The 55,544-nt window shown below is 70.5% G+C and carries 52 protein-coding genes and 1 pseudogene (2 of these 53 only partly in view); 12 read left to right on the top strand and 41 right to left on the bottom strand.

Translation table 11 applies throughout. From position 1 onward, the window contains the following. Window positions 1-874, bottom strand: the 5' portion of a protein-coding gene (locus ACI2JZ_RS09965; RefSeq protein ID WP_404597392.1) for an alkene reductase. It extends 215 nt beyond the left edge of the window; 874 of the gene's 1,089 nt are visible here — the first part of the coding sequence; it begins with the start codon at window positions 872-874; the stop codon falls past the left edge of the window. A gap of 185 nt (window positions 875-1,059) precedes the next feature. Here ACI2JZ_RS09965 and ACI2JZ_RS09960 point away from each other — a divergent pair, with 185 nt between their 5' ends. The 3 genes from ACI2JZ_RS09960 to ACI2JZ_RS09950 are packed head-to-tail and all read left to right on the top strand — an operon-like array spanning window position 1,060 to window position 3,286. Continuing rightward, a complete protein-coding gene (locus tag ACI2JZ_RS09960) occupies window positions 1,060-1,839 on the top strand; it encodes a glycosyltransferase (RefSeq protein ID WP_404597391.1) in 780 nt (259 codons plus the stop codon). Next, window positions 1,836-2,696, top strand: a complete 861-nt coding sequence (locus ACI2JZ_RS09955) for an endonuclease/exonuclease/phosphatase family protein (RefSeq protein WP_404597390.1) — start codon at window positions 1,836-1,838, stop codon at window positions 2,694-2,696. Before ACI2JZ_RS09960 ends, ACI2JZ_RS09955 begins: the two co-directional genes overlap by 4 nt. Beyond that, window positions 2,693-3,286 carry a hypothetical protein gene (locus ACI2JZ_RS09950; protein ID WP_404597389.1) on the top strand — a complete coding sequence of 198 codons (594 nt, stop codon included), beginning with the start codon at window positions 2,693-2,695 and terminating at the stop codon, window positions 3,284-3,286. Before ACI2JZ_RS09955 ends, ACI2JZ_RS09950 begins: the two co-directional genes overlap by 4 nt. An 18-nt stretch (window positions 3,287-3,304) precedes the next feature. Here the strand turns inward: ACI2JZ_RS09950 and ACI2JZ_RS09945 are convergent, their stop codons facing one another. From ACI2JZ_RS09945 to ACI2JZ_RS09895, 11 genes are all read right to left on the bottom strand, one after another. Then, window positions 3,305-5,518: a hypothetical protein gene (locus ACI2JZ_RS09945; RefSeq protein ID WP_404597388.1), complete on the bottom strand. Its 2,214-nt coding sequence runs from the start codon at window positions 5,516-5,518 to the stop codon at window positions 3,305-3,307. A 155-nt stretch (window positions 5,519-5,673) separates the two neighbouring features. After that, entirely contained in the window at window positions 5,674-9,738 is a 4,065-nt protein-coding gene (locus ACI2JZ_RS09940; protein WP_404597387.1) for a PQQ-dependent sugar dehydrogenase, read from the bottom strand. A gap of 392 nt (window positions 9,739-10,130) precedes the next feature. Then, on the bottom strand, window positions 10,131-11,258 hold the full coding sequence (locus ACI2JZ_RS09935; RefSeq protein WP_404597386.1) for a glycerate kinase: 1,128 nt from the start codon (window positions 11,256-11,258) through the stop codon (window positions 10,131-10,133). Window positions 11,259-11,268: 10 nt separating this feature from the next. Further along, a complete protein-coding gene (locus ACI2JZ_RS09930; RefSeq protein WP_404597385.1) occupies window positions 11,269-12,186 on the bottom strand; it encodes a sugar phosphate isomerase/epimerase family protein in 918 nt (305 codons plus the stop codon). Window positions 12,187-12,199: 13 nt separating this feature from the next. Further along, the gene (locus tag ACI2JZ_RS09925) at window positions 12,200-13,402 is read right to left on the bottom strand and encodes a dihydrodipicolinate synthase family protein (protein ID WP_404597384.1); all 1,203 of its coding nucleotides are present in this window, start codon (window positions 13,400-13,402) and stop codon (window positions 12,200-12,202) included. Between the two features lie 5 nt (window positions 13,403-13,407). Next, window positions 13,408-14,610, bottom strand: coding sequence for a Gfo/Idh/MocA family protein (locus ACI2JZ_RS09920; protein ID WP_247633913.1), 1,203 nt, complete (start codon window positions 14,608-14,610; stop codon window positions 13,408-13,410). Window positions 14,611-14,648: 38 nt separating this feature from the next. Continuing rightward, entirely contained in the window at window positions 14,649-15,398 is a 750-nt protein-coding gene (locus ACI2JZ_RS09915) for an ABC transporter ATP-binding protein (RefSeq protein ID WP_247624612.1), read from the bottom strand. Next, window positions 15,388-16,140: an ABC transporter ATP-binding protein gene (locus ACI2JZ_RS09910; RefSeq protein WP_247633911.1), complete on the bottom strand. Its 753-nt coding sequence runs from the start codon at window positions 16,138-16,140 to the stop codon at window positions 15,388-15,390. The genes ACI2JZ_RS09915 and ACI2JZ_RS09910 overlap by 11 nt, the downstream gene beginning before the upstream one ends. After that, on the bottom strand, window positions 16,137-17,255 hold the full coding sequence (locus ACI2JZ_RS09905) for a branched-chain amino acid ABC transporter permease (RefSeq protein WP_247633910.1): 1,119 nt from the start codon (window positions 17,253-17,255) through the stop codon (window positions 16,137-16,139). Before ACI2JZ_RS09905 ends, ACI2JZ_RS09910 begins: the two co-directional genes overlap by 4 nt. After that, window positions 17,239-18,123, bottom strand: coding sequence for a branched-chain amino acid ABC transporter permease (locus ACI2JZ_RS09900; protein ID WP_247624609.1), 885 nt, complete (start codon window positions 18,121-18,123; stop codon window positions 17,239-17,241). The genes ACI2JZ_RS09905 and ACI2JZ_RS09900 overlap by 17 nt, the downstream gene beginning before the upstream one ends. Window positions 18,124-18,133: 10 nt before the next feature. Then, on the bottom strand, window positions 18,134-19,369 hold the full coding sequence (locus tag ACI2JZ_RS09895) for an amino acid ABC transporter substrate-binding protein (protein ID WP_247624608.1): 1,236 nt from the start codon (window positions 19,367-19,369) through the stop codon (window positions 18,134-18,136). A gap of 128 nt (window positions 19,370-19,497) precedes the next feature. Between ACI2JZ_RS09895 and ACI2JZ_RS09890 the strand changes: the two genes are divergently transcribed. Beyond that, window positions 19,498-20,526 carry a LacI family DNA-binding transcriptional regulator gene (locus ACI2JZ_RS09890; RefSeq protein WP_247624607.1) on the top strand — a complete coding sequence of 343 codons (1,029 nt, stop codon included), beginning with the start codon at window positions 19,498-19,500 and terminating at the stop codon, window positions 20,524-20,526. 79 nt (window positions 20,527-20,605) lie between these two features. On the opposite strand, the pseudogene ACI2JZ_RS09885 reads toward ACI2JZ_RS09890, so the two are convergent. The 5 genes and pseudogenes from ACI2JZ_RS09885 to ACI2JZ_RS09865 form a co-directional block, all read right to left on the bottom strand. Further along, a pseudogene (locus tag ACI2JZ_RS09885) lies at window positions 20,606-21,380 on the bottom strand (ABC transporter ATP-binding protein). A gap of 8 nt (window positions 21,381-21,388) precedes the next feature. Beyond that, window positions 21,389-22,441, bottom strand: coding sequence for a FecCD family ABC transporter permease (locus ACI2JZ_RS09880; RefSeq protein WP_404597383.1), 1,053 nt, complete (start codon window positions 22,439-22,441; stop codon window positions 21,389-21,391). 4 nt (window positions 22,442-22,445) lie between these two features. Beyond that, window positions 22,446-23,549, bottom strand: a complete 1,104-nt coding sequence (locus ACI2JZ_RS09875; protein WP_404597382.1) for an iron chelate uptake ABC transporter family permease subunit — start codon at window positions 23,547-23,549, stop codon at window positions 22,446-22,448. A 7-nt stretch (window positions 23,550-23,556) separates the two neighbouring features. Continuing rightward, window positions 23,557-24,513 carry an ABC transporter substrate-binding protein gene (locus tag ACI2JZ_RS09870; RefSeq protein WP_336641806.1) on the bottom strand — a complete coding sequence of 319 codons (957 nt, stop codon included), beginning with the start codon at window positions 24,511-24,513 and terminating at the stop codon, window positions 23,557-23,559. 80 nt (window positions 24,514-24,593) lie between these two features. Then, complete coding sequence (locus tag ACI2JZ_RS09865) at window positions 24,594-24,977, bottom strand: thiol-disulfide oxidoreductase DCC family protein (protein ID WP_404597381.1); 384 nt, start codon at window positions 24,975-24,977, stop codon at window positions 24,594-24,596. Window positions 24,978-25,053: 76 nt separating this feature from the next. Between ACI2JZ_RS09865 and ACI2JZ_RS09860 the strand changes: the two genes are divergently transcribed. Continuing rightward, on the top strand, window positions 25,054-25,260 hold the full coding sequence (locus ACI2JZ_RS09860) for a hypothetical protein (RefSeq protein WP_247624601.1): 207 nt from the start codon (window positions 25,054-25,056) through the stop codon (window positions 25,258-25,260). A 116-nt stretch (window positions 25,261-25,376) separates the two neighbouring features. Here ACI2JZ_RS09860 and ACI2JZ_RS09855 read toward each other — a convergent pair whose 3' ends face one another. The 16 genes from ACI2JZ_RS09855 to ACI2JZ_RS09780 all read right to left on the bottom strand — a co-directional run bounded on the left by ACI2JZ_RS09855 (window position 25,377) and on the right by ACI2JZ_RS09780 (window position 39,282). After that, window positions 25,377-26,303, bottom strand: coding sequence for a PDR/VanB family oxidoreductase (locus ACI2JZ_RS09855; RefSeq protein WP_404597380.1), 927 nt, complete (start codon window positions 26,301-26,303; stop codon window positions 25,377-25,379). An 18-nt stretch (window positions 26,304-26,321) separates the two neighbouring features. After that, on the bottom strand, window positions 26,322-26,948 hold the full coding sequence (locus ACI2JZ_RS09850; protein ID WP_404597379.1) for an MSMEG_1061 family FMN-dependent PPOX-type flavoprotein: 627 nt from the start codon (window positions 26,946-26,948) through the stop codon (window positions 26,322-26,324). A gap of 106 nt (window positions 26,949-27,054) precedes the next feature. Further along, complete coding sequence (locus tag ACI2JZ_RS09845; protein ID WP_404597378.1) at window positions 27,055-27,564, bottom strand: MarR family winged helix-turn-helix transcriptional regulator; 510 nt, start codon at window positions 27,562-27,564, stop codon at window positions 27,055-27,057. Between the two features lie 66 nt (window positions 27,565-27,630). Continuing rightward, window positions 27,631-28,086: a MarR family winged helix-turn-helix transcriptional regulator gene (locus tag ACI2JZ_RS09840; RefSeq protein ID WP_247624597.1), complete on the bottom strand. Its 456-nt coding sequence runs from the start codon at window positions 28,084-28,086 to the stop codon at window positions 27,631-27,633. 1 nt (window position 28,087) lies between these two features. Next, window positions 28,088-29,866, bottom strand: coding sequence for a DHA2 family efflux MFS transporter permease subunit (locus ACI2JZ_RS09835; protein ID WP_404597377.1), 1,779 nt, complete (start codon window positions 29,864-29,866; stop codon window positions 28,088-28,090). A gap of 57 nt (window positions 29,867-29,923) precedes the next feature. Next, on the bottom strand, window positions 29,924-30,652 hold the full coding sequence (locus ACI2JZ_RS09830; RefSeq protein WP_247956857.1) for a helix-turn-helix transcriptional regulator: 729 nt from the start codon (window positions 30,650-30,652) through the stop codon (window positions 29,924-29,926). Then, window positions 30,649-31,182: a gluconokinase gene (locus ACI2JZ_RS09825; RefSeq protein ID WP_247624594.1), complete on the bottom strand. Its 534-nt coding sequence runs from the start codon at window positions 31,180-31,182 to the stop codon at window positions 30,649-30,651. The genes ACI2JZ_RS09830 and ACI2JZ_RS09825 overlap by 4 nt, the downstream gene beginning before the upstream one ends. Next, window positions 31,182-32,219 carry a zinc-binding dehydrogenase gene (locus ACI2JZ_RS09820; RefSeq protein ID WP_404597376.1) on the bottom strand — a complete coding sequence of 346 codons (1,038 nt, stop codon included), beginning with the start codon at window positions 32,217-32,219 and terminating at the stop codon, window positions 31,182-31,184. The genes ACI2JZ_RS09825 and ACI2JZ_RS09820 overlap by 1 nt, the downstream gene beginning before the upstream one ends. Next, window positions 32,219-32,986: a glucose 1-dehydrogenase gene (locus ACI2JZ_RS09815; protein WP_404597375.1), complete on the bottom strand. Its 768-nt coding sequence runs from the start codon at window positions 32,984-32,986 to the stop codon at window positions 32,219-32,221. The genes ACI2JZ_RS09820 and ACI2JZ_RS09815 overlap by 1 nt, the downstream gene beginning before the upstream one ends. A gap of 16 nt (window positions 32,987-33,002) precedes the next feature. Beyond that, the gene (locus ACI2JZ_RS09810) at window positions 33,003-34,067 is read right to left on the bottom strand and encodes a D-2-hydroxyacid dehydrogenase (RefSeq protein WP_247624591.1); all 1,065 of its coding nucleotides are present in this window, start codon (window positions 34,065-34,067) and stop codon (window positions 33,003-33,005) included. Next, window positions 34,064-35,296 carry an aspartate transaminase gene (locus tag ACI2JZ_RS09805; protein ID WP_404597374.1) on the bottom strand — a complete coding sequence of 411 codons (1,233 nt, stop codon included), beginning with the start codon at window positions 35,294-35,296 and terminating at the stop codon, window positions 34,064-34,066. The genes ACI2JZ_RS09810 and ACI2JZ_RS09805 overlap by 4 nt, the downstream gene beginning before the upstream one ends. After that, window positions 35,293-35,979: a 4-carboxy-4-hydroxy-2-oxoadipate aldolase/oxaloacetate decarboxylase gene (locus ACI2JZ_RS09800; RefSeq protein WP_247633893.1), complete on the bottom strand. Its 687-nt coding sequence runs from the start codon at window positions 35,977-35,979 to the stop codon at window positions 35,293-35,295. The genes ACI2JZ_RS09805 and ACI2JZ_RS09800 overlap by 4 nt, the downstream gene beginning before the upstream one ends. Window positions 35,980-36,009: 30 nt before the next feature. Beyond that, window positions 36,010-36,801, bottom strand: coding sequence for an SDR family oxidoreductase (locus tag ACI2JZ_RS09795; RefSeq protein ID WP_404597373.1), 792 nt, complete (start codon window positions 36,799-36,801; stop codon window positions 36,010-36,012). Beyond that, entirely contained in the window at window positions 36,798-37,796 is a 999-nt protein-coding gene (locus tag ACI2JZ_RS09790) for a biotin-dependent carboxyltransferase family protein (protein ID WP_404597372.1), read from the bottom strand. The genes ACI2JZ_RS09795 and ACI2JZ_RS09790 overlap by 4 nt, the downstream gene beginning before the upstream one ends. Continuing rightward, window positions 37,793-38,515: an allophanate hydrolase subunit 1 gene (locus ACI2JZ_RS09785; RefSeq protein ID WP_404597371.1), complete on the bottom strand. Its 723-nt coding sequence runs from the start codon at window positions 38,513-38,515 to the stop codon at window positions 37,793-37,795. The genes ACI2JZ_RS09790 and ACI2JZ_RS09785 overlap by 4 nt, the downstream gene beginning before the upstream one ends. Beyond that, complete coding sequence (locus ACI2JZ_RS09780; RefSeq protein ID WP_404597370.1) at window positions 38,512-39,282, bottom strand: LamB/YcsF family protein; 771 nt, start codon at window positions 39,280-39,282, stop codon at window positions 38,512-38,514. Before ACI2JZ_RS09780 ends, ACI2JZ_RS09785 begins: the two co-directional genes overlap by 4 nt. A gap of 198 nt (window positions 39,283-39,480) precedes the next feature. Between ACI2JZ_RS09780 and ACI2JZ_RS09775 the strand changes: the two genes are divergently transcribed. Next, the gene (locus ACI2JZ_RS09775) at window positions 39,481-40,491 is read left to right on the top strand and encodes a LacI family DNA-binding transcriptional regulator (RefSeq protein WP_247633888.1); all 1,011 of its coding nucleotides are present in this window, start codon (window positions 39,481-39,483) and stop codon (window positions 40,489-40,491) included. A 154-nt stretch (window positions 40,492-40,645) separates the two neighbouring features. On the opposite strand, the gene ACI2JZ_RS09770 is transcribed toward ACI2JZ_RS09775, so the two are convergent. Beyond that, complete coding sequence (locus ACI2JZ_RS09770; protein WP_336641792.1) at window positions 40,646-41,998, bottom strand: MFS transporter; 1,353 nt, start codon at window positions 41,996-41,998, stop codon at window positions 40,646-40,648. Window positions 41,999-42,333: 335 nt separating this feature from the next. On the opposite strand from ACI2JZ_RS09770, the gene ACI2JZ_RS09765 reads away from it, so the two are divergent. Beyond that, on the top strand, window positions 42,334-43,200 hold the full coding sequence (locus ACI2JZ_RS09765; RefSeq protein WP_404597369.1) for a DUF2510 domain-containing protein: 867 nt from the start codon (window positions 42,334-42,336) through the stop codon (window positions 43,198-43,200). Between the two features lie 25 nt (window positions 43,201-43,225). On the opposite strand, the gene ACI2JZ_RS09760 is transcribed toward ACI2JZ_RS09765, so the two are convergent. Next, window positions 43,226-44,263 carry a methionine synthase gene (locus tag ACI2JZ_RS09760; protein ID WP_404597368.1) on the bottom strand — a complete coding sequence of 346 codons (1,038 nt, stop codon included), beginning with the start codon at window positions 44,261-44,263 and terminating at the stop codon, window positions 43,226-43,228. A 20-nt stretch (window positions 44,264-44,283) separates the two neighbouring features. Then, a complete protein-coding gene (locus tag ACI2JZ_RS09755) occupies window positions 44,284-45,276 on the bottom strand; it encodes a DUF1852 domain-containing protein (protein WP_404597367.1) in 993 nt (330 codons plus the stop codon). A gap of 120 nt (window positions 45,277-45,396) precedes the next feature. On the opposite strand from ACI2JZ_RS09755, the gene ACI2JZ_RS09750 reads away from it, so the two are divergent. Then, a complete protein-coding gene (locus tag ACI2JZ_RS09750; RefSeq protein ID WP_404597366.1) occupies window positions 45,397-46,338 on the top strand; it encodes a LysR family transcriptional regulator in 942 nt (313 codons plus the stop codon). Between the two features lie 82 nt (window positions 46,339-46,420). On the opposite strand, the gene ACI2JZ_RS09745 is transcribed toward ACI2JZ_RS09750, so the two are convergent. Beyond that, window positions 46,421-47,794, bottom strand: a complete 1,374-nt coding sequence (locus ACI2JZ_RS09745; protein ID WP_281731597.1) for an APC family permease — start codon at window positions 47,792-47,794, stop codon at window positions 46,421-46,423. A 133-nt stretch (window positions 47,795-47,927) separates the two neighbouring features. Next, window positions 47,928-49,025 (bottom strand): alcohol dehydrogenase catalytic domain-containing protein, encoded by a 1,098-nt coding sequence (locus ACI2JZ_RS09740; RefSeq protein WP_247956871.1) that lies wholly within the window; start codon window positions 49,023-49,025, stop codon window positions 47,928-47,930. A 116-nt stretch (window positions 49,026-49,141) separates the two neighbouring features. Between ACI2JZ_RS09740 and ACI2JZ_RS09735 the strand changes: the two genes are divergently transcribed. Continuing rightward, window positions 49,142-50,530: a helix-turn-helix domain-containing protein gene (locus tag ACI2JZ_RS09735; protein ID WP_404597365.1), complete on the top strand. Its 1,389-nt coding sequence runs from the start codon at window positions 49,142-49,144 to the stop codon at window positions 50,528-50,530. Between the two features lie 85 nt (window positions 50,531-50,615). Further along, entirely contained in the window at window positions 50,616-51,161 is a 546-nt protein-coding gene (locus ACI2JZ_RS09730) for a pyridoxamine 5'-phosphate oxidase family protein (protein WP_404597364.1), read from the top strand. 34 nt (window positions 51,162-51,195) lie between these two features. On the opposite strand, the gene ACI2JZ_RS09725 is transcribed toward ACI2JZ_RS09730, so the two are convergent. Further along, window positions 51,196-52,017: an SDR family NAD(P)-dependent oxidoreductase gene (locus ACI2JZ_RS09725; RefSeq protein WP_404597363.1), complete on the bottom strand. Its 822-nt coding sequence runs from the start codon at window positions 52,015-52,017 to the stop codon at window positions 51,196-51,198. Between the two features lie 58 nt (window positions 52,018-52,075). On the opposite strand from ACI2JZ_RS09725, the gene ACI2JZ_RS09720 reads away from it, so the two are divergent. Beyond that, window positions 52,076-52,627: a TetR-like C-terminal domain-containing protein gene (locus ACI2JZ_RS09720; RefSeq protein ID WP_404597362.1), complete on the top strand. Its 552-nt coding sequence runs from the start codon at window positions 52,076-52,078 to the stop codon at window positions 52,625-52,627. Between the two features lie 46 nt (window positions 52,628-52,673). Here the strand turns inward: ACI2JZ_RS09720 and ACI2JZ_RS09715 are convergent, their stop codons facing one another. Then, window positions 52,674-53,720: an NAD(P)-dependent alcohol dehydrogenase gene (locus tag ACI2JZ_RS09715; protein WP_404597361.1), complete on the bottom strand. Its 1,047-nt coding sequence runs from the start codon at window positions 53,718-53,720 to the stop codon at window positions 52,674-52,676. An 86-nt stretch (window positions 53,721-53,806) separates the two neighbouring features. After that, window positions 53,807-54,370 carry a TetR/AcrR family transcriptional regulator gene (locus ACI2JZ_RS09710; RefSeq protein WP_247624562.1) on the bottom strand — a complete coding sequence of 188 codons (564 nt, stop codon included), beginning with the start codon at window positions 54,368-54,370 and terminating at the stop codon, window positions 53,807-53,809. Between the two features lie 78 nt (window positions 54,371-54,448). On the opposite strand from ACI2JZ_RS09710, the gene ACI2JZ_RS09705 reads away from it, so the two are divergent. Then, window positions 54,449-55,544 carry the 5' portion of a zinc-binding alcohol dehydrogenase family protein gene (locus ACI2JZ_RS09705; RefSeq protein ID WP_404597360.1) on the top strand. Its footprint extends 44 nt past the window's final position, so the window shows 1,096 of its 1,140 coding nt (coding positions 1-1,096); the start codon lies at window positions 54,449-54,451; its stop codon lies off the right edge, out of view.

Genomic DNA, 55,544 nt, shown 5'->3' with positions numbered 1-55,544 from the left:
TCGCGAAACCGGAGTTGACGATGAGCGGGGCCTTCGACGCCGCCCGGATCGCCTGCACAAGATCGGCGCGCGGGTCGGCGTTGAGCACGTCGACGAACGCGAGTCCGAGGGCGGCGAGACCGTTCGCGACGGCGGTGTAGGTCGCCCGCACGTCGGCGTCGTCCTCTTCGAGCACGCCCTGGATGTTGTGCTGGGGAGAGAGACGGATGCCGGTGCGCTCCGCGCCCACCGCCGCGGCGACGGCGCGGGTCACCTCGACGGCGAAGCGCGCACGGTTCTCGGGGGATCCGCCGTAGGAGTCGGCGCGCACGTTCGACACCGGCGAGAGGAACTCGTGCACGAGGTAGCCGTTGGCGCCGTGCACCTCGACCCCGTCGAAGCCGGCCGCGATCGCGTTGCGCGCCGCCTGGGCGAACTGCTCGATGACCACGGGGATCTCGTCGAGGGTCAGCGCGTGCGCGACGGGCAGGTCGACCTTGCCCTCGGGCGTGCGGGTCTGGCCCGGAGCGGCGAGCGCACTGGGGCCGACGACACGGTCCTCACCCGAGATGAGCGGGTGCGAGACGCGTCCGCCGTGCATGAGCTGCATGACGATCGTGCCGCCGGCCGCGTGCACGGCGTCGGCGACCCGACGCCAGCCCTCGATCTGGGCGGGCGTCACGACGCCCGGCTGGCCGGGGTACGACTTGCCCTCGGCCGCGGGCCACACACCCTCACTGATGATCAGGCCCTGGCCCGCGCGCTGGCGGTAGTACTCCACCATCGTGTCGGTGGGCACGCCGGCGTCATCTGCGCGCGTGCGGGTCAGCGGCGCCATGACGACGCGGTTGGACAGGTTCAGGGCACCGAAGACGGCGGGATCGAAAAGACTCACACCGGGAGTCAAGAGGCGTCGGCCCCTCCGTATTCCCGATGGCGGTTCCCGATGGCGGTGCCCGATAGCGGCGGGATCGACGGGCGTCAACCCGATGCGCCACTCCGCGCCGCCCGCCTACCGTGGGAAGAGACGATCACGCCGAGGATCTCGACGACGATCGGCACCACGGGAGACGGGAACCGATGCAACCGCCGCGCACGCTGACCACCTCGATCGTGATCCCGGTGAAGGACGACGCGGATCTCCTCGCCCTCTGCCTCGCCGCGCTCGCCGGTCAGACGACGCCGGCGGACGAGATCGTCGTGGTCGACAACGCATCCAGCGACGCATCCGCCGTCGTCGCCCGCGCGGCCGGTGCCCGCGTGATCACCTGCGCCGACCCCGGCATCGGCGCCGCCGCGGCCGCCGGGTACGATGCGGCGCACGGCGATCTGATCCTTCGCCTGGATGCCGACTGCGTCCCGGGCGCGGGATGGGTGGACGAGGTCTCGCGCGCTTTCGCCGCCGCGCACGACGTCGCCGCGTTCACCGGTCGGGCGCACTTCACCGACGGCCCGACCGCTCTCCGCGCTCCCCTGGCCGCGCTGTACCTCGGCGCCTACGCGGCCGTGACCGGGCTGGCGCTCGGACACCGCCCCCTGTTCGGTTCGAACCTCGCATTCCGCCGCGACGCCTGGCTCGCGGTGCGCGACGAGGTGCACCGCCAGGACCCCGAGGTGCACGATGACCTCGACCTCGCCTTCCACCTCGGCGAGAGACACCGCATCCGCGCGCTCCCCGGACTGTCGATGGGCATGTCGATGCGCCCGTTCACCGGCGGCCACTTCGGCCGGCGCGTGCACCGCGGCATGCGCAGCGTGCTCGTGCACTGGCCGCACGACTTCCCGCCGCTGCGGTGGGGACGGATGCTCGCCCATCGCACCCGCCGACGCACGTCGTCGCCCCGCGGGAGCCGCCGATGAACGCCGACGCGACGCTCATCGGCCCGACCGCCCCGCCGGAGCTGCACGTGATGACGCTCAACGTGCGCCGCGCGATGGAGGGGCCGCTGATCGCGCGCGCCGATCGCTGGAGCACGCGTGCTCCCGCCGTGCATGCGCTCCTCGCCTCGGAGCGCCCGACGCTGCTGGGGCTGCAGGAGGCGCTGCCCCGTGTGATGCCGTCGATCCGGAGAGCGCTCGGCGACGGCTACCGGTCGCTGGGACGCGGACGCGGGCGCGGGGGAACGGGAGAGGGCACGCCGCTGCTCTACGACGGCACGCGCCTGCAGCTCGTCGACGGCGGCCAGCGGGCGCTGTCCGACCGCCCCGACGTGCCGGGGTCGACCGGGTGGGGCAACGCCATCCCGCGCATCGCCGTATGGGCCGAGTTCGTCGACCGCTCGACCGGAGCGCGCCTGCTCGCCGTGAACACGCACCTCGACCCGTTCTCGCGGCGATCGCGGCGCCGATCGGCCGCGGACATCGCCGCCTTCGTCCAGGAGCGGGGCATCCCCGCCGTCGTGACGGGCGATCTCAACGCCGATGTCCGCTCGGCCTCGGTGCGCGCGCTGTTCGACGGAGAACGGCTGACCGATGCCCGGGCCGTCGCCGACGTGCACCTCTCCCCGCAGTGGGGGACCTACACGCATTACCGACGCCCCCGGGTCGGGGGCCGCCGCATCGACGCGATCGCGGTCACACCCGGCGTGCAGGTGCGCGCGGTGGGGGCGAACGCGTGCACCTTCGACGGGGTGCATCCGTCCGACCACCTCGCGGTGCAGGCGGTGATCCGCGTCGGCGCCGTCGACGCGAGCAGTGCGAGGAGAACGACACGATGAAGGAAGACTTCCTACGCCCGCCGCGCACCGCGGCGGAATGGGCGGCCGACGGCCTGCGCGTCGTGGGGGTGCTGGCGGTGATCGCCGCGGCGGTGTGGCTGAAGCCCACCGATGCGGGCATCGCCGCCCTCGCGCTGCCCGCCCTCATGCTGCCGCGGATGCTCGGACTGCGGCCCTGGTTGGACGTCGTGACGTGCGTCGTGGTGCTGGTCGCCGCGTGGAGCAACGTCCTCGACCTCTACCGCACGATCACGGGGTGGGATCTGCTCCTGCATGGCGTGTGCACCGGCGTGCTCGCGATCGTGCTGGCCGTCGTGATCGAGCGCACCGGGGTCGCCGCACTCACCCGCGACGCCGGGGTGCGACCGCGCACGCCGCTCGTGATGCTGCCCCTGCTCGCCCTCGCCATCAGCGCGGTGTGGGAGATGATCGAGTGGGTGGGATGGGCCTTCCTCAGCGACGACATCTTCGTCACCTACCAGGACACGATCGGCGACATGGTCCTCGGCGGAGTCGGCGGCGTCCTCGCCGGTGCGCTTCTCGCCTGGACTCGGGTGGAGCGGAGGGGCGCGCCGACCGTCGCAGCGTGAGGAACCACCGCAGCGTCCTCAGGACCCCCCGCACCGCGCCGCTGCGCACGTGAGGATCGTCCCCTCGAACGAGCCCGGCGCGGTCGACGCCGACCGACGCGCGCCGACCGCGAGGAGCGGACGATCCCGGTCGTCGACGGAGAGAGCGAATCCGCCCGTGGATCCGGCACCCGAGGGAGCGAGGCCCGTGAGCGGGACCGCCGTGCGATCACGGCACGCCTCGTCGTCGCATGAGACGAGCGCGACGTTCGCGTCGCGGTCGATCGTGCCGATGAGCGGACGCCCGCTCGCGTCGATCACGAAGGCGGGAATGTGCAGGAAGGCGAGGTGCTGCGCGACTTCCGTGACCACGGCATCGGCGCACACTTCGTCTGCGCACGAGAAGAGCCGCAACACGTCACTCCCCCGGGCACGCGACAGGATCACGGGGGATCCATCGGCTCCCCGCTCCACCTGGGCGCCGTAGGCGAAGTCGAAGTCGTGCTGGGCCTGGTCCGCCGTCGCATCCCCACCCGTCGCATCCCCACCCGACGCATCCAGCGTCTCGACGGTCCACGCGCCGTCGACCGTCGCCGTCAGGAGCCGGAGCGGACTCCCGTATCCGTCGGCCTCGCGCTGCACGAGCGTCACGGCGGCGGACTCGCCGTCCTCCGCGCCCACGACGTCGAGCGTGGTCGCATTCGTCGTGCTCAGGGCCCACTCGATCGAAAGCTCGGTACGGTCACTGCTCGAGCATTCGGCATCCGCGCAGAAGTCCAGCGCCAGCGTCGCGTCGTCGCCACTCCCCGGCGGGCGGATGACCGAGGCGATCACGGGCAGCGCACCGCGAGAGTCGACGGCCACCGCCATGCGGGACTCGTTGCTGCGCGCGAAGACGGAGTCCCCACCCTCGAACACGGCCTCGACGCTCGAGAGCGTCCGCACCTCACCCGGCAGACCGCGCTCCGGTGCGTCGTCCGATCCGCTCGCCCCGGACATCGTCGACCATTCCGCGAGTTGCTCCGTGGAGCTGTGGGTCACGCGCAGTTCGAAGCTGCCGGAGGAATCGTCGGCCCCCTCGACCGGTATCCACGACGCCGAAAGGACCCCGCCGTCGGCGGCGCTCGCGATCGCGGATGGGAGGATCGACGCCATCTCCCGAACGGGACCGCAGGCGTCGTCGTCGCATGCACGCACCGTCGCGTCCTCGCCGCCGAGACGCGAGAGCAGGACGCTGCCGCCCTGCCACCCGACGATCTGCGGCGACGTCCACACACGGTGCACGTCGGCGGCGGCGAACGCCGGGACCTGCCACGGATTCAGCGCGACCAGCGCACCCGCGAAGACCGCGGGAGCCAGGAGGACGGCCACGCCGGGCAGCATCCCGCCGCGGCCGGTGCGCGCGGGTGACCGCTCCGCACCCACCGCCCCCTCGTCCGGGGTGAGTGGCGCGTCGGAGCGCAGCGCGGCCCCGCGCACCGCGACCGCAGACAGGAGCACCTGGACCACGGCGGTGGAGACCAGCGCCAGCCCCGCGGTCACGACCGGAGTCCACCAGCCGGGCGGGAGCGTCGACGCCAGCCACCCGATGACCAGCACGATGATCCCGGTCGACACGGCGGTGAAGACGAGGGCGAAGCGCGGACTGCCGAGCGGCTCGGCCGCGCGCCCCTGGAACGCCCGCGGTGACCGCCATCCTGCCGCGAGGGCGGCGCCGATCGGATGCGTGCCCGCGACGAGCAGCGGCCACGCGAGCGCCAGCGGGGCGAGCACGATGACGGCGATGAGCAGCACGATCGCGGCGACGATGCCCAGCACGGGCTGGACGCTCAGGAGGATCGAGACCAGCAGGAGCACGCTCGCCGCGACGAGGGAGACCGCCGCTGCGATCGCCACGGCGCCCGGACGCCGAGCGGCGCGAGCCCACGCCGCTCGCGCCGAGAGACGGCGACCGTCGACGCGGGCGAGAAGCGCGGAGGTCGCGGCGGTGAGGCCGAAGGCCTGGGCGAGAGCCAGGACGACGGTGAACGCGGCAGCGCCCACGAACTCACTCGGGCTCGCGGCCACGAGGGCGGGAGCGTGGTTCACGATCGACAGGTCATCGGCCGCCACCGTCGTCGCGACGCCTCCGGCGACCGCGGCGGCCAGCGCCGACGGCACGGCGTATGCGAGCAGCGGAGAGGGATCTCCGAACGCGAGAGACACCGCCCGCGCGGGCCCGAACACCCGCCGCGTCGTCGATGAGTTCTGCATGTCGCCCCCGCTTCGTCACCGCTCACCGCGTCGGGCGAGCCTCCGAGAACCGTATCGGCGGGCCGATTCCCGCGCGATGGAGAGGAATGCCCATACGCCGGAGGATTCGGGAGGCCTCCGGAAGATCCAGGAGGCCTCCCGAACGGATGCCGCGGCTACGGCACGAGGGTGAACCTCACCTCCGTCGCGTTACCCGCCACGTCGTGCACGGTGAGCACGTTCTCGCCGAGCACCGCTCCGAACGACCCGGGCTTCACGTTGTTCAGATCCGACCAGACGTTGTCGCTCAGGTCGGTGCCGGTGTCGTTCACCGTCACGCGGTCGATCTTGAAGGCGTCGTTCAGTTTGAACGACACCTTCGAGAAGACGCCGTCGGCGCCGATCGTGAACGCGGAGCCGGTCTTGGCCGTGACGGTGGGCGGCGTGACGTCGAGCGTGAACCGCACGGTCGTCTCGTTGCCCGCCGCGTCGCGCACGACCAGGGTGTTCGCGCCCTCCACCGCGCCGAACACCCCGGGCTTCACACCGTTGAGGTCGGACCAGACGGCATCCGTCACGTCCTTCTCGACGCCGTTGAGCGCGAGGCCTGCGACCAGCCCCTCGTCATGCAGCTTGAATGAGACCTTCGAGTAGACGCCGTCACGGCCCACCGTCGCCCCGGCATCCGTCTTGACCGTCACGGCCGGAGCCGTGGTGTCGGTCGCAGCCGCCGTGACCGTCAGGTCGCGCAGGCGCCCGAAGTTGTCGAACGAGCCGAAGCCCACCCGCCCCTCGGGGAACGTGGTGTCGGTCGCGGTGAGCAGCGGGGTGTCGAGTCCGTCGAGGTAGACGGCCACCTCACCCGTGTCGCAGCGCACCACGCGCACGTCGTGCCACTCCTCGTCGGTGATCGCCGGCGGGGCGCCGACCGTGCCGTCCCACTGATCGTCGACCCGCACGCGGTCGGCGTTGTTCACGGTGAAGATGCCGTTGTGCGGGTAGATCGTGTTGTCCTTCGACAGGTGCACGTACGAGTACTCCGTGTCGGACTTCCACCCGAACACAATGATGACGTCGCGGTTGTTGACCGACGCCTTCTCGTCGATGCGCACCTGGGCCGAGAGGTCGAACGACCCGAGCTCGGGCCCCTCGTTCAGCACGGCGTACTCGAAGGGACGACGGATGCCGTCGTTCGGGTTCGTGCCCGCCTCGGTGAGCACGATCTGATCGCCGGGGAAGTCCCACTTCGCCGGCGTGCGCGGTGCCCAGTTCTCCTCACCCATCACGTCGGTGATCACCTGCCCGTCCGGCGTGCAGGCGGCGGGTGCCGGAGGTTCGACGGGCGGAACCGCGTAGAGCGCGTACTGCGCCGCGATCTGCTCGGCGGTCGGCACCGTGTCGAGCAGCATCACGTCGTCCATGCGACCGTGGAACGGGTTGGCCTCGCGCGTGTTCTGCGGGAAGCTGCCGCCGATCTTGATGCCCGCGGGCGTGGTGTCGCTCGTCGCGCCCCCACCCCACGGGTTCGCCGCGGTGTACCGCCCGGCGAGTTCCTCGCCGTTCATGTACAGCTTCATCTCGCCGCCGGCGAAGTCGAAGGTGGCGGCGAGATGCACCCACTGCCCCTTCTTCAGGATCTCGTCCCACGGCAGGTCGGCCGCGAACGTCCACGACCCCGCCCCGTCGACCCGGCGACCGAGGGCGACGAGCTTGAGCTCGCCGTCGACCGTGATGACCTCGAGCAGCGCGCGCACCGCATGGCCGTCGGAAGTGCCGGTGAGCACGCCCGCGAGACCGATCGCGTTGTAGACGTCGTCGGGGTTGGCGGTGCCGGAGTTCAGCGCCGGATGATCGCCGGTGGGCTTGAACCAGCCCATCACCGAGATCTCCTCGGCACCGGCGAAGTCACCGAGCGTGTCGACCCCCGCGGCGTCGTAGACCCCGGCCTTCCAGTCGTCGTTCGAGGCCGTGGTCGGGCTCATCTGCTGCGTCTGCAGCGCCTTGCCCGCCCCCGGGTACGCCCGGTCGGCGACCCGCTGCTCGACGCCGCCGTTGATCAGCGCGATGTCGGTGCCCGAGCGCCCCTGGTCGACCTCGACCGTCGGGTCGGCGCCCGGGTGGTCGAAATCGTGGTGGGTGACGACGTTCGGCGCCAGCTCCGGCAGCACGAACGGCGACGACGGGCCCGCCTCGCGGGCACCGGTGACCTTCCAGATCTTGCCGTTCGCCTTCGAGACGAGGTACAGCTCGCCGTCGGCATCCGATCCGAAGCGCAGGTCGACGCGCGTGTCGCCCACCAGCTCCTGGAAGGTGGTCTCCTCGCCGTCCTCGAACACCCGCAGCTCCTCGATCGTGGCGAGGTCGTCGGGGTTGCCCGCGTTGCGGACCATCTCGTCGGCCTGCGTCGAGAGCACCCATCCGCGCACCAGATCGGTGAAGAGGTACCGGCCCTGCAGCGCCTCGATGTCACCGCGGTAGACGAAGCCGCCGTTCACGGCCACGCCCGCGTCGCCGGTCTGGCCGGGGTCGCGGTTGTGGTCGTAGGCGGCGACCGGGTAGGTGAAGCCGAACTCGGCGTCGTTCTCGGGCAGCGGGAAGATCTGCCGGTTCTCGGCGAGGAACGAGCCCTCGCGCACCGACCAGCCGAAGTTGTCGCCCGGCTCGACGGCGTAGATCGACTCGACCTGCCACTCGCCGATGTGGGCGAGGTACATGGTGTGGTCGCCCTCGGGATCCCAGCTGATGCGGTGCGGGTCGCGCAGACCCACCGCGTAGATCTCGGGCAGCGCGTCCGCGTCGTCGAGGAACGGGTTGTCGGCGGGGATGCCGTACGCGCCGTTCTCGCTGTCGTCACCGGTCGGGTCGATGCGCAGCACCTTGCCCTGCGGGGTGGCGAGATCCTGCGGGTTGCCGTTGCCGACGCCGTTACCGCCGTCGCCGACGAGGATGTACAGGATGCCGTGCTCGGCGGTGCCTTCGGCAGCCGTCGGGTTGAACGCGATCTGCTGCACCGTGTGCACGCGTCCGCCGAAGGGGATGCGCATGACCTCGCGGTGCGTGCCGGAGAACGTCTCCGCCGAGGGGTCGGATGCCGTCCACTCGGTGATCACGCTGTGGAACTGCGTGTTGCCGTAGGCCGGGAAGTCCGGGGTGTCCTCGGTGAGCGCCGTGCCGCCCTCGGTGTGCACGGTGTAGAAGAGCCCGTTCTCGGCGAAGTCCGGGTGGAACTCGGCCGCGCCGAGTCCGGTGCCCAGCCCTGCGCTGTTGTGGAAGTTGTCGACGAACTCGTCGCGCACGTTGAGATACGGTACGTACTCGCCCGACGCCTTGTCGACGAGGTACAGGATCGCGTTGTTGTCGGGCACCATCAGGCGACCCGAGTCGTCGGGGACCTCGTCGAGGTGCGTGATGCGGTTGTGCCGCACCAGACGCGGGTCCTGCGTGGCCGGGGTCGTCGTCGACTCGGGCAGCTGGGCGAGCTCGGTGACCTCGATGCCCAGGCTCGAGAGCTCGGGGTCGGGCAGCGGGTTCAGCAGCGGCTCGGCGGGGGTCTCCCCGGGAGCACAGTCACCCTCGTTGCCGGTGGCGATCGCGAGGTTCTCGCCCGTCGTGTCGACCGCGACGTCGTCGAGCAGCAGTCGCCCGGTGCTGGTGGCGCCGTTCTTCCAGAAGAAGCGGTCGAGGTCGCCGTTCACGGCCTGACGGAAGCCGAACTGCTGCTCGGTGCCCTCGGGCAGGCGGGTGATCTCGTCGTAGGCGCCGCCCTGGCTGTAGACGGCGACCTTGTCGGTGGCGTTGTCGGCGACGATCCAGACGCACTGCCAGGCGTCACGCGACCAGACGCCGGCGGACTTGAACGCGTTGCCGTCGCGGACGCGCAGCACGTCGTCGTTCTGGTTGTTCACGTATGCGCGGCTGTGCGTGTAGTCGTTCGGGGCGTCGACGTCGGTCAGGCCGAACGAGGTGTCGACGCTGCCCGTGCGCAGGAAGCGGAAGAACAGCGTGCCGGTCGTTCCCTCAGCGATCGCCGGGATCTCGCGGAACGCCTGCTGCCCGCCGCCGACCGACTCGACGACCTGGTTGTTGCCGTTGAGCGGATCGGCGACGACGCGGGGAGCAGCGGATGCCGTCCACCCGTCCTGCCCGTTCAGCGCCGTGCGCTCGTAGCCCTCGAAGTCGATCACCTCGGGGAACGTGGCATCGGCCGTCGCGGGGGTGGCGGCGAGCAGGGTGCCGATCATGGCCGCGGCGATGGCGGCCGCCCCGGCTCTCCGGTGGCGCCTCCCGCCCGGTGGCACGGCGTCCGTTCGCCGGTGCGCGCTCGTCGACCGTGTGTTTCGCTTCTGCATCAGAGACCTCTCAACGTCATCGTCGTGTGGTGTCGTGCCGGTGTGGTGTCGCGCTCCTCCCCGGGGCGGCACTGCAGAGGGGAGGGCGATCAGCGGTACGGAAGCGCATGCGTAAGCGCTTTCGCAACCGCTTTCGTCGAGGCTAGCGTGGAGGGTGGAGTGAGGCAAGGGTCATCTGTCGGAGACGGCGGCCCTTCGTCTCGTCGCTGCGCTCCTCGCTCAGGAACCGGTGGAAGACACCCGGTTCCTGAGCGAGCGAAGCGAGACGAAGGACCCCTGCGGGGTCAGCCCAGTGAGCGGGCGAGCAACGCCCCGGCGGCGTGCAGCCAGCGCGCCGGGTCCTGCATCGCGGCCTCCCCCGACCCCGCGAGCTCGGTCAACGAGGCATGCGCGGCGAACGCCGAGGTGTCGGCATCCGCATCGATTCGCCCGGCCACGAGGAGAGCATCGACCCCGGCGTCGACCGCAGTGGCCGCGACGTACGAGGGCACCTTGCCGGCGCCCGACTGCCCGTCGAACGCGCCCTCGCCGGTGATCACGAGGGCAGGACCGACAGCGGATGCCGCGGCCAGCGCACCCGGGAGCCCCACGAGTTCGCCGACCTCGGCCGAACCGGCCACGAGTCGTGCACCCCAGGCCAGCAGGCCGAAGCCGGTGCCTCCGGCCGCTCCGGCACCCGGGGTTTCGGGATCAACGGGCAGCAGGGAGGCGAGTCGCGCGAGTCCCGCATCGGCGCGCGCGATCGCGTCGCCCGTGAGCCCCTTCTGCGGGCCGAACACCGCCGCCGCCCCGAGCGATCCCACCAGTGGATTCGTCACGTCGCTGAGCACGAGAACGCCACCCGGGGGCAGAACGCGCAGCCCGGTCGGATCGACGGACGCGAGCTCGGCGAGCCCGCGGGCACCGACCGCGATCGGCACCCCGGACGCGTCCAGGAACCGCGCGCCCAGCGCCGCCAGCATCCCGGTCCCGCCGTCGGTCGACGCACTCGACCCGATCCCGAGCACGAGGCGCGAGACCCCGGCGTCGAGGGCTGCGGCGATCGCCTGTCCGAATCCGAGCGTGTGCGCCTCCTCCCCGATGCGCCGCTCGCCGAGCAGTTCGATGCCGCTCGTCGAGGCGAGTTCGACGACGCCCGTGCCTCCCGGGGCGTCGGGCGTCGCCGGCAGCCTCAGCCACGCGGCATCCGTGGGCGCACCGTCCGGACCCGTCACCCGCACCGGCACGCGCACCGCACCGTCGACCGCGGCGGCGAAGGCATCGACCGTGCCCTCGCCCCCGTCGGCCATCGGCCGCAGCACCACACGATCGTCGGGGCGCACGGAGCCCCACCCCGCGGCGAGCGCGGCGGCGACGTCGGCGGCACCGATCGTGCCCTTGAAGCTGTCGGGGGCGAAGACGACGGTGTGCACGCTCTCGACCCTATGCCGGTCGAGAAGGGGCCGGTCGAGAAGGGGCGGCGCGAGAGTCCGCCGGCGCGAGGAACGGCGAGACGCTGCGCCCGAAGGTCTCGGCCGTGCGCCGCACGACGGCGGCCGGGTCGTCGGCCCAGATGTCGGCGTGGAAGATCTCGACCTCGATGTCGCGGTCGTACCCGGTGGCGACCACGGCCTCGGTGAGGGTGCGCAGGTCGATCACGCCCTCGCCCGGATAGTGCCGGCTGAGCAGCACGTCGGCGGGCAGAGGGGTCTTCCAGTCGCACACCTGATAGGTCGCGATGCGCCCCTCGCGGCCCGCGCGGGCGATCTGGGCGAGCACGTCGGGGTCCCAGAAGATGTGGAACGTGTCGACGGCGGCGCCCACCACCTGCGCGTCGAAGTCGGCGGCGATGTCGAGCGCCAGTCCGAGCGTCGAGACCACGCAGCGGTCGGTCGCGTACATCGGATGCAGCGGCTCGATCGCGAGCGTCACCCCGGCCTCCGCCGCGTAGGGCGCGAGGTCGCCGATCGCGTCGCGCACCCGTTCGCGCGCCCCCGCGATGTCGCGCGACCCCTCGGGCAGACCGCCGGCGACGAGCACCAGCACGGCGGTCGATCCGGCAGCACCGGCGGCGGCGAGCGCCGCGGTCTCGTCGATCGCGACGCGGTTGTCGTCGAGCGAAGCACGCCGGGCGTCGCCATCGGGCACCGTGAAGAACCCGCCGCGGCAGTGCGTCGTGAAGCGCAGTCCCGAGTCGGCGAGCATCGCCGCCGCGGTCTCGAGCCCCACGGCCTGCACGGGCTCGCGCCACAGACCGATCGCCTCGATGCCGGCGTCGCGCGTGACGTCGAGGGCGGTGCGGAGGTCGGCGTGCTTGATGGTGGCCTGGTTGATCGACAGACGGGGATCGGGCGCGGTCATGCGAGCACTCCATTCATGCGAGAACACCGTTCAGCTTCAGCAGTGCATGCCAGCGGCCGGCCGCGAGGTCGGGGTTCTCCAACGCGCGCGCCTCGTTCGCGAGCTCGACGATGCGCGACAGGTGCGGCAGGCTGCGCGCGGAGTGCAGGCCGCCGACCATCTGGAACGCGGGCTGGTGCCCGTTCAACCATGACATGAACGCGACCCCCGTCTTGTAGTAGAAGGTGGGTGCGGCGAAGATCTGCCGGCTCAGAGCCTCGGTCGGGCCGAGGATCTCGAGGTAACGGCCGGGGTCGCCGGCATCCAGCGCCTGGATCGCCGCCGAGGCCGACGTCGTCAGCGCCGCGAAGGCTCCGAGCAGCGCGTCGGAGTGCCGACGCGGCTCGGCCGCCTCGCTCACGGGCTGCGCGGCATCCGGCACGTCCGCTCCGCCGATGAGGCCGACGTAGTTGAAGTCGTCGCCTGTGAACATGCGCACACCGTCCGGCAGGCGGTCGCGCACGGCGACCTCGGATGCCGCGTCGAGCAGGCTCATCTTGACGCCCGACACCTTGTCGGGGTTCTCGCCGATGATCTCGATCAGCACATCGGATGCCGCGCGCCAGTCGTCCGACCCGAAATACCCCTGCAGCACGGGGTCGAAGGCGGTGCCGAGCCAGTGCAGCACGACCGGGGTCGTCGCCGCCCCCAGTACCTCGCGGTACACCCGGCGGTAGTCGTCGGCCGAGCTGGCGGCACGGGCCAGGTGGCGCGACGCCATGATCACGGGGCCGGCGCCCTTCTCCTCGGTGAAGTGCAGCTGCGTCTTGTAGGCGTCGATGACGGCATCCACCGTGATCTGCTCGTCGTCGACGTGATCGGTGTTGACCCCGACGACGACGGCGCCGCCCTCCTCGCGGGCGACCGCGGCCGAGCGCGAGATCAGCTCGCGGGTGGCCGCGGCATCCAATCCCATGTTGCGCTGGGCGGTGTCCATCGCGTCGGCCACGCCCAGCCCCCACGCGTAGGCGTGGCGGCGGAAGGCGAGCGTCGCATCCCAGTCGATCTCGGCGGGACGCCCCGGGGTGTTGTCTCCCGCGACCTTCGGCACGACGTGCGCCGCGGCGTAGGCCACGCGGCTCCGCAACGGGCCGTCGGGGCGGGTGTAGGCGGGCGCCTCGGACAGCTCGACCTGCGAGGTCGAGCCGTCCGGGGCGAGCAGGGTGAGCGCGCCCATGGTCGTCACCCCTCGGTGAGCGGGGTCAGTTCGATCTTGCGCCCCTCGCGCGACGACGCGAGTCCGGCCTCGGCGAGCTGCACGCCGCGGGCACCCGCGAGCAGGTCGAACGCGTAGTCGGTGCCGAGAACGTACGACTCCAGGAACTCCTCCCACTGCTGCCGGAAGCCGTTCTGGAAGACCTCGTTCGTCGGCACGCCGGCCCAGTCGGCCGCGTAGTCGTGGTCGTCGGCGAGGTCGGGGTTCCACACCGGCTTCGGGGTGGCGTTGCGGTGCTGGATCTTGGCACCGAAGAGCCCGACGACCGCCGAGCCGAGCGTGCCGTCGACGTGGAACTCGACGAGCTCGTCGCGGTTGACGCGCACGGTCCACGAGGAGTTGATCTGCGCGATCGCCCCGCCCTCGAGCTCGAAGATGCCGTACGCCGCGTCCTCCGCGGTGGCGATGTAGCGCTCGCCGTGCTCGTCCCAGCGGTCGGGGATGTGCACGGCCGCCTGCGCGTAGACGCTCTCGACCGTGCCGAACAGGTTCTCGAGCACGTAGTTCCAGTGCGGGAACATGTCGACGATGATGCCGCCGCCGTCCTCGGTGCGGTAGTTCCAGCTCGGGCGCTGCGCGGGCTGCCAGTCGCCCTCGAAGACCCAGTAGCCGAACTCGCCGCGCACCGAGAGGATGCGCCCGAAGAAGCCCGAGTCGATCAGTCGCTTGAGCTTCTGCAGACCGGGGAGGTAGAGCTTGTCGTGCACGACACCGGTCTTGACGCCGGCCTCGCGGGCGAGGCGGGCGAGTTCGAGCGACTCCTCGAGCGACTCGGCGGTCGGCTTCTCGGTGTAGATCGTCTTGCCGGCCGCGATCGCCTTGCGCAACGCCGTGGCCCGCGCCTTCGTCACGAGGAAGTCGGCGTAGATCTCCCACTGCGGATCGGCGAGCGCCGCATCGAGATCCGTCGTGTAGTCGGCGATGCCGTGGCGCTCGGCGAGCTCGGCGAGCTTCGTCTCGCTGCGGCCGACGAGGAGCGGCCGCACCGTCACCCTCGTGCCGTCGGAGAGTTCGATGCCGCCCTCGTCGCGGATCGCGAGGATCGAGCGCACGAGGTGCTGGCGGTAGCCCATGCGTCCCGAGACGCCGTTCATGATGATGCCGATCTCGCGCGTCTTCGCGGGAGCGGATGCGGGAGCCTCGGGAGAGGCGGTGGTGGTGAGTGACATCTCGTTCCGTTCTTCCGTCAGGGTGCTGTTCATGCGAGTCAGTTGCCGGCCGCGGCGGGCTTGCCGCCGAGGTAGAGCGCGGCGAGGGTGGGGTCGGCGAGCAGTTCGGATGCCGGGCCCGAGATGTGCACGCGACCGAGGTCGAGCACACAGCCGATGTCGGCGGTCTCGAGCGCCCGTCGCGCGTTCTGCTCGACGAGCAGAACCGCGGTTCCGGCATCGCGCATGCGCACGATCTGCTCGAACACCTTCTCGGTGGTCTTGGGGTCGAGGCCCATCGACGGCTCGTCGAGGAGCACGACCTTGGGGCTCACCATGAGCGACCGGGCGAACTCGACCTGCTTCTGCTGGCCGCCCGAGAGGAGCCCGGCGAGCTGCTTCCACCGCTCCCCCACGATGGGGAAGAGGTTCTGCACGAACTCCACGCGCTCGTGGATCACCTTCTGGTCCTTGAGGGTGAAGGCGCCGAGCATCACGTTCTCGCCGACCGTCATCTCGCGGAAGACGCTGTGGCCCTGCAGCACGTGGGCGAGGCCGTGGCGCAGCATCGACTGCGGGCCCTCGCCGGTGATGTCGCGGCCGTCGACCTCGATCTTCCCCGAGCGCGGCTTGAGCATGCCGCTCGCGACCTTCAGCACGGTCGACTTGCCGGCGCCGTTCGGCCCCACGAGGCAGACCACCGATCCCGGCGGCACCTCGACAGTGAGGCCGCGGAGCACGAGCGCCGCCCGGCCGTACCCGGCCTCGATGTCGCGCAGTTCGAGCAGGTTCTTCGCTTCAGACTCCAAGGTAGGCCTCCAGGACTCGCGGGTCTTGCTGGATGATCTCGGGGGTGCCCGCGGCGATCGGACGCCCGCGGTCGAACACGATCACGTGGTCGCACAGGCTCATGACCATCTCCATGTTGTGCTCGACGATGATGAAGGTCTTGCCCTCCTCGTTGAGCTCGCGCACGAGGGTCGCGATGCGCCCGATGAGGGCGGGGTTCACGCCACCGGCGGGCTCGTCGAGCATGATCGTGTCGGGCTCGCCCATGAGCACTCCCGCCAGCTCCAACAGCTTCTGCTGGCCGTAGCTGAGGTTGCGGGCCTCGGCGTGCTCGAGGTGATCGATGCCGACGCGCCGCAGCCAGCCGCGGGCCCGCTCCAGCTCCTCCGGATCGTGCGCCGAGCGCAGCTGCTGGCGGATGCTCGTGCTGCGCACCGCGACCAGCAGGTTCTCCATCACCGTCATGCGCGGGAACACCCGGCACAGCTGGAAGCTGCGGCCGATGCCCGCACGGGCGATGCGGTCGGGCGACTTGCGGGTGATCGCCTGCCCCCGGTACCGCACCTCGCCGGAGTCCGGCTTGATCATGCCGGTCACGCAGTTGAAGAAGGTCGTCTTGCCCGAGCCGTTCGGCCCGATCAGCCCGTTGACCTTGCCCTCCTGGAAGGTGACCGTGGCGGCGTCGACCGCGGTCACGCCGCCGAACCTCTTGGTCATCGAGGCCGTGCTGAGGCTGTCGAGCGTGGTGGTGGCGGCGTTCATGCTGACGTCTCCTTCGCCGCGGCATCCGCTGTTCGCTTCTCGTTCTGCTCGAGGAGCTCGCCGGCGGTCACCTCGCGGATCGAGGCCTGGTCGGATTTGCGGGTGACGAGGTTGCGCACCGCGGGGATGACGCCGTCGGGCATGAAGAGCACGACGATGCCGAGCAGGATGCCGGTGGCGATGAGGTGGAACTGCGTGTCACCGAACTCGAGCTTGAAGTACTCGAGGGCGACACCCACGACGACTGCTCCGAGGAGCGGGCCGAAGAGGTTGCGCACCCCGCCGAGCAGCGCCATGAGCACCATGTACGAACCGATGAGGATCGAGAACTGGAAGATCGGGTCGAGGTCGCCGAACCACAGGGCGTAGAGCCCGCCGCCCAACGACACGAACAGCGCCGAGAGGATGTAGGCGATGAGCTTGTAGCGGGTGGTCGGCACGCCCAGCGACTGCGCCTTGTCCTCGTCCTCGCGGATGGACTTGAGCGCGGTGCCGAACTTCGACCGGTCGATGATCCACCACACCAGCAGCGCGAACGCGAGCAGGGCGACGAACAGGTAGAAGAACACGCGGTGGTGCTCGGGGCGCAGCATGCCGGGGAACGGACGGGGGACGTTGAGTCCCTCGGAGCCGCCGGTCACCTCGCGCCAGCTCTGGAAGACCAGCAGCATGATGAGCACGAAGGCGATCGAGACGATCACGAACGACGCTCCGCGCACCCGGAGGGCGGCGATGCCGATCGGGATCGCGATGACCGCGACGAGCAGAGCGGCGAGGATCCAGGCGACGAAGCCCGGCAGCGCCAGGTACTTGATCAGGAGCGCGGTGCCGTAGGCCCCGAGCCCGAAGTACGCGGCGTGCCCCAGGGAGATGTACCCCGTGAACCCGCCCATGAAGTTCCACCCCGTCGACAGCACGGCGTAGTTGAGGATGACGACGCCCGCCGACAGGATGTACGGGTTCGGGGCGATGGTCGGGAACGAGAGGATGAGCGCCGCGCCGATGACGAGAGCGGCGAGCTTGATCCACGTCGTCGAGCGACGACGGGTGGGAGCGGGCGGAGCGATGACGACCGTCTCGGTCGCGATCGGTTCGCGGCTAGAAACGCTGGGCAAGACGACCTCCGAAGAATCCTTGCGGGCGGAACATCAGCGTGGCGAACAGGGCGACGTAGAAGATCGTCTGCGCCCACGTGGGTCCGAGGGGGAGCTGCAGCAGGCTCTGCGCGACTCCGAGGACGAGCGCCGCGATGGCCGCGCCCGGGATGCTGCCGAGACCGCCGACGACGATGATCGCCATGAGCGGTCCGATCCAGTGCCAGTGCAGCGACGGGTAGATCGTGGCGTCGAGCGAGAGCGCGGTGCCGCCGATCGCGGCGGTCGCGAGGCCGAGGCCGAAGCCGTAGCCCGCGACGCGGTCGGTGTTGATGCCGACCAGCCGCGCCGCCTCCGGGTGCTGGATCGTGGCGCGCAGCGCCTGCCCGAACCGCGTGTACTTCAGCAGCACGAAGAGGCCGGCGAGCGCCACGGCCGCGAGACCGAACGCGATGAGCTTGACGACCGGCACCTGGGCGCCGAAGAAGTCGAGGCTCGCGCTGGCGTACGGCAGCGGGATGCGCCGCTGGGTGCCCGAGAAGAAGAACCCGAGCGCCCCCTCGATGATCAGCGCCACCGCGAAGGTGAGCAGCACCGACATCATGGTGAGCGTCAGCGGCTTGAGCCGCGACACCAGCAGACGCTGCATCACGACGCCGGTCACGAAGAACAGCGGCACGGTGACGACTAGGGAGATGAGCGGGTCGAGCCCGGTCTCGCGGTTGAACCACCAGGCGAGGTACGCGGCGAGGATGAGGAACGCGGAGTGCGCGATCATCACGACGCGCATGATGCCGAAGTAGAGGGTGAGGCCTGCGGCCAGGAGGGCGTAGAGCCCTCCCAGCAGCACGCCGAGGATCAGGCTTTGAAGTAGCAGTGCTCCACTCACGATGTGCGGATCACCACGTCGGCTTCGGGAAGAGGAAGTCGGTCTCCTTGACGTCCTCGGGGAGGACGATGCGGATCTCGCCGCCGACCCACTGCTGGATGAGGTGGGCGCCGGTGGGCTTGCCCGTCTCGTCCCAGCTCAGGGGGCCGACCACGGTCTCCACCTCGTTGTCACGGAGCCAGTCGATGAGCTGCTGCTGGCACTCGCCCTGCTCGGCGCAGCCGACGGCCTCGACGGCCGCGGCCACGACCTGGCCGGTCGTGTAGGCGTTCGCCTCGTCCTCGGCCGGCGGGTTGCCGTGCATCTCGGTGTACTTCTCGACGAACTCGATGTTGCTGGGGAACTGCGAGTCGGGCGAGTAGCCGGTGGGAGCCAGGATGCCCTCGGTCGCCCCGCCGATCGCCGCGGCGAACTCGGGGTTGGTCGGGGCGGTCGAGAACGCGGCGAGCTCGGGCTGGTAGTTCAGCTGCTGCAGCGCGATGATCAGGTTGACCGCGTCCTGGTACTGGGTGCCGCCGATCACGATGTCGGCATCCGACTGCGCGATCTTCGCCGCGATCGTCGAGAAGTCGGTCGTGTTGGGCGGGTAGACCTCGTCGACGAGGATCTCGACCCCGGCCTCTTCGAGCTTGTCGCGGAGACCGTAGGCGGTGCCCTGCGCGAAGGGGTCGTCCATCGCGGCGACGGCCGCGGTCTCGGGACGCTGGTCCTCGGGAAGGGCGAGCAGGTAGTCGGCGAGGTTGTTGTAGTGATCGTTCGCGATCGCGGGGGCGGCGTAGAAGAGGTTGTCGAAGCCCTGCTCGAACACCTCGGCCGCGGCTCCCGCCGGCTCGACGAAGAGCATGCCGTACTCCTGCGCGACACGCGCCGAGGGCACGACCAGGCGGGTCGAGAACGGGCCGAAGACCAGGTCGACGCCGTCCTGCGCGATGAGCGACTCGTAGTCCGAGACGACGCGGTCGGCGTTGGACTGGTCGTCGAGGATCTTCAGCTCGACCTGGCGACCGAGCAGTCCGCCGTTCTCGTTGATGATGTCTCGCCAGGCCTCGTAGCCCCGCTCGACGCCCTTGCCCGGCTCCGAGAAGTCGCCGGTGAGCGGCAGCGAGATGCCGATGACGATGGGGTCGTCCGATCCACCCCCTTCCGACTGGTCACCGGTTCCGGAACAGGCCGAAACCGTGAGGGCGGCGATCGTCAACGATCCGATCGCTGCGGCAATCCGTCGACCTTGGCGGCGTGCAGTCATGCGGGTGTCTCCTACGTCATCGTAAGCGAAAGCGCTTTCGTAAGCGCTTCCGCCACTATACTTGCGTGGAAGAACGAGAGCAACCCACAGCGCGATCAGCGTCGATTTTGCTCCAGGGGGAGGTTTTCGTGAAGCGTACAGGTACGCCGCGACTCGTGGACGTCGCCGAGGCGGCCGGGGTCTCCCTGGCGAGCGCCTCCCGCGCCATGAGCGGGGGTTCGGGCATCTCTCCCGAGGTCGCCGCCCACGTGCGACGCGTCGCGCAGGAGCTCGGCTACGAACCCAACCTGCACGCTCGCGGCCTCGCGGGCGGGCTCGTGCCGACCATCGGACTGCTGGTGCACGAGATCGGCGACCCCTACTTCTCCGAGATCGCCAGCGGCGTCATCCGCAGCGCCACCCTCGAGAACCGCTCCGTGCAGATCGCCCAGGCCGACCGCACCCCCGAGAGCGAGCTCGCCCAGGTGCAGGCGCTGCTCCGGCAGCGCGTGGGGTCGATCATCATCGCCGGCTCCGGGTACGCCGACCCCGAGCACGAGCAGAAGATGACCGCCGCCCTCGCCGAGTTCGCGCTCGCCGGCGGCCGCGCCGCCGTCATCGGCCGCCACTACCTGCCGATCGACGCCGTATTGCCCGACAACCACCGCGCCGGCGTCTCGGTCGGCGCGCACCTCGCCGCGCTCGGGCACCGCCGCATCGGCGTCGTCGCCGGCCCGCTCGAGCTCAACACCGTCGCCGATCGCATCGCCGGACTCCGCGAGGGCATCGCGGATGCCGAGGTCGAACTCACCGTGGTGTCGAAGGAGTTCACGCGCGAGGGCGGTATCGCCGGCGCCCGCGAACTCGTCGACGGCGAATTCCGGGGCCGCGACCTCACCGCGATCGTCGGCCTCAACGACGCCATGGCCATCGGCATCCTGAGCGAACTGCGCCAGCAGGGCATCCGCGTTCCCGACGATCTGTCGGTCGTCGGCTTCGACGACATCGCGGTCGCCGCCGATGTCGCCCCCGCGCTCACCACCGCCCGCATCCCGATGTTCGAGATGGGGCAGCACGCCGTCGCGCTGATCCTGCGCCCCGCGAGCGACGAGGCCCGCACCGTCAGCACCTCGCACGAGCTGATCGTGCGCGCGTCGACGGCGCCGCCGCGCGGCTGACGCCCCGCGCCGAGGAGTCACGACACGCCGCGCCTCGGCATCCGTTCGCGGCGTGTCGTGACCCCTCGCGCCCCGGAACTCAGCCGTGCGGCCAGCGCGGCACGACCAGCGGGCTCCCCGACTCGGGATCGGCGATCACCCGGGCGTCGAGCCCGAACACGTCGGCGACGAGCGCCTCGGTGATCACCTCACCGGGGGTGCCGGTCGCGACCACTTCGCCGTCCTTCATCGCGATCACGTGATCGGCGTAGCGCGCGGCCTGGTTGAGGTCGTGCAGCACGGCGACGAGCGTGTGCCCCCTGCGTGCGGTTGAGCGTGCGGCAGAGTTCCAGCAACTCGATCTGATGACTGACGTCGAGGTAGGTCGTCGGCTCGTCGAGCAGCAGGATCGGCGTCTGCTGCGCCAGCGCCACCGCCATCCACACGCGCTGCCGCTGCCCGCCCGAGAGCTCGTCGACCATCCGACCCGACAGATGACGGATGCCGGTGGCGTCCATCGCCTCGGCGACGGCGGCCTCGTCCTCGGGCGACCACGGCGCGAACAGGCGCTGGTGCGGGTACCGCCCCCGCGTGACCAGATCGACGACGCGGATGCCGTCCGGAGCCACCGGTCCCTGCGGGAGGAGGCCGACCTCGCGCGCCACGTGCTTGGTGGGCAGATCGTGCAGGCTCTTGCCGTCGAGCAGCACGCTCCCCCGGGCCGGGGGCAGGAGCCGCGTCAGGCTCTTGAGCAGCGTCGATTTGCCGCAGGCGTTCGGCCCCACGATCACGGTGAACGCGCCGTCAGGGATCTCGACGGACACATCGGCGCACACGAGCTTGTCGGCGTAGCCGAGCGCGGCGCCGTCGACCATCAGTCGGGTCATCTCTTCTTTCCCTCTCGCAGGAGCAGCCACAGGAAGTACAGTCCGCCGATCGACACCGTGACGATGCCGACGGGCAGGGGGGAATCGGGATGGATGCGCTGCGCCACGACGTCGGCGAGGAGCAGCAGCAGAGCCCCGACGGCGGCGGTCGGGCCGAGCGCGAGCCCGTCGGAGCGCACCACGCGGCGCGCGATCTGCGGGGCCGCGAGCGCGATGAACGAGATCGGTCCGACGGTCGCCGTGGCGAGGGCGGTGAGTCCGACGCCGATCACGATCGCCGCCACCTGCACCGCGCGCACGTTCTGGCCGAGGGCGGTGGCGAACGGCATCCCGATCTGCATCAATCGCATCGGCCTGCTCAACGCCATCGCGGCGATCAGGAAGACCGCCGATCCGCCGAACGCCCCCAGGAACGTCGCCCACGAGACGCCCGACAGGTTGCCGGCACCCCACAGGCTCGCCATGATCGCGTCTTCGACGGTCGCCGTCAGCAGGATCCACACGTTCACCGAGGCGAGCATCGCGCTGACCGCGATCCCCACGATGATGAGCCGCACCCCGCGCACCGCCCCGCGCTTCGACGAGAGCAGGAACACGAGGAACGCGGTCGCCACACCCCCGGCGAGCGCCCCGGCCATGGTCTCGACCGAGCCGCCGCCGAGCAGCAGCATCACGACGATCGCGCCGGTGTACGACCCGGTCTGGAATCCGATCACGTCCGGCGAGCCCAGCGGGTTGCCGGTGAGGTTCTGGAAGATCGCGCCGCTCATCGCCAGGCACGCGCCGAGCAGCACCGCCATGAGGATGCGCGGCGCGCGCCACTCGAGCACGACCATCGAGGTGTAGGCGTCGCCCTGGCCGACGAGCGCCGCGAGCGCCTCGATCGGGGTGATCTGCGCGGAGCCCGAGAACACGGCGAAGACGGCGAGCAGCACGATCGCGATCCAGAGCCCTGCGCAGATGCGGGCCGAGCGCGCGTCGACGAGCAGGAACGGGCGGGAGCGCGGACCGATGCGGTGCACGCGTCGGCCGAAGTCGAGGTCGGTCATCGCCTCACACCTCCGACACGCGGAAGCGCCGCACCATGTAGATGAGCACGGGCGCTCCGATGAACGCGGTCACGACACCCACCGGCACCTCACCCGCGGTGATGACGCGGCCGAGCACATCGGCGAACCCCATGACGGTCGGCGCGATGAGCACCGAGTACGCGAGGATCCACCCCTGGTGCGGGCCGACGATCATGCGCGCGAGATGCGGGGCGAGCAGCCCGAGGAAGCCGATGGGCCCGGCCGCGGCCGTCGCACCGCCCGCGAGCAGCGCGATCGCGACGAGCACGACGAGACGGATGCGGTTCGGATGCGCACCCATCGCCACGGCGGATGCCTCGCCCAGCGACAGCACGTCGAGGGAGCGCGAGCTGAGCAGGGCGATGACGAGGCCCACGACGATGAACGGCACGATCGCGAGCGTCGCCTCGAGCGGCTGCGAGGCCGTGGTGCCCGCCGACCACCCGCGCATCTTCTCGAGGATCTCGGAGTGCGTCAGCAGCACGGCCGACGAGAACCCCATGAGCACCGCGCCGAGCGCGACGCCCGACAGGGTCATGCGCACGGGGTTGCCGCGGGCGGTGCCGGTGTTGCCGATCACGAAGACGAGCACCGAGGTGATCATCGCCCCCGCGAACGACCACCACATGTACTGCGAGATGTCGGTCGTGCCGAAGAACGCGAGCCCCACGACGACGGCGAGCGACGCCCCCGCGTTGACACCCAGGATGCCGGGGTCGGTCATGGGGTTGCGGGTGACGGCCTGCATGAGCGCCCCGGCGACGCCGAGCGCGGCACCGGCGACGAGGATGAGCACGGTGCGCGGAACGCGCGAGAACCAGACGGTCTGCGAGATCGCGTCGGCGGGGTCGGGATGAAGGAGGGCCTGGATCACCTCGGCCGGAGGAACGGCGCGCGAGCCGACGAGCATGCTGGCGGCGAGGGCTGCGATGCAGAGGATCGCGAGCGGCACGAGCCCGACCCAGCGCCGCCCGGCGGAGGAACGGGCGGCGGAGAGGGGCGAGGAACGGGGCGAGGGCGGGCGCGGGTCCGCCCCGGACACGAGGGTGTTCGGGGCGGGCCCGGATGCCGCGGGCTGCGGGTTCATCCGACGGTCAGGAGACCTTCGTCGACGACGAGACGAGGTCGGCGACGTCGTTCAGCCAGGCCGCGTACGTCGTGGCCGTCATGGCGCCCTTCGAGCTCCAGGCGCCGAGCTGGTCGGCCTGCACGGCGGGCAGCGCGTCCCAGAGGTCGGCGGTGAAGGAGAAGTCGTCGCCGTAGCCCTCGATGAGCAGGATGTCGGCCGGGTATGTCGAGGCATCCTCCCACGCGACCTGCCCCCACGGGTTGCCGGTCTCGGGGGCGTCGGCGCCGACGATGGTCGCGCCGAGTTCTTCGAGCAGCTCGGCCTGGGCGAAGCCGACGCCGGTGTACAGCATCTCCTTCGCGGGGCTGGTGAGCATGATGTTCAGACCGCTGCCGGTGATCGCCGCACTGAAGGCCTCCTTCGCGTCTTCCAGGTCGGCGTCGGACTGCACGATGGCGTCGGAGGTGACGTCGGCACCGAAGAACGCGGCGATCGTGCGGGTGTCGGCGATGCGACCGTCGATCGTCTCACTGCCGGGCAGCGGCACGAACGGGGCGACGCGGGTGATCTGCGCGTTCACGTCCTCGTCGAACCACTGCCAGCCGTCGGCGGTGCCCTGACCGATGATCGCGTCGGGGCGCAGCTCGGCGAGCTTTTCGACGTCGATCTCGCCGTCGGTCCCGATCTTCGGGATGTCGGAGATGTCGGCATCGCCCATCACGAAGGGGTTGTCGCACTCGTAGCCGAAGAGGGCGACGGGCTCGATGCCGTACTCGTGCAGCGAGCTGTAGGCGTAGCAGTCCATCACGATGCTCTCGGGCTGCGCGGCGAAGTCGATCGACAGGCCCTCGAGCGAGGGGTGTTCGAGCGTGACACCCTCCCCCGATTCCGGTTGTTCCGCGGTGTCTCCGGTCGAGGCGCAGGAGGCGAGGAGCAGGGCGGAGGCGGCGACGAGGGCAGCGAGAGAGGACCGGCGGAGCACGGTGAAGACCAATCTGTCGGTGGAAGGGGAGCTCTTCGACCGTAACAAGAATTTAGTTAGGGTAGGTAATCCTAACTAGATCATCGGGCGTGTCCCCTCGGCATCGCGCAGGCGGCCGTCCCGCCCGGGAGGCGGTGCCGGAAGCGGGCGACGAGTGCGTAGCCGAGCGCCGCCGCCCACGCGAACGGCGGGGTCACCAGCATCCGTCCGAGGATTCGCATCCACCGGCCGGGCTGCATCCGCAGCAGTGCAGCGAAGGCCGCGTGCCCGCGGAACCGCTGCTCCCCCACGACCAGCCAGACGTAGCGCGTGACGTCGTGGTTGCTCAGGCGGAGCGCATCGAGGTCGAGCCACTGCCAGGGCTCGGCGTCGGGGAAACGCGCGAGCCGTTTCTCGAGCACGCTCACCGCGGTCGTGCAGAACCCGCAGTCGCCGTCGAAGACGAGCAGCGGTCGCGAGCGCATGCCTCCGACCCCATCACAGCCCCCGCGGGTTCTCAACCCCCTGGCCTGCGAACCACCGGGCAGCGGATGGTGAGGTATGAGCCACAACCCCGATGACATCAAGCAGCCCCTCGACCATCTGCCCCCGCTCGATGAGCGCGATAAGGCCGTCGAGATCGACGAGCCCAGCTACCCGACTTCGAGCGAGCCCGCCGAGCACGGGAGCGTGTCGCCCGACACGGCCGCCGAGCCCGGCAAACCGAACCGGCACGGCGTCGACAAACTGCCGCCGACCTCGCGCTGAGACCCCCGCGATGGGCGGAGTTCTCGGCGTCGGGCGGATGTTTGTTCCCGGAATCTCCGCCCGACACGGAGTTCTCCGCCCGACGGGGAGGCGGCGCGGAGGCGAGCAGCTCCGCTTCAGGCGTCGATCACGAGCGTCGGCGACAGCGCCCGTGAGACGCACGGGTACATCGTCATCGATGCGTCGTCACCGGTGAGCGAGTCGCGATGCTCGGGGATGCCGTCGAGCACGGTCACCGCGCAGGAGCCGCAGATGCCCCGCAGACACGAGCCCTCGACCGGCACGCCCGCACTCTGGAGCGCGCCGAGCATCGAACGCTCGGCCGGCACCTCGACCGTGACGTCACTGCCCGCGCAGACCACGGTGAACGCCTCGTTCGGCCGGAACTCGCGCGGCTTCGGCTCGAAGCGCTCCACGTGCAGACTCGCACCGCCGGGCAGGGCACCCGCGAGGTCGTCGAGCGCATCGACGAAGCGCTGCGGTCCGCAAGCGTAGACCGCGGTGCCGGGCGCGAGGCCCGCGTAGAGCTCGGCCAGATCCATCCGCCCGGCTTCGGCGCCGACATGGATCGTGACGCGATCGCCGAGGGCAGCGAGATCGTCCGCGAAAGCCACGTCCTCGCGCCGACGCACCAGATACGTCATCCGCCAGTCGGCATCCTCGGCGGCCAGATGCCGCGCCATCGCCAGGATCGGCGTGATGCCGATGCCCGCCGCGAGCAGGTGGTACGCCGGAGCATCCGACAGGGTGAAGAGGTTGCGGGGTGGGCGCACCCACACCCGGCTCCCCACCCGCAGGAACGAGTGGATGTAGTGCGAGCCCCCGCGCGAGAACTCCTCGCGCAGCACGGCGATCCGATAGCCGTGCGCATCTGCGGGGTCGCCGCACAGCGAGTACTGGCGCTCGTGCCGCGTGATGAGCTGCACGTCGACGTGCGCCCCCGGCTGCCACGGCGGCAGCGCGGTGCCGTCGGGCGCGGCGAGACGGATGCTGACGATCGAGGGCGTCTCATGGACGATCTCGCTCACGACGAGGGGGAGCATCCCCGCACGGGACCGCATTCAGTACAGGTTCCGGTAGGCGCCGGCCATCGCGTCGTCGATCACGTCGCCGACCGAGGGATCGAAGCCCGACATGCTCGCCCAGATCGCGCCCGAGGTCGGCACCTCCTCGGCGAGGTCCTGCATCTCGGCGTCCCAGAGACCCGCCCGCACGAGCGCGCGCCCGCAGTGCAGGTACACCTGCTCGGTGCGCACGACGATCGCGAGATCGGGAACCGCATGGTCCTGCTCGAGCATCGCCAGCAGCGAGGGGTCGTTCGTGACGGTCGCCGTGCCGTTGATGCGCAGCGTCTCGGTCATGCCCGGCACGAAGCACAGCAGTCCGATGTGTCCGTTGTCGATGATGTTGGTCATCGAATCGGCGATCTTGTTGCCGAGCCGGTCGGGGATCACCAGGGTGCGCGGATCGAGCGCCCGCACGAAACCGGGATAGTCGCCGCGCGGCGAGCTGTCGCAGTTGCCCGCGGCATCCGCGGTCGCCAGGCTGCAGAACGGCGAATGCGCGAGGAACGTCAGGCAGTTCTCGTCGAGGAAGTTCGTGATCTTCTGCGTGGTCGGTGCCTCGGGTTCGCCGAGCGTCGACCTGAGGTAGGCCAGATCGACGGAGGGGAAGTCGAAGCTCTCCATCCCTCCAGGCTAGCCAGGCGGATGGCGGTCGTCACCGTCGCGACGTCACAGCGTCACCCCCACCGGCTGTGCTGAGCGCCCACCCCGATGGCGGACGAGACGGGCCTCAGTCGCCGAAGGCGGCTAGCAGTTCCGAGAAGCGATCGAGGTCTTCGGCCGACCAGCGGCTCAACCGCTCGGCGAGGCGCGCCTCGTAGCGAGAGCGGGCGAGCGCGACCCGCTCCTGCGCGAGATCGGTGGCGACCAGCACACGGGCCCGGCGATCGTCGGGGTCGGGAACGCTCTCGACCAGTCCCAGCTGCTCGAGCTGGCGCACGTGACGGCTGACGGCCGACTTGTCGGTCTGCAGGCGCTCGATGATCGCGCCGGCCGAGGTCGCCTTGCCCGTCGCGATCGACGTGAGCACCTGGTAGCCGAGGGGCTGCAGATCCGGATGCACGGTGGTCGCCGCCTCGCGCCAGCTCACTCGGATGCGCGCGAACAGCCGACCCAGCTCGTGCTCGACGCGCGAGACCGCCTGGTCGATGTCGACACTGCCGGGCTGCGTGCCGGACTGCACGGCGGACTGCGCGGCGGGCGCGCCCTCGCGGGCGGGTTCGTCGGTCGAGGCGCTCATGATCGCCAGCCTAACGGCGGCGCACGACGAAGCCCCGCCGTCGACCGCCCGGCGGGGCTTCGTGCGTCACACCTCCGACAGCAGCCGGAAGACCTTGGATGCCGCGTGGATCTCCTCGGGCGTGAGCTCGGCGACCACCGCGCGCAGCCGCACGCCGTGGTCGCGGCGCAGCTCGGCGAGCGCCGCACAGGCCGACGGCGTCGCCGTCAGCACCCGCAGGCGCCCGTCGCGCTCGTCCGGGCGGGACTCGATCAGACCGAGATCTTCGAGCATCCGCACCTGGCGGCTCACCACCGACTTGTCCATCTCGAACCGCTCCGCCAACTCGTGCGCGCTGACGGAGCCGGCTCGATCGATGAAGGTCAGCAGCTTGTACCCACCCACCTGCAGCTCGGGCGAGATGCGGGCGGCGGACTCCCGCCACAGCGTCCGCGTGCGGGCGAAGATGAGGTTGAGGTGCGTCTGCAGGTCACCCAGCGCGGTCTCCGCGTCGGGCGATGCGACGGCATCCGAGCCGATCATCTCAGCCCCTCGACTCCCGGCCGTCGCGTTCGAGAACGGTCGTCACCGAACCGGTCGACGGAGCAGACGGAGAGGAGGGAGAAGCGGATGCCGTGCCCGCGATGCGGATCGCACCGGTCGACATCGTCGCACCGACCTCGGCCTCGGAGACCTCGAGCACCGACTCCTCGGCCTGCTCGCGCAGCTGCTCGGCGGCATTCTTGGTCGACAGCGGCTTGTTCTTGAGGAACGCGATCGCGATGACGGCGATGACCGCGAGCGGGATGGCGATGATGAAGGCATCCGCGATGCCGTGGCCGTAGGCCCCCTCGACGATCGCGCGGATCGTGTCGGGCAGCTGACCGACCTTCGGTACGTCACCCGAGGCGAGGTGCGGCAGCGCGTCGATCTCGTCCTGCGTCGACGGCACGAAGTCCTTCAGCGAGTCGGTCATGTACCCGGCGACGCTCGTCGAGAGCAGCGAGCCCATGACGGTGACGCCGATGGTGCCGGCGATCGTGCGGAAGAAGTTCACGTTCGACGAGGCCGCACCCAGCTGCTGCGGGGCGGTGTCGTTCTGCACGATGAGCGTGAGGTTCTGCATGACCATGCCGAGACCCGCGCCGAGCACGAACATGTACACGGCCACCAGCGGGAACGGGGTGTCGTAGCGCAGCGTCGACATCAGGCTCACGCCGATCGTGGTGAGCACGGAGCCCGTGAGCATCCATCCCTTCCACTTGCCGAAGCGGCTGACGAGCTGGCCGATGATGATCGACGCGCCCATCTGGCCGATGATCATCGGGATCGTCATGAGACCCGACTCGGTCGGCGTGGCGCCACGGGCCAGCTGGAAGTACTGCGCGAGGAACACCGAGGTGGCGAACATCGAGACGCCGATGGCGATCGACGCGATGACCGAGAGCGTGAAGGTGCGGTTGCGGAAGAGCGACATCGGCACGATCGGTTCCTTGACGAAGAACTCGACGGTGATGAACGCGGCGATCGCGACGCCGGCGATGACGGCGAGCATGATGCTGGTCGACGAGTCCCACTCGAACTGGCTGCCGCCCATCGAGACCCAGATGAGGAGGGTCGAGACGCCGACCGCGAGCAGCACGATGCCGAAGTAGTCGATCGAGACCCTGCTGTCGCGCTGCGGCTTGGGCAGGTGCAGCGTGAACTGCAGGAGCACGAGGGCGAGGAGGGCGAACGGCACGCCGACGAAGAAGTTCGAGCGCCAGCCCCACACGTCGGTGAGGAGTCCGCCGAGCAGCGGGCCGCCGATGGTGCCGAGGGCCATGATGCCGCCGACGACGCCCATGTACTTGCCGCGCTCACGCGGCGAGATGATGAGGGCGACCGCGATCATGACGAGCGACATGAGGCCGCCGACGCCGATGCCCTGGATGACGCGCACCGCGATGAGCATGTTCGTGTCGGTCGAGAATCCGGCGATCACGGTGCCGGCCGTGAAGAGGATGAGCGAGATCTGCACAAGGATCTTGCGGTCGACGAGGTCGGCCAGCTTGCCCCAGATCGGGGTGGAGACGGCGGTGGCGAGCAGGCTCGCGGTGATGACCCAGGTGTACTGGGACTGCGTGCCGCCGAGGTCGGCGATGATGACCGGCATCGAGGTCGACACGACGGTGCCCGAGAGCACGGCGACGAACATGCCGACGACGAGCCCGGAGATCGCGGTGAAGACCTCGCGCGGTGAGCGCACGGTGTCGTGCGCGGGTGAAGAGATGGTTGTCACAGGGGAACGCTCCAGCGTAGAAAGTTGATAAGTGTCAACCATACGCCGTTAGTTGCAAAAGTGCAACTGTTGACGGGATGCAACCACCCGCCCTGCGATCTACCCCGCGGCCACCCCCAGGATCCGCTGCAGGGTGTCGGCGGTGACCCGACGCCGTACCGGCCCGTCCTCCACGGCGAGCTCCGCGATCGTCGTGCGTCCGCACCCCGTCGCCGCCGCGATCCGCCGCAGCGACCAGCCGCGCGAGCGCAGGTCGCGGATGCGCGCGGCCGCCGCCCCGGAGTCGAGGGTCTCGGCCCGCGGCGCGACTCCGGCCGCGCGGGCGAGGCTGCGTCGATGCTCGGCCCGCGCCTCGGCGCACGAGATGCCGTCATCGCCGCGCGGGCACAGGCGCCGGTCGCGGCACCCCATGAAGTAACCGTTCGGGGTGCCGTGATCGATCGGCGCCCCCTCCCCCGCCGCCCGGCGCGAGACGTAGTCGTGCACGTAGCGACGACGCGACTCGGCGCAGGTCACCGCGCCCAGACGCCGGTTCGGGCACGACTGCGGGTCGCGGCATCCGCGGGCATAGCCCCAGGGCGTGCCGTGCACCTCGCGCACACCGCCCGGCGAGACGACCACCTCGTCGACGTCGCCCGAGCGCGGCACGGGCTGATCGAGCGGCATGCGCGCCAACCGGTAGTCGCCGCGCCGCCGCAGCGCCGCCTCGGCGCACGTGAGGATGTCGGAGTCGGGCCCCATCGGACACATCGCCCGGGTACGGCATCCCGCCTCGTAACCGGCGACGCTGCCGTGCGGCGCCGATACCCAGACCGCGCGCCCGCTCATGACCGTCGGGCGGCCGGTTCGGCTCGGAGCACCCGTTCTGCCGCACCGATGATCTCGTCGACGCTGCGCCGCGCGTCGATCGCGAATCCGTTCTCATCGCCCGCGAGAGGCTCGAGGGTGTCGAGCTGCGAGTCGAGGAGCGCGAGCGGCATGAAGTGCTCGGAGCGCACCAGCATCCGCTGGGCGAGCACGCGCTTGGTGGTCTCGAGGTGCAGGAAGAACACCTCGGGCGCATGCGCGCGCAGCACGTCGCGGTAGGCGACCTTGAGCGCGGAGCAGGCGATCACGAGCCCCGGCACGCGATGCCGGGCGATCTCCTCGCCGACGGCGTCGAGCCAGGGGGCGCGATCCTCGTCGGTGAGCGGGATGCCCTGCGACATCTTCTCGACGTTGGCAGACGGATGCAGATCGTCGGCGTCTCCGAACGGCAGCCGCAGCCGGTCGGCCAGGGCGGCACCGACGGTCGACTTGCCGGAGCCGGCGACGCCCATCACCACGACGAGCGGACGGGAGGCGGTCAGCACGGTCATCACGCCTTCCCGAACTGCAGCAGCACCTTGCTCGACACCGTCGGATCGGCGGCGGTCGCGAAGGCGTCGGCGGCGGAGCGCCAGCGCTTGACGTGACTGATCACGGGCGCGATGCGCAGCGTGCCGTCGGCGAGCGCCGCGATCACCTCGTCGATCTCGTCGTTGAAGCGGAAGGAGCCGAGCAGATCGAGCTCGCGGGCGATCGCGAGCGCGACCTGCACGGGCTGCGGACCGCTGGGCAACAGCCCCACCATCGCGACCACGCCGCCACGGGCGGCACCACGGATCGCGGTGTCGAGTCCCTGCGGACTGCCGGACGACTCGATCACCACGTCGGCGTCGATCGCCGCGACGTCGGCGGCATCGGGCTGCTGCAGCACGACATCGGCTCCGAGCTCTCGAGCGATGCGCAACGGGCGCTCGTGCAGATCGACGGCGGTGATGTGCCGCGCGCCTCGGGCCTGGAGCACCGCGACCGCGAGCAGTCCGATCGGCCCGCATCCGACGACGAGCGCCGAGAGGTCGGAGACGTCGCCGATCCGGTTGACGGCGTGCCAGGCGACGCTGGCGGGTTCGATGAGCGCCGCCTCCTGCAGGTCGATCCCCTCGGGGAGAGTGCGCAGCATCCGCGTGGGCATCGCGACCCGATGGGCGAACGCGCCGTCGCGGTGCGGGAAGCGCGCGGCCGAGCCGAGGTATCCGCCGCCCGCGATGTTGGGGCGGTCGATCGGATGCCGGACGTGCTCCTGCGCCGGAGTCGCGGGATGCACGGCGACGCGCGCGCCCTCCCACGGGCCGCTGCCGTCGGCGGCGGCCCGCCGGACCACGCCGACCACCTCGTGCCCGAGCACCATCGGCGCGCGCAGGATCGACTCCCCCGCGGCTCCGTGCTTCCAGTAGTGCAGGTCGGACCCGCAGATGCCGCCGTAGACGATGTCGATCACGGCCTCGTCGGGGGTGGGCACGGGCTCGGCGATCGGGTCGATGCGCAGGTCGCCGGCCTCGTGGATCACGACGGCGTGGAGCGCGGCGGCCATCAGACGACCGCCGTCATTCCGCCGTCGACGAAGACGACCTGGCCCGAAACGAAGCGCGAGGCGTCCGACGAGAGCCACACCACGGCACCGCCGATGTCCTCCGGCTCGCCCCAGCGCCCGACCGGGGTGCGTCCGAGCACCCAGGAGTTGAACGCGGGGTCGTCGACGAGCGCCTGCGTGAGCTCGGTGCGAATGTACCCGGGGGCCACGCCGTTGACGCGCACGCCGCTGCCCGCCCACTCCGCCGTCATCGCCTTGGTGAGGTTGCGCAGCCCGCCCTTCGCGGCGGTGTACGCCCCGATCGTCGGGCGGGCGAGGTCGGTCTGCACCGAGCAGATGTTGACGATCGCACCGCTCCCCCGCGCCACCATCGCACGGGCGGCCGTGCGCCCGACGAGGAAGGCGCTGGTGAGGTCGGTGCGGATGACGCGCTCCCAGTTCTCGAGGCTGACCTCCAGCAGCGGCTCGCGGTGCTGGAGGCCCGCGTTGTTGACGAGGATGTCGAGGGGGCCGGCGGCCTCGATCCCACGGATGCCGTCGATCACGGCCTCCTCGGAGGTGACGTCGAAGACCGCCGTGGAGACGGCACCCGCTCCGAAGTCCCGGGCGAGGGCGTCCGCCGTCTCGCCCACCGTGGAGGCGTCGCGCCCGTGCACGACGACGTGGGCGCCGGCCTCGAGCAGCGAGCGCGCGATCGCGAGCCCGATTCCGCGGCTGGAACCGGTGACCAGGGCGCGACGCCCGGTGAGGTCGAAGGGGGTGCTCATGGATGCTCCGTCCCGATCAGTAGAACTCGATGGTGTCGACGACGTTGCGCTGTGGCGTGCCGTCGAGGAGGCGGGTGGCGTTGTCGGCGAACAGCTCGGCGATGCGCCCGTCTTCTCGGGCGTCGAGCGCCGCGGTGTGCGGGCTCACCAGCACGTCGGGGTGCGACCACAGGGGGCTGTCCGACGGCAACGGCTCGACCTCGAACACGTCGAGCGCGGCGAAACCCACGGTTCCGGCGTCGAGCGCCTCGAGCAGGGCGGCCTCGTCGATGACGGTGCCGCGTCCGACGTTGACGAGCGTCGCGCCCGGGCGGAGCGCGGCGAAGAAGTCGCGGCCGACGAGGTGGTGCGTGGCGTCGGTGCCGGGCAGAGTCGCCACGACCGCGTCGACCTCGGGCAGCACCTCGGCGACGTCGTCCGGGTGGATGACGCGCGAGACGCCCGGAACGGATGCCCCACTGCGCGAGGTGCCGATCACCGTCGTGCCGAGGGCGGCGAGCTGGCGTGCGACGGCCTGCCCGATGCCGCCGAGACCGAGCACGAGCACCGTCTGGTCGGCGACCTGCGACATGACCCAGCGGCCGCTCCACTCGCGCTCGCGCTGCTGGCGCTGCAGCCGGGGCAGGTGCTTGGCGCCGGCGAAGACGCCGAACACCGCGAACTCGGCGAGCGCATCGCCGTGCACACCGGCCGAGGTCGTGAAGGTCACGCGCCGCAACTCGTCGTCGGTGAGCTGCGCGGCGCGCACCTGACCGCCGCCACCGGCCGCCATCGTGTGCACCCAGCGCAGTGCCGGGTTGGCGCGCACCGTGCGGGCGAGGGCGGCGGGGTCGACGTCGGGGATGCCGTACAGCGCCTCGGCCGAGTCGATCAGCGCCTCGTAGGCGGCCTGCTGCTCGGGCGTGCGACGGAACGACGGGTCGCCGGAGAAGTCGGCGGGATGCCGCATCGGCGGCAGCAGCGTCTGATCGACGACGAGGTCGATGCGAGGCTCGCGGGCGACCAGCAGGTCGCACAGTTCGGGGGCGAGGGGCGCGGCGACGACGACGCGCAGGCGGTCGCTGGCCGTGGCGTCGCTCATCGCAGCGCCGCCACGGCTTCGGCGATCTTCTCGACCGCGGCGGTGATGGTGCCGAGGTCGGTCGCGAACGAGATGCGGAAGAAGGGCGAGCTGCCGTAGGCGGAACCCTGGATCACGGCGACGCCGGCCTGATCGAGCAGGTAGAACGTCACGTCCTGGTCGTCGGCGAGCACCTTTCCCTCCGGCGAGGTGCGCCCGATGAGTCCTGCGCAGTCGACGTAGAGGTAGAACGCGCCGTCGGGCACGAGCGGGGTGAGTCCGTCGATCGCGCGGAGACCCGCCACCGCGGCGTCGCGACGCTCGCGGTACACCGGCACCGACTCGGCGATGAAGTCCTGCGGCCCCTCGAGCGCCGCGGCCGCGGCGGCCTGGCTGATCGACGACGGGCACGAGGAGGTCTGCGACTGCAGCGTGTTGATGGCACCGACGAGGGCGGGGTCGCCCGCCGCATAGCCGAGGCGCCAGCCCGTCATCGCGTACGACTTCGAGACGCCCGACACCACGAGCACGCGGTGGCGCAGGTCGGGGGCGACCGCGGCGAGGCTCGGGGCGGGGGCGCCCGTGAACGAGATCTCGCTGTAGATCTCGTCGGAGAGCACCGACACCGCGGGGTGGCGGCGCAGCACCTCGGCGAGGGCCGACAGCTCCTCCTCGGTGTGGATCGCACCGCTCGGGTTGCCCGGGCTGTTCAGGATCAGCCAGGTCGTGCGGTCGGTGATCGAGGCCTCGAGCTGCGCGGCCGTGACCTTGTAGCCGTTCTCGGCCGACGTCGGCACGATCACGGGGGTTCCCTCGTTCGCGCGCACCATGTCGGGGTACGACACCCAGTACGGCGCGGGGATGAGCACCTCGTCGCCGGCATCCACCGTCGCCATGAGCGCGAGGAAGATGACCTGCTTGCCTCCGCCGCCGACCGTGATCTCGGCATCCGAGTACTCGATGCCGTGCGTGCGCTGCAGCGCGCCGCGGATCGCCTGGCGCAGCCGTGGCGTGCCGTTCACGGGCGTGTACTTGGTCTCGCCGGCCTCGATGGCCGCGATCGCGGCCTGCTTGATGTGCGCGGGGGTGTCGAAGTCGGGCTCGCCGACGGTGAGGTCGAGGATGTTGCGCCCCTGACCCTTCAGCTCGCGCACGCGTGCCGCGGCCGCCGTGCTGGGCGAGGGCTTGATGCGTCCGAGGCGCTCGGCGGCGCGGAACGACGACGCGGGGGTCTCGGTGCTCGCGGTCACGATGCGTCCTCGATGTCGGAGGTGAGGCCCTTGGCCTTGAGCACCTCGGTGAGGTTGCACAGCTCGATGGTCGTGCCGCCGGCCCAGTACTTCGTGATGAGCTCGGCCTCGTGCGCGTCGCGCGCCGCCGACAGCTCGGCCGCCTCGCGCACCTCTTCGCGGCGCACGACGACGATGCCGTCGGCGTCGCCCTTGACGATGTCGCCGGGGCGGATCAGCTCGCCCGCGAAGACGACGGGCTGGTTGAGCGCCCCGAGGGTCTCCTTGACCGTGCCCTTGATCGAGACGCTGCCCGAGAAGACGGGCAGGCCCAGCTCGCGCAGCTCCTGCGTGTCGCGCACACCGGCGTCGGTCACCAGCGCCGCGATGCCCTTGGCCTTGCAGGCGTTGCCGAGCACGTCGCCGAACATGCCGGCCTCGGCGAACTCGCCCGCCGAGACGATGAGCACGTCGCCGGGCTGCGCGTAGTGGATGGCGACCTGCAGCATGAGGTTGTCGCGCGGGGCGCAGACGACCGTGAACGCCGAGCCGACGAACGACATGTCGCGGTCGATGGGCGTGATGTTCGAGTTCAGTGCGCCGCGGCGACCCTGGGCCTCGTGGATGGTCGCGGCGGTGAACTCGCCCAGACGGGCGATGTCGGATGCCTCGGCGCGCTCGATCTTGGTGGTGACGTGAACCATGGTGTCGTTCCTCTTACTCTGCGTTCTCGTTTACTCGGCGCTCGCGGCGGTCGCTGCGGACTGCACGAGCTCGGCGCCGCGGCGGTCGAAGGTGAGTCCGCCCGGCACCTGGAAGGTGGGCATGAGCTCGATGAGCCCGATGTTCACGTGCGAGGGGGCGTCGACCGCGTAGTCGATGGCCGCGACGATGTCGTCGACCGTGAGCGACTCGAAGCCCTCGTAGTATGTCGCCCAGGCGGCGGCATCCGTCTCGGGCGTGCCGCCCAGGTTGCGCGAGAAGATCTCGGTCTCGATGCGGCCCGGGCTCAGCTCGGTGACGCGCACCCGCTTGCCGAGGGCGTCGTTGCGCAGCTGGCGCGACAGCTGGTGCACGGCGGCCTTGGTCGCGTGATAGGCCGTGTGGCCGAAGAAGTTGTAGTGCCCGGCGATCGACGAGATGTTGAGCACGTGGCCGCGGTCGCGCTCGACCATGCCCGGGTAGAGCAGGCGCAGGATCTGCATGACCGCCGTGAGGTTGACCTCGACGAGGTCGTCGAGGTCGTCGGCCGAGGCGTCGAGGATGTTGCCCGCGCGGCTGACGCCGGCGCTGTTGAGCACGATGTCGGCTTCGACCCCGTCGAGCGCACGCGTGAGGGCGGCGGTGTCGCGCACGTCGAGCGCGTGGGTGATCACGCCCTTCTCGGCGAGGGCCGCCAGCCTCTGCTCGTCGCGGGCGATCGCGTGCACGGTGAGACCCTTCGCGAGGAAGAGGTCGATCGCGCCGCGGCCCACGCCGCTCGTCGCGCCGGTGACGACGGCGGTGCGGTAGTCGGAGAAAGTCATAGGAGGGTCCTTCCGGTGGTGGCTGTGGAGAGGGCGTCCAGCGCGTCGAAGACGGAGCGGACGCGAAGTCGGAGCGCTTCGAGCTCGACGAGCTCGGCGCGGGCACGGGCCGCGGCATCGGATGCCGAGAGGCGCCGGAAGCGGAGGTGCTGCCCCGGGCGCACCTGGGCGAGCACATCGAGCGAGCCGGAGGTGACGACCGCGAGCACCGGGTACCCGGCGGTGACGCCCCGCCCGCGGTGCAGCACGAGCAGTTCATCGCCCGGCGGAACCTCGACCGCCCCCACGGGAACGCCGCGCGAGAGCACCTCGCCCTGCGTCCGCCGCTCGGGCAGCGGCCCCGTCATGCGCAGCCCGATGTGGTTGCTCTTCGGGGTGACGAGATAGGGCTGGGCGAACAGTCGGTCGGCGGTACCCGCGAAGTCGTCGAGGTCGGGGCCGTCGGTGACGTCGACGATGAAGCCCGTGGGCAGTCGCGGCACGTCGAGGTCGTAGAGCTCGGCCGTGAAGTGCGCGTTGAAGACCGGCGCCGTGGCGGTGCGCAGCGCGATCCGCTCGCCGACCACGAGGCGCCCGCCGAAGCCGAGCACCGAGTCGGGAGCGCAGCTGCCGAGCAGCTGCGGCACGTCGAACGACCCGCGCACCGCGAGGTAGGAGCGCAATCCGCCTTGGATCTGCCGCAGGGCGATCGCCTCGCCCGCGCGCACCGAGACCGGCTGGTTCGTGGGCCGGCCGACGCCGTCGACGGTGAGGTGCCCGTCGGCGCCGGAGACCGCGATGAGGATGTCGATGTCGGCGACGAACTCGGCGTCGAGGGCGGTGATCTCGAGCACCGGGGCGGTCTCGGGGGTGCCGACGAGGATGTTCGCGATCCGGGCCGAGCGCTGATCGAGGGCGCCGTTGACCGGCACGCCGAAGCGGGGACCCCGGCGCCGCCCGAGGTCGGTGACCTGGGTGGATCCGGCTTCGATGACCGTCAGCGCCCCGGCGTTCACCGCGCCACCATCCGGGTGCCGAGCAAGGCGTCGTACTCCGCCTGGTCGATCGCGCGGAAGCGGATCAGGTCGCCGGGCTCGTAGGGCACGAACGGTTCGGCCGCGAGGTCGAGCACGACGAGCGGCGTGCGCCCGATGAGCGGCCAGCCGCCGGGGGCCGCGGCCGGGGTGATCGTCGCCTGGCGTCCGGCGACCGACACCACGCCCTGCGGCACGTGGGCCCGTGGGCTCGCGAGACGCGGAACGGGCAGGGGGAACGGCGGGCCGTCGAGCATGGGCGAGCCGCCGGGAGCACCGAGGCAGCGCACCACGTAGGTCGGTTCGGAGTGCAGGCGGATGACGTCGGCGACGCTGAGGCCCTGGGCATCGGCGACGGTGCGGAGGTCGAGCTCGCCGTCGGTGTCGTAGAGCACCGGCACGTCGAAGGTGCGCGGGCTGTCGGTGAGCGGGCGGTCGTGATCGAGGCTGTCGACCACGTGCGCGAGGTACTCGCCGAGGCGCTCGAGCGACACCTCGGCGGGATCGATCTCGATCAGCGTCGCGTCGTAGGTGGGGATGACGCACTCGACGCCGGGCACGTGGGCCGCGTCGACGAAACGGGCCAGGTGGTGCACGAGGCGCCAGCCCGCTTCGCGGTCGGCGAGGGTGCTGGCGACGCGCAGCGCGGAGTTGCCGCTGGGCGAGATGACGACGGATGCCGATGACATGGGGTCGCTCACTCCAGCCAGTCCGCGAGCGGGGCGATCTCGACGCCCGCCGATTCGAGGCCCGCGCGGATCTGGCGGGCGAGCTCCACCGCGCCGGCGGTGTCTCCGTGCACGAGCACCGTGTCGCAGGCGACGGGGATGAGCACGCCGTTACGGCTCTCGATCACGCCGTCGACGACCATCCGCACGGTGCGCCGACGGATCTCCTCGGCGTCGTGGATCACGGCGCCGGGCTCGGTGCGGCGCACCAGGGCGCCGTCGTCCTCGTAGGCGCGGTCGGCGATGCCGACGATGCCCACGCGCAGACCCGCGGCCCGGGCTGCGTCGGCGAGCTTGCCGTCCTGGGCGAGCACGATGAGCTCGGGGTCGAGGCGCGCGGCGGCGGTGGCGACGGCATCCGCGTAGTCCTCGCGCACCGCGACGAGGTTGCCGAGCCGGCCGTGCGGGGCGAGGTGGGTGACCTGTGTGCCGTGGAAGGCGGCGATCGCCTGCAGCGCACCGAACTGGTAGAGCACGTCGGTGCGCACCTCGTCGGCCGTGAGGCCCATGTCGCGACGCCCGAAGCCCTGCAGATCCGGGAAGGAGGGGTGGGCGCCGATGCCGACGCCGCGCTGCACGCAGGCGCGGACGGTCTCGTCCATGATCTGCGAGTCGCCGGCGTGGAAGCCGCACGCGATGTTGGCCGAGGTGAGCACGTCGAGGAGGGCGGCGTCGTCGCCCATCCGCCACGGGCCGAAGCCCTCACCCAGGTCAGCGACCAGGTCGATCCTGCGGGTCATCGCCAGCTCCTCTCGTCGTCGATTCCGCCGTCGGGAAAAGGCTAGGACGGTCGGCACCGGAGGGTGCAGGATCGTGCCGCTTCCGTGCCGGATATCTCGCTCGAATCCGGTGATTCTCAGGCATCTGGGTCGGCCCGTTGGCAAAATCCGTGCCAGCAATGGGTACCGATCGCGACGCCGCTTCGCTACCATCGAGCCATGGCCGTTCCCGCCCGCCGCGTGCAGCGCCGCGTCACCCTCACCGAGATCGCCGAGGCGCTCGGCGTCGCCCCCTCGACGGTCTCGCGCGCCCTCTCGAACCCCAACCGGGTGAGCCCGGCGATGTACGAGCGCATCACCAGCAAGGCGCAGGAGATGGGCTACACCTCGGCGCTCCTGCCCGCCGCCGAGAACCGCCTCGCGCGCGGCACGATCGCGCTCGTGCTCCCGAACCTCACCAACCCGTTCAACCTCGACGTGACCCGGGGCGCTCAGGCGCAGATCCGGGCGGCGAGCTACCTGCACCTGCTCGTCAGCACCGAGGAGTCGCTGCCGATGGAGGAGCAATGGCTGCGCGAGCTCGCCCGCACCGTCGACGGCATCGTCGTGTCATCGCCGCGCATCGATGACGAGGCCCTGCGCGCGGTCGCGCAGATCGCGCCGACCGTGGTGATCAACCGTCAGTCCCCCGGTCTCTCCGGCGTCGTGATCGACACCCCCGCCGGCCTCGCGCAGGCGGTGCACTACCTGCACTCGCTCGGACACACCCGCATCGCCTACGTGCGCGGCCCGCACGGCTCCTGGACCGACGGCACGCGCTTCGACGCGATCACGGCTGCCGCCGAGGAGGACGGCGTCGACCTCGTCGCCGTCGGCCGTTACCATGTGACCCTCGCGAACGGGGCGGCCGCAGCGGATGCCGTCGTGCTCACCCGCGCGACCGCCTGCATCTTCTTCAACGACGTGCTCGCGATCGGGGCGCTCGACCGGTTCCGCCAGCTCGGCGTCTCGATCCCCGACGACCTCAGCGTGGTCGGCTGCGACGACATCTTCGGCTCGTCGTTCTCGCATCCGCCGCTGACCACCGTCACCTCGCCGGGCGAGAGCGCCGGTCGCGCCGCGGTCGACATGCTGATCGGCCGCTTCGCGACCCGCGATCGCTCCGACCGCATCGACCACATCTCGGCGCACCTCACGGTGCGGGCATCCACCGGCCCCCGCAAAGCCTGACGCCCGCTCCTGCCCTTCCGTCTTCTCTCCGGGAGGGGTCAAGACACGCCCTGAGCGGATGCCGCGTTGCGGCGTGTCCTGACCCCTCACGGCTTCCCGGGCGCACGAAGGGCCCGGGAAGCCGAAGCTTCCCGGGCCCTCCATGCATCCGTCGTCAGGGGACGAGGATCGACGCGGTGACCGCGTCCTTCTCCTTCTGGGTCTGCTGCACGTCGTCGACCTCGTCGAGCGAGTAGCGACGGGTCTCCTTCGCGGTGAGCGCCGCGATCACGGCGATCGCCATGAGTCCCAGTCCGAGGAGGGCCGGTCCGAACCAGTTCTGCAGGTCTTCTCCGGCGAGCGCCGTCGACGCCACGGGGCCGATGGCACCGGCGATCGCGAAGCCGATCTGCGTGCCGACCGCGAGACCCGAGACGCGGACGCGGTTCGGGAACATCTCGGCGAAGAACGCCGGCCACGCGGCGTTGGCCGTGGAGTAGAAGAACCCGTTGCAGAGGATGCCGAGGGTGAAGATCAGCGGCCAGTTGCCCTCGCTGATCGCCCACAGGTACGGCACGGTCGTGACACCGGCGCCCACGGCTCCGATGATGAAGACCGTCTTGCGTCCGATGAGGTCGGAGATGTACCCGGCGAACGGTGTGTAGAGCAGGGCGAGCAGGCTGGCGAGCACGGGCACCCAGAGCATGGTCGACTTGTCGAGGCCGTATCCGGTGGTCGCGAAGGCGACCGAGAACGTGGCGAACAGGTAGCTGACGCCGGCGATCATGGCGCAGGCGGCGACGCGGATGATCGTGCGCCAGTGGAAGCGCAGCACCTGCTTGATCGGCGGCAGCTGCGCCTTGATCGCCTGGGTCTCGACGAACGACGGCGGCTCTTCGAGGTTGCGGCGGATGAGGTACGCGACCACGACGACGACGGCCGAGAGCCAGAACGGGATGCGCCAGGCCCAGCCGAGCAGGTCTTCGGTCGGCAGCGCCGCGAAGGGGATGAAGACGGCGGTCGCGAGCAGGCCACCCGAGGCGGAACCGCTCGTGACGAAGCTCGTCGTGAAGCCGCGGCGGTTGTCGGACGCGTGCTCGAGGCTCATCGAGATCGCGCTGGCCTGCTCACCCGAGACCGACAGGCCCTGGATGATGCGGATGACCACCAGCAGGATCGGGGCGAGGATGCCGATCTGCTCGAAGGTCGGCAGGCAGCCGATGATGAACGTGCAGATGCCGATGCCGAACAGCGTCAGCATCATGACGAACTTGCGGCCGAAGCGGTCGCCGAGCGGGCCGAGGATGAAGGCGCCGAGCGGGCGGACCACGTAGCCGACCGCGAGCGTCATCATGCTGAGCAGCACGCGCACACCCTCGGGGAGCTCAGGGGGGAAGAACAGCTGATTGAGCACGAGCGCTGCGGCCGTGCCGTAGACGGCGAAGTCGTAGTACTCCAGGGTCGTACCGACCCAGGAAGCGATGGCCGCCTTCGCGGGCGTCTTCTTGGGAATTGCAGTATTCGTCATTTCGCCTCCATTGGCGGACTCTCAACAGGTACCACGATCGAGCGTCAGGCGCCGATGTCGGGGGTGCGCGGGTCCGCTAGCTGATTCATGGGCGGCGCTTTCGCTCGCTTGAGGGAACTGTATGGATCGCCGATCCGACAAGACAAGCGATGTGCCACAGATGTGCCACGCGACCCTTGTGATACCGCGCTTTTTCGATGGGTGCGTCATGTGATCGTCACGAACTTGCCACGAGATTTGCCAAGGATTGCCCGCTCTCGACCCCGCGTCAGAGGCGGCCGCGGGAGCCGAGACGTTACGCTCGAACCGCTACAGCCGACGGGGAGGGTCGCTTCATGAACGCAGCACCGGGATGGTACGACGCGGGCACGCCGGGGCGTGTGCGCTGGTGGGACGGCACGCAGTGGACGGCGCACGAGGCGGATGCTCCGGCTGCCGTCGCGGCATCCGCACCGCCCGTCGGCCCGACGTCGACGATCGCTGCCGGCCCCCTGCCCGGCTGGTACGTCACCCCCGCCGGCCCCGCCCGCTGGTGGGACGGGAAGAAGTGGACGGCGATGCGCACGAAGAGCGACGGCTCGCACGGCACGGACTGGGCGAGCACCGAGCAGGTGGGTTTCGCCTGGGCGTTGGGGGCGGTCTTCGCCTCGCTGGGCGCCGTGCAGTTCGTGCTCGGCACGCTCGCTCCCGGCGTCTCGTTCGCCGGAATCCCGATGCTGCTCGTGGCCGCCCTGTGGTTCGGCATCGCGATCCAGACGACCGCCGTACTGCGCATCCCGGTGCCGACCTCCGCCCCGCTAATGGCCGAGGCGTTCCGCCCGCTTCCCGGCGAGCAGGAGGGCCCCGGGGCCGGCTGGTACCCGATCACCGGCACCACCGGTCGCTGGTGGACGGGCGCGCGATGGAGTCAGTACACGAACTCGAAGTTCGGCATCCGCCCGACGTTCCACGCTCCGCAGGCTCAAGCCGCTCTGCGCTGGGTCGGCATCGGGGTGTTCGCCCTCGCGGCGATCGCTCTCATCATCGGGGTGTTCTTCATCATCGTCGGGACGAACGATCCGTCCGACTATGCGTCGTCGGTCATCGGCTGGGTCACAGCGGTCGGTGCCGTGGTCTTCGCCGGTCTCGGCGCCGTCGTCTTCGCGATGACCCGCTACCAGACGCGCCTGCTCTTCCCGCCGAGCGAGCCGCCTCGGGTGTGACCCCCACCCGCGACGCCGGGCGCGGTCACCGTGCGTTCGCGGACAGCTCGTCGCGGAGCAGCGCCGCCCCCGCGCTGAGCGCGCTGAGCTTGCCGAGGGCGACGTCGCGCGGCAGGGGCGCCATGCCGCAGTTCGTGCTCGGCACGAGCTTGTCGGCGTCGACGAACGCGAGCGCGTCGCGCAGCGTGTCGGCGACCTGCTCGGGCGTCTCGACCGTCGTGCTCGACACGTCGATCGCGCCGAGCATGACCTTCTTGCCGCGGATGAGCTCGATGAGGTCGAGCGGCACGTGCGAGTTCGCCCGCTCGAGGGACACCGTGTCGATGATCGACTGCTGCAGCAGCGGGAACGACTCCTCGTACTGGCGCCACTCCGACCCGAGCGTGGCCTTCCAGTCGTTGTTGGCCTTGATGCCGTAGCCGTAGCAGATGTGCACGACGGTCTCGGCGCGCAGTCCCTCGGCGGCCCGCTCGAGCGTCGCGACGCCCCAGTCCTTGAGCTCGTCGAAGAACACGTTGAAGGCGGGCTCGTCGAACTGGATGACGTCTACGCCGGCGGCCTCGAGCTCCCGCGCCTCCTGGTTGAGGATCGTCGCGAACTCCCAGGCCAGCTTCTCGCGGCTCCGGTAGTGGCGGTCCGAGAGCGTGTCGATCATGGTCATCGGGCCGGGCAGGGCCCACTTGATCGGCTGATCGGTCTGCTGGCGGAGGAAGCGCGCGTCGTCGACGAACACCGGCTTCTCGCGGCCCACGGCGCCGACGACGGTCGGCACGCTCGCGTCGTAGCGATCGCGGATGCGGACCGTCTCGCGCTGATCGAAGTCGACGCCGCTGAGGTGCTCGATGAACGTCGTGACGAAGTGCTGGCGGGTCTGCTCGCCGTCGCTGATCACGTCGATGCCGCGTCGGGTCTGTTCCTGCACGGCGCTGCGCAGGGCGTCCTGCTTGCCCTCGGCCAGGGCATCGCCCTCGAGCTTCCAGGGCGACCAGAGGGTTTCGGGCTGCGCGAGCCAGGAGGGCTTCGGAAGGCTGCCGACGATCGAGGTGGGGAGAAGCGTGTTCATATCGGGTGATGCTCCGCGGCTCACGCGGCCGCGACCGGGTAGCCGGCGGCCCACTGGGCGAGCACCTCGCCATGCGGCTTCATGAAGTGCTCCTCGGTGTGCTTGCCCTGCGCGAGCGCGAGCTGGCTGCGTTCCTCGCGGTCGTAGGCGATCTGCGTCGACGAGTAGTCGTTCTGACCGAGGCTCGGCCGGTAGATGCTCGCCGCCGCCGAGTTCGCGTTGTAGATCTCGGGACGGTAGATCTTCTGGAACGTCTCCATGGTCGCGATGGTGCCGCTCAACTGAAGGTTCGTGTAGTCGTTCAGCAGGTCGCCCTCGAAGTAGAACGCCAGCGGCGCCACGCTTCCGGGAGGCATGAAGTACCGCACCTGCAGACCCATCCGCCCGAAGTATTCGTCGGTCAGGGAGTGGTCGTCCTGCAGGTATTCGACGCCGAGCACCGGGTGGTGGTTCTCGGAGCGGCGGTACTCCTTGCTCGTCGAGACGCTGATGCAGATGACCGGGGAGGTCGTGAAGCGCTCCCGGTAGGCATCCGAGGCGAGGAAGCGGCGGAAGAGCTTGCCGTGCAGACCGCCGAAGTCGTCGGGCAGCGTGAACGTGCCCGCCGCCTCGGTCACGGCCGGCAGCAGCACGCTGAAGTCGTAGTCGCGCACGTAGGACGAGAAGTTGTTGCCCACGATCCCGTGGTGACGGCGGCCGGTGAGGCGATCGACGATCTGGATGTCGAGCACCTCGAGCAGCGGGAACCGCTGGTCCTCTCCCTCGGCCTCGAACTCCAGCCCGGCCGAGATGATCTCGAGCTCGAGCGCGTAGCGGTCGCGGGCCGGGTTGTCCCAGTGGGCGAGGTCGTTGAAACGTCGGTCGATCATGGTGAGCGCGTTACGCAGGTTCTGCTGACGGTGCTCGCCGCGCGCGAGGTTCGCGAAGTTCGTCGTGATGCGCGAGTCGTCCGACGGCGAGTAGTCCTCGTCGAAGCGCGTTGTGGTGATGTGGAACGTGAAGTCGTTCGCCATGAGAGGCCCATCTGCTGGATGATCGGCCGAGAGGCCGGGGAAGTCTGTAGCTCCATCGTGCAACCAGACACCGGTTATCAGGTAACTTGCCTGGCCTATGCATCCATATAGGCTCCCCCTATGGCTCGCTCGTCCAGCGGAATCACCCTCCAGCAGCTCCAGTACTTCGTCGAGGTCGCGGCGGAGGGCTCGATCAGCGCGGCCGCCGACCTGCTCTACGTCTCGCAGCCCACCATGTCGGCCGCGATGAAAGACCTCGAGTCGCGGGCGGGGCGCACGCTCCTGCTGCGATCGGCGCGCGGCGTGACGCTCACCACCGACGGCGCGGAGTTCCTCGGTTACGCACGGCAGGTCACCGAGCAGGTGGAACTGCTCGAGCAGCGCTACCTCGGCCGACCGCCGTCCCGGCGCCTGCTCGGCGTCTCGGCGCAGCACTACTCGTTCGTGATCGACGCGTTCGTGCGGATGGTCAAGACCAGCGGCGCCGCGGAGTACGAGTTCTCGCTGCGCGAGACGCGCACGTGGGACATCATCGAAGACGTCCGCACGCTGCGCAGCGAGATCGGCATCCTGTATCGCAACGACTTCAACCGCAGCGTCATCGACAAGCTGCTGCGCGACTCGGGGCTCGCGTTCCGCCCGCTCTTCCTCGCCGACCCGCACATCTTCATCTCACGGGGGAACCCGCTGGCCGCCCGCGAGCGCGTCACCCTCGACGACCTCGCCGGGTTCCCGCGGCTCACCTTCGACCAGGGCGCGAACAACTCGTTCTACTTCGCGGAGGAGATCCTCTCCACCCTGTCGACCCCGCAGGAGATCCGCGTCTCGGATCGCGCCACCATCTTCAACCTCATGATCGGCCTCGACGGCTACACGATCTCGACCGGAATCATCAGCGACGACCTCGACCCCTCCATCGCCGCAATCCCGCTCGACGTCGACGAGCGCATCGAGATCGGGTGGATCGGCCAGTCCGCGATCCCCCTCACCGAGCAGGCGCAGCGGTATCTGGATGAACTGCGCGCCGTGGTCTCGGACTTCGGGGTGGAGTTGATCGACTAGGCGCTCGAAGACGGGTCCGCTCGGACACGACGATGGCCAGGACCCTCATCGGGTTCCTGGCCACCGTCGCCCGGGGGGTCTATCAGCCGACGCCGTCCATCGCCGACGTCTCGGTGTTGCCGATGCGGGCGATCACCTCGGGGCGACGCGCCTGGAGGAACCAGTAGCGGCTGAGGGCGGCGAGCACGCAGACCACGAACACGTAGGGGATGACGTTGAACGGGAAAGCGGGCACGGGGAACACGTTCGCGAAGAACACGTAGGCCATCGTGACCACGGCGATCGTGGCGCAGACCCAGACGAGGCCGTTGCGCATGCCGGCGCGCTGCGTGTAGACGACGCAGGCGATCGCGACGAGCGCGTACGCGACCATGTAGCCGTAGGTGCCCCAGGTGTTGACCCACACGAGGATCTCCATGGGGTCGGCTCCCGCGACGAGGAACACGATGTCGACGACGACGGCGAGCGCCCCCGCGGCGAGCAGCACCCGGTGCGGCGTCAGGTGGCGGTCGTGCGTGCGACCGAACCGCTCGTGCACCACGCCCTCCTTGCCCATCACGTAGACGATGCGCCCGATCACGTTCAGCGGCGCGACGACGACGGCGAAGAACGACGCCGCGACGCCGAAGGTCAGCACCGGCGCGAACCACAGCGGCATGCCGATGAGCTCCGACATGCTCTCGAGCGGGCTCGCCGCGGTGGCCAGATCGTCGCCGAGGACGGCGATCTGCGTGTACGCCGCGAAGACGTAGAGGATGCCGACGGTCAGCGCGCTCCACATGATCGCGCGGGGAATCGCCTTGTAGGGGTTCTTCGCCTCACGTCCGAGCGCATCGGCGGACGAGAACCCGACGAATCCGAGGATGCCGAGCACCATGCCGGCCGCGATGCCCTGGAACGACGAGCCCTCGGCGATCAGCTGGGCCGGATCCCAGGCCGCGGGCCCGGCCCACACGAGCGCCGAGATCAGCAGCACGAGGATGATCGCGACCGACAGAAGCTCCAGCACCAGCGAGACGCGTGCCGACAGTCGGATGCCGCGGATCGTGAACAGCGTCGCGAGCCCGCCGAGCACGACGGCGAGCCCGATGCTCCACCCCAGGCCCGAGGCGGGGATGCCGAGGAGGGTGAGGAACTGACTCATGTACGACACCGAACCCATGAGGGAGGCGGCGGCGATGCCGAAGCATCCGATCAGGAGCGTCGCGCCGGCGAGGTACGCGCCGGCCGGACCGAGGCCCTTCGACACGTAGGTGTAGAGCGATCCGGCCGAAGCGTGCTTGCGCGCGAACACCACGACGCAGTAGCCGACGCAGAGGATCACGATCGTGGCGAGGGCGAAGGCGTAGATGGTGCCGTTGCCGGCGCCGAGGAAGATCGCCGCGGCGGTGAACGCGATGACCGCGCTGGGGGCGATGTTGGCGATCGCCTGGGCGGCGAGCTCCGGTCCGCTCATCACGCCGCGGCGCAGCCCGGCATCGATCGGGACGCCGGCGGCGGGGCCGGGCGGGCTCTGGGGGGTGGTCGTGGTCACGGGGTCTCCTTCGTATCGGGGTCGGCGGAGTAGTGCAGGGAGGGGAGGGAAGAGGTCAGGGGATGAGGAGCGTGCGCAGGGCCTGGCCGGACTCGAGCTCTTCGAACGCCTCGGCGGCTTCGGCGAGCGGTCGGCGCGAGGAGATGAGCGGATCGAGGATCAGCTGACCGTCCATGTACCGGTCGACGAGCGCGGGGATGTCGATGGCCGGGCGCACCGAGCCGTAGTTCGAGCCCAGGATGCGCTGGTCGGCCTCGGCCAGCACCAGCGGCTCGAACGAGGCGCGCGCACCGGTCGGGGGAAGCCCCACGATCACCGCGGCCCCGCCGAGGCCGAGCATCTCGATGGACTGCTCGGTGGTGACGGTGCGACCGATCGCGTCGAAGGCGTAGTCGACGCCGTCGGGAAGCAGCGCGCGCAGCTGGGCGACGGCGTCGCCGTCGGGTGCGACGATCTGGTCGGTGGCGCCGAACTGCGCCGCGAGGCGGGTCTTGTCCTCGCGCACGTCGATCGCGACGATGCGCTCGGCCCCGGCGAGCCGCGCACCCTGGATGACGTTGAGGCCCACGCCGCCGCATCCGATCACGGCGACGAGCGCTCCGGGTTCGACGCCCGCGGTGTTCATCACCGCGCCGACGCCGGTCGCGACCGCGCATCCGACGACGGCGATGACGTCGAGCGGTGCGTCATCGCGCACCTTGATCGCGCCGGATGCCGGAACCACGACCTCCTCGGCGAACGACGAGACGCCCAGGTAGTGGTGCACCGTCTCGCCGTCCTTGCTGAGACGGGAGGTGCCGTCGAACAGCACGCCGAGCGGCGCGACGACCGTGGCGACCTTCTGGCACCGCGCCTCGTGGCCCGAGCGGCAGTACCGGCACTCGCCGCACGGCGGCACCCAGCTGAGCACCACGTGGTCGCCGACGGCGAGCGAGGTGACGCCCTCGCCAAGCTCGGTGACGATGCCGGAGCCTTCGTGGCCCATCACCATCGGTGCCGGCGCAGCCCACTCGCCCCGCTTCACGTGCAGATCGGAGTGGCAGACCCCGGCGGCGGCGATCTTCACCCGCACCTCTCCGGCAGACGGAGGAGCGAGCTGCACCTCGGTGTGCTCGATCGGGCTGTCGCTGTCGCGGAAGACGATGGCCTGCATGGGGCCCCTTTCGTTCGTGTGGGTCGCGCCTCATCGTAGGAACAGCGGCGCAGCGGTGTCATTCACAAAAATGACGAGTGGCGAGCATCTGAATCGACATTCCTTATACTTCGGATATGGCACGAGACCTGGCATCGATCGCTCGGCTCCTCGGCGCGACGCTCGTCGCCGGCGGCGCTCTCGGCCCGAAGGCCACTGTGGCGAGCGCCGTGCCGGTGGGCGACTTCGCCGTCGTGCCGCATCCGCAGTTCGCGACCCTCGTGGTCGGCAGCCCCGACGAGATCGCGCGCGGACTCGACGACCCGGAGCGCAGTGATCTGCTGCGGCTCGCCGTGGTCGTGGCGACCGGCCCTCTCGCCGCCGTGCCGGACGGGGTCACCGCGCTGATCGCGCCCACGGTCGACCCGTCCGTCGTTCTGCCCACGCTGCAGGCGGTGCTCGCGACGGATGCCGCTGCCGAGGACCGCGCGGTTCTCGCCGCGACGAAGGTGCTCGCGCTCGCCGCCCGCCGCAGCGGAGTGGCGGGGGTGGTCGCCGAGCTGGCCCGACGTCTCGACGGGTGGGCCGTGCTGCTCGACCGCGACGCGCAGCCGATCGCCTCGGCGGGTGCCGGCGCGCTGCACATCGGGGATGCGGTCGCCGTGGCCTTCAACCGCCCGGTCCGCGTGCGCAGTCGGGCGCTGCAGGTGCATCCCGTCGGCACCGACGAGGACATGTCCGCGTTCCTCGTGGTGACCGCCCGCAGCGGCTCGACCAGCCGCGCCCGTGACCTCAGCTCCCAGGCGGCGGCGCTGCTCGATCTGCTCCTGCGCACGCACGACGGCAGCAGGACCGAACGCCTCGGACGCGCCACGATGATGCGCGTGCTGGAGGACGGTGGACCGAACGCCGTCGCGCTGGCGAAGGAGTGGGGCGTGCGCGACCGCGCCCTGGCCGCGTTCACCCTCTCGGCCCGATCATCGAGCGTCGACGCCGAGCGCGCCGTCATCCACTGGCTCGAAGACCTCGGCGCGCCGCATCTGCTCACCGCGGCGCAGGGGGTGGTGACGGGCTTCGTGCGCGCGGAGCACATCGACGAGATCGCGGATCGCGCGACGACGTTCTCCGTACCCCTGCATCTGGGGCTCGGCTCCCCGTCGGCACTCGACGGCCTGGCGAGAACCGTCGAGGAGGCGCGTCGCGCACACCGCGTCGCGGCGACCGAGGGGCGCTCCGTCGTGCACTACCGCGCGATGCCGACCGTCGACCTCGTGCTCGACCGCCTCGCACCCGGTGACGCGCGCACGCTGGCCGCACTGGTCGATCCGCTCGACGACGACCTCGTCGACACCCTGCACACGTTCCTCGCCGAGAACGGCGCCTGGGGAGCCGCGGCCGCACGCCTGGGTGTCCATCGCCAGACCCTGGCGGCACGGGTGCGACGGATCGAGCACGTCACCGGGCTGTCGATGTCGAGCGCCGACGACCGTGCCGCGGCCTGGCTGGCACTGCGGGCGCGCGGGTAGTGCGGGCGAGAGATGGTGCTGGCGACAGATCGGCGGAGGGAGCAAGATCGGAGCGAGGCATCCGACGCACGAGGAAGGGACGACCATGGCCACCGCAGAACCGCACCCGCCCGCACCCGACGCGCTGCTCGCCGACCTCGACGAGACCGAGTGCTGGCGGCTTCTCGAAGCGACCGAACTGTGCCGGCTGGCGTTCGTCGCCCCCGACGGGCGTCCCGACATCCGCCCCGTCAACCACCTCGCCACGGGCCGCAGCATCTACGTCCGCTCGGCCTTCGATGCGAAGTTCCTGGCGATCACGGCGCGTTCCGCGGTCGCTCTCGAGGTCGACGGCGAGAGCGACGACGCGTATTGGAGCGTCGTGGTGCGTGGCGAAGCCGAGCAGGTGACCAGCGAGGCGGAGCTGCACCAGGTCGGGGTCGAGCACCTCGCCTCGTGGACGCCGACGCCGAAGCAGTTCGTCGTCAAGATCGTCGCCGCGACGGTGACCGGCCGCGTTTTCCCGAAGCGACCGCGCGTCTCGCTCCCCGTCTACGCCGTGCCCCTCACGGATGCGGCCCGGGCGAAGCACCGCACCGAGCGCGGCGAGCGCCCCTCCCCCATCCCGCATTTCGAGCCGCCGGCGTCGTGAGCGGGGCGCGATCCCCGGTGCGAACAGCCCTGGGTCACCCCGGAAACCGCGGATCGCGGGCGTAATCGAGCCGACGCCGTTCCCACGCGGCGTGCACCTGTTCCGGGGCGTCGTCGCCGACGAGTACGCGGAGTCGCTGATCCTCGCTGCGCGCGACGTGCTCGAGGATCGCGGCGGCCGCCTCCTCGGTCGATGTCCCTCCGGCCGAGTCGGCGTTCGGCGGCCAGGGCACGTCGGCGGTGCCGAAGATCTCGACGCGCTGCGCATCGTAGGTCGGCGACGGCGCGCTGAACCGCATGCTGCTGCCGGCCCACTCCGTGGCGAGCTGGCCGGGTTCGATGAGCGATACTCGGATGCCGAATCGCTCGACCTCCGCGGCCATCGCCTCGCTGAACGCCTCCAGTCCCCATTTGGTCGCGTTGTAGAGGCCGAGCATCGGCATGGTCCCGACCGCTCCCACCGAGGAGATCTGCACGATGTGCCCGCCTCCGTGACCGCGCATGATCGGGATCACGGCCTGGCTCAGCCAGAGCGGTCCCAGCAGGTTCGTGTCGATGATCGCGCGGGCATCCTCCTCCGACACCTCCTCGGCAGCGCCGATCAGGCCGTAGCCGGCGTTGTTCACCAGCACGTCGATGCGCCCGAGCTCGTCGACCGCCCGCGCGATCGCGTCGCGCGTCGCGCGTCGATCGCGCACGTCGAGGTCGATCACCGTCAGGCGATCGTGGGCGGGCAGGGAGTGCGCGTTCCGGACGGTCGCGACGACGGCGTGGCCGCGATCCAGCGCCGCCTCGGTGAGCGCTCGCCCCAGTCCGCGGTTGGCCCCCGTGATGATCCATGTCTGCGCTGAAGTCATGCCGCGATGATATCTCGAACTGGACGGAGCGTCTCGTTTGCTCGGGTATCCTTCAGGAATGGCACGCGAGAAGACCCGGCGCAAGGTTCACGACGCCGTCCTGTCCCTGGCCGCCGGGAGCCGGGTGAGCACGATCACGATGGAGGGGATCGCGGGGCGAGCGGGAGTCAGCAAACAGACCCTCTACCGGTCGTGGTCGTCGACGGGCGCCATCCTCTTCGACGCCCTGCTCGCGCGCAGCACCGATGCGGCCGGCCGCGTCGCGGTGCCCGATTCGGGAGACATCCGCGACGACCTCCTGCTCCTCGCGACGGGGATGATCGCCGAACTGACCGACCCCGCACAGGAGGGGTTGCTGCGGCGCGTCACGGCGGAGTTGCAAGCGGATGAGGACCTCGCGCTCGAGTATCGGGAGACGCTGCTGGAGCCCCAGCTCGGCGCCATCGCGCACCGCCTGGACCGCGCGGGCGTACCGGCACCGGACGATGTGGCGGAACTGTTCGTCGGGGCGATCTTCCACCGATGGCTGCTTCGCAGCCGTCCGTTCGATCCGGAGTGGGTGGAGAACCACGTCGACCGCGCCCTGACCCTCGCGGGGTCTGTGTCCTGAGACGCAGAAGGCCCCCGATCTCTCGGGGGCCTTCCGGTGACGGGTCTCAGGGCACGATGACGGCGCGACCCCGGATGCTGTTCGAGGCGAGATCCTCGTAGGCCTTCGGGCCGTCGTCGAGCGAGTACGACTCGGTCTGCACGTGGATCTTGCCGGCGCGGGCGAGGTCGAGCACCTCGATCAGCTCGGAGCGCGAACCCCAGTACGGCACGCGCACGGCGGCGTCGTAGGCGATCGAGCCGAAGCCGAGCGTCATGTTCCCGCCACCGATACCGACGATCGTGATGTCGGCCTCGAGCGCGGCGACGCTCTGCGCGAGGGCGATCGTCGGGTTCGCTCCGACGAAGTCGAACACGGCGTTGGCGCCGAGGCCGCCGGTGATCTCGCGGATCTTCTCCGTGGCGGAGGCGTCGCTGATCAGCACGTGATCCGCGCCGACCTCGGTGGCGAGGCGCAGCTTCTCGTCGTTCACGTCGAGGGCGATGACGGTGGCGCCCGAGACCGACTTCAGGATCTGGATGCCGACGTGGCCGAGCCCGCCCGTGCCGATGACGACCGCGAAGGTGCCGGCGCCGAGCTTCGGGAGCGAGTTCTTGATCGCGTGGTACGGGGTGAGCCCGGCATCCGTCAGCGAGACGTTCTGCACGGGGTCGAGGTCGCCCAGCGGCACGAGATGGCGGGCGTCGTCGACGATCATGTACTCGGCCATCGATCCCTGGCTGCCGAGACCCGGAGGACGGATGCCTTCGGCGGCGGCGTTCGTGCAGTAGTTCTCCTTGCCCATCGAGCAGTTGTGGCAGCGACCGCAGCCCCAGGGCCCGTAGACGGCGACGGCATCCCCGACCTTGAGCGTCGAGTCGACACCCTCGCCGATCTCGTGCACGATGCCGGCGCCCTCGTGACCGAGCGTCAGCGGCAGCGGGTAGCCCTGCTCGAGGTAGTCCTTCTCGGGGAGTCCCATGACGTAGTCGTCGGAATGGCAGACGCCACCCGCGGTGATCTTGAGCAGCACCTGACCGGGGCCGGGCTTCGGAATCGGGATGTCGACGACCACCGGGGGCTTGCCGATCTCGACGTAACGGAGGGCTTTCATGTACTTCTTCTTCCTGGCATCCGAGAGGTCTGCCGCGCGGTGCGGAGGCGTGGGCTCTCGAAACCGTCCCTTCCAGTATCCGCCCGTTACGCGTCGATCCAGTCGCGCATGTCGCTCCACACCGACGTCAGAGCATCCTCGAGCGGGATGTCCTCCGGCCCCTCGAGCCATCTGTCCATCGCGAGGTCGAAGCAGGTCACGGCGACGGCCGCCAACGTGTGCGACTGCTGAGCGTCGATGCCGCGCGCGGTCAGGGACTCTTCGATCGCCCGCCCGAGGTAGTGGCTCCGCAGGAGGTCGCGCTCGCGCAGCGCGGGTTCGCTGCGGACGATATTGCGCCGACGCGCGATCGGCTCCCGCCAGCCGTGGATGCCGCGGCACGCCGCCGTCAGCCCCGCCCGCACCATGGCCGCACCGCTGCTCTCCGCCGGGACGGACTCCATGAAGTCGCTCACGGCCTGGGGAAGCTCACGATCCCGGAGGAACAGGACATCGCGCTTGTCGGCGAAGTGGCGGAAGAAGGTACGAGTGGTCAGCCCCGCTGCGGCGGCGATCTGCGGGACCGTGGTTCCCGCGAAACCCTGACGCTCGAACAGCGACATCGCGGCGGCTTCGAGCCGCAGCGCAGCATCCGGTGACCATCGGGGCATGCAGCCATGATGTCATGCCATGCCATCAGGTGTACTGTGATGACACGAGATGTCATCAATCGCGGAGAGCGGATGGGTATGAGCAAGAACACGGCGGCGTGGATCGATTCCCCGTATGCGGATCTGACGATTCGAGAGGCCCCGATGCCCGCACCCGGGCCGGACCAGTTGCTGATCGAGGTGCGCGCGCTGGCGGTGAACCCCCTGGACGCGATCATCCAGTCCAACGGGACCGTGATGTACGGCTGGCTGCAGTACCCGGTGATCCTCGGCGAAGACGTCGCGGGCATCGTCGTCGAGACCGGAGCGAAGGTCGACGGCTTCGCCCCCGGCGATCGCGTCGTGGCGTACGCGATGGGCTTGGAGAAGGGACGAGACGCCGTATCCGAGAGCGGGTTCCAGAAGTACGTCGCCGTCGACGCGAGCCTCGCCGCCGCCCTGCCGAATGCGATGGCCTTCGCGGAGGCGGCCGTTCTCCCGTTGGCGCTGTCCACGGCGGCGGCGGGTCTCTTCGAGGCCGGCCAGCTCGCGCTGGACCACTCGCACCTCGGCGACGCCGTCCCCCGCGAGGAGGTCGTCGTGGTGTGGGGCGGCGCGACCGCCGTCGGCGGCAACGCGATCCAACTCGCCCGAGCGGCCGGCTACCGCGTCATCACGACGGCATCCGCGCATAACCACGACCGGATGAGGCGATTGGGTGCGGAGGCGGTCTTCGACTATCGAGACCCGGATGCCGTCGATCGGATCATCGAAGCCGTGAACGGGTCGGTCGTGGCGGGTGTCCTCGCGATCGCCGTGGGGTCGGCCGAACCCTGCCTGAGGATCGCGCGCGCGACCGGTGCCCGGAGGATCGCGATGGCGAGCCCGCCGGTCTCGTTCTACGAACAGCCGCGCAGAGGCGGCCTCTCACTGGTGCGGATCCGCCTGTTCGCGCGCCTGGGAACGCGCACGGCTCTCCTGCAATTGCGGAGCCGCTTGCGCGGGATCAGAGCCACGTTCATCTGGGGAAGCGCCATCGCCGCCTCCCCCGTCGGACCGGCGGTGTGGGGCGCCTATCTGCCCACGGCTCTCGCGTCGGGCGCTCATCTCCCCTACCCGGAGGCTCGCATCGCCGGGGACGACCTGTCCGCGATCCAGGGAGCGATCGATGCGCTCCGCCTCGGAGTGTCCGCGA

Source organism: Microbacterium sp. NPDC087868, from assembly GCF_044900755.1.
GTDB lineage: Bacteria > Actinomycetota > Actinomycetes > Actinomycetales > Microbacteriaceae > Microbacterium > Microbacterium galbinum.
Note: the sequence above shows the minus strand (reverse complement) of the source record. Positions and strands in the feature narration are given on the sequence as shown.

Excerpts from the sequence above, each read along its gene's own strand:
- ACI2JZ_RS09960 (WP_404597391.1), top strand. The coding sequence starts at position 1,060 with ATGCAACCGCCGCGCACGCTGACCACCTCGATCGTGATCCCGGTGAAG.
- ACI2JZ_RS09955 (WP_404597390.1), top strand. The coding sequence starts at position 1,836 with ATGAACGCCGACGCGACGCTCATCGGCCCGACCGCCCCGCCGGAGCTG.
- ACI2JZ_RS09950 (WP_404597389.1), top strand. The coding sequence starts at position 2,693 with ATGAAGGAAGACTTCCTACGCCCGCCGCGCACCGCGGCGGAATGGGCG.
- ACI2JZ_RS09945 (WP_404597388.1), bottom strand. The coding sequence starts at position 5,518 with ATGCAGAACTCATCGACGACGCGGCGGGTGTTCGGGCCCGCGCGGGCG.
- ACI2JZ_RS09940 (WP_404597387.1), bottom strand. The coding sequence starts at position 9,738 with ATGATCGGCACCCTGCTCGCCGCCACCCCCGCGACGGCCGATGCCACG.
- ACI2JZ_RS09930 (WP_404597385.1), bottom strand. The coding sequence starts at position 12,186 with ATGACCGCGCCCGATCCCCGTCTGTCGATCAACCAGGCCACCATCAAG.
- ACI2JZ_RS09925 (WP_404597384.1), bottom strand. The coding sequence starts at position 13,402 with ATGGGCGCGCTCACCCTGCTCGCCCCGGACGGCTCGACCTCGCAGGTC.
- ACI2JZ_RS09920 (WP_247633913.1), bottom strand. The coding sequence starts at position 14,610 with ATGTCACTCACCACCACCGCCTCTCCCGAGGCTCCCGCATCCGCTCCC.
- ACI2JZ_RS09910 (WP_247633911.1), bottom strand. The coding sequence starts at position 16,140 with ATGAACGCCGCCACCACCACGCTCGACAGCCTCAGCACGGCCTCGATG.
- ACI2JZ_RS09895 (WP_247624608.1), bottom strand. The coding sequence starts at position 19,369 with ATGACTGCACGCCGCCAAGGTCGACGGATTGCCGCAGCGATCGGATCG.
- ACI2JZ_RS09880 (WP_404597383.1), bottom strand. The coding sequence starts at position 22,441 with ATGACCGACCTCGACTTCGGCCGACGCGTGCACCGCATCGGTCCGCGC.
- ACI2JZ_RS09875 (WP_404597382.1), bottom strand. The coding sequence starts at position 23,549 with ATGAACCCGCAGCCCGCGGCATCCGGGCCCGCCCCGAACACCCTCGTG.
- ACI2JZ_RS09865 (WP_404597381.1), bottom strand. The coding sequence starts at position 24,977 with ATGCGCTCGCGACCGCTGCTCGTCTTCGACGGCGACTGCGGGTTCTGC.
- ACI2JZ_RS09860 (WP_247624601.1), top strand. The coding sequence starts at position 25,054 with ATGAGCCACAACCCCGATGACATCAAGCAGCCCCTCGACCATCTGCCC.
- ACI2JZ_RS09855 (WP_404597380.1), bottom strand. The coding sequence starts at position 26,303 with ATGCTCCCCCTCGTCGTGAGCGAGATCGTCCATGAGACGCCCTCGATC.
- ACI2JZ_RS09850 (WP_404597379.1), bottom strand. The coding sequence starts at position 26,948 with ATGGAGAGCTTCGACTTCCCCTCCGTCGATCTGGCCTACCTCAGGTCG.
- ACI2JZ_RS09845 (WP_404597378.1), bottom strand. The coding sequence starts at position 27,564 with ATGAGCGCCTCGACCGACGAACCCGCCCGCGAGGGCGCGCCCGCCGCG.
- ACI2JZ_RS09840 (WP_247624597.1), bottom strand. The coding sequence starts at position 28,086 with ATGATCGGCTCGGATGCCGTCGCATCGCCCGACGCGGAGACCGCGCTG.
- ACI2JZ_RS09835 (WP_404597377.1), bottom strand. The coding sequence starts at position 29,866 with ATGGTTGACACTTATCAACTTTCTACGCTGGAGCGTTCCCCTGTGACA.
- ACI2JZ_RS09830 (WP_247956857.1), bottom strand. The coding sequence starts at position 30,652 with ATGAGCGGGCGCGCGGTCTGGGTATCGGCGCCGCACGGCAGCGTCGCC.
- ACI2JZ_RS09825 (WP_247624594.1), bottom strand. The coding sequence starts at position 31,182 with ATGACCGTGCTGACCGCCTCCCGTCCGCTCGTCGTGGTGATGGGCGTC.
- ACI2JZ_RS09820 (WP_404597376.1), bottom strand. The coding sequence starts at position 32,219 with ATGGCCGCCGCGCTCCACGCCGTCGTGATCCACGAGGCCGGCGACCTG.
- ACI2JZ_RS09815 (WP_404597375.1), bottom strand. The coding sequence starts at position 32,986 with ATGAGCACCCCCTTCGACCTCACCGGGCGTCGCGCCCTGGTCACCGGT.
- ACI2JZ_RS09810 (WP_247624591.1), bottom strand. The coding sequence starts at position 34,067 with ATGAGCGACGCCACGGCCAGCGACCGCCTGCGCGTCGTCGTCGCCGCG.
- ACI2JZ_RS09800 (WP_247633893.1), bottom strand. The coding sequence starts at position 35,979 with ATGGTTCACGTCACCACCAAGATCGAGCGCGCCGAGGCATCCGACATC.
- ACI2JZ_RS09795 (WP_404597373.1), bottom strand. The coding sequence starts at position 36,801 with ATGACTTTCTCCGACTACCGCACCGCCGTCGTCACCGGCGCGACGAGC.
- ACI2JZ_RS09780 (WP_404597370.1), bottom strand. The coding sequence starts at position 39,282 with ATGACCCGCAGGATCGACCTGGTCGCTGACCTGGGTGAGGGCTTCGGC.
- ACI2JZ_RS09775 (WP_247633888.1), top strand. The coding sequence starts at position 39,481 with ATGGCCGTTCCCGCCCGCCGCGTGCAGCGCCGCGTCACCCTCACCGAG.
- ACI2JZ_RS09770 (WP_336641792.1), bottom strand. The coding sequence starts at position 41,998 with ATGACGAATACTGCAATTCCCAAGAAGACGCCCGCGAAGGCGGCCATC.
- ACI2JZ_RS09765 (WP_404597369.1), top strand. The coding sequence starts at position 42,334 with ATGAACGCAGCACCGGGATGGTACGACGCGGGCACGCCGGGGCGTGTG.
- ACI2JZ_RS09760 (WP_404597368.1), bottom strand. The coding sequence starts at position 44,263 with ATGAACACGCTTCTCCCCACCTCGATCGTCGGCAGCCTTCCGAAGCCC.
- ACI2JZ_RS09755 (WP_404597367.1), bottom strand. The coding sequence starts at position 45,276 with ATGGCGAACGACTTCACGTTCCACATCACCACAACGCGCTTCGACGAG.
- ACI2JZ_RS09750 (WP_404597366.1), top strand. The coding sequence starts at position 45,397 with ATGGCTCGCTCGTCCAGCGGAATCACCCTCCAGCAGCTCCAGTACTTC.
- ACI2JZ_RS09745 (WP_281731597.1), bottom strand. The coding sequence starts at position 47,794 with ATGAGCGGACCGGAGCTCGCCGCCCAGGCGATCGCCAACATCGCCCCC.
- ACI2JZ_RS09740 (WP_247956871.1), bottom strand. The coding sequence starts at position 49,025 with ATGCAGGCCATCGTCTTCCGCGACAGCGACAGCCCGATCGAGCACACC.
- ACI2JZ_RS09735 (WP_404597365.1), top strand. The coding sequence starts at position 49,142 with ATGGCACGAGACCTGGCATCGATCGCTCGGCTCCTCGGCGCGACGCTC.
- ACI2JZ_RS09730 (WP_404597364.1), top strand. The coding sequence starts at position 50,616 with ATGGCCACCGCAGAACCGCACCCGCCCGCACCCGACGCGCTGCTCGCC.
- ACI2JZ_RS09725 (WP_404597363.1), bottom strand. The coding sequence starts at position 52,017 with ATGACTTCAGCGCAGACATGGATCATCACGGGGGCCAACCGCGGACTG.
- ACI2JZ_RS09720 (WP_404597362.1), top strand. The coding sequence starts at position 52,076 with ATGGCACGCGAGAAGACCCGGCGCAAGGTTCACGACGCCGTCCTGTCC.
- ACI2JZ_RS09715 (WP_404597361.1), bottom strand. The coding sequence starts at position 53,720 with ATGAAAGCCCTCCGTTACGTCGAGATCGGCAAGCCCCCGGTGGTCGTC.
- ACI2JZ_RS09710 (WP_247624562.1), bottom strand. The coding sequence starts at position 54,370 with ATGCCCCGATGGTCACCGGATGCTGCGCTGCGGCTCGAAGCCGCCGCG.